We start from the raw sequence: 57,671 nt of genomic DNA on the forward strand, positions 1-57,671 counted from the left end.
TCTCCCCCGGCCCGCCGACGTAGACGGTCAGCCGGCTCCCGACGGGGCGTTCGCCGCGTACGACCTGGTGGGCGCCGGCGTCGAGGAGTGCCTGCTGGGTCACCTTGAGGGCGGCGGCGTCGGCCTTGGCGCCGGCGACGAGCGTCACCGTCGGGGTGACGGTGACGCGGTCGTCGCGCGGGCGGAGGTCCTGCGGTGTCGGGGTGATGACGGGGGCGGTTCTTCGGTCGCTCGTGTCCTGGGGATCGGCGGCCGCCCCGACGGCCGGAACACCGAGCACCAGGGCGAGAGCGGAAGCGCAGGCGAGCATGGCGAGCGGGCGCGGGCGGAGCGTCACACGTCCTCCAGAGGTCCCGGCGAAAACTGTGGGCAGTCGCGCATCTCAACGCCACAGAATCCTCCAGGGGCCTGACAGGCTGTCAATGGCGCGCACGTCTTAATCAAGACGTTTCCGCAAGTTGCCCACCCCCAGTCAACTTTCGGCCGGATAGCCGTACCCCTGGCGCAACCCCGTCCGCCATTCGGCGGCGGGGGACATACAAAGTGGATGTCTGGGCAGTCGGAGGGAACGGAGCGATCAGGAGAGAGGCGGGAAGATGACGACAACGCCGGTGCGGATTTCGGAAGTTCCGCGGCCACAGGTCGCGACGAGTGCGGCGCGGACCGGGGCGCTCCCCGGCGCGAGCGAGCTGCCGTGGATCGAGGACGCGGGGAAGGTGGCCCCGAAGGACGCCCGCAGTCTGTCGAAGGCGTTCCTCGACCAGCTTCAGGTCCTCGAAGAGGGCACACCCGAGCACCAGTATGCCCGTAACACCCTTATTGAGATGAACCTCTCGCTGGTGCGATTCGCCGCCGGACGCTTCCGCAACCGCGGTGGCGGCGACATGGAGGACATTATCCAGGTCGGCACCATCGGTCTGATCAAGGCCATCGACCGGTTCGATCTGTCCCGTGAGGTGGAGTTCGCGACCTTCGCCGTCCCTTACATCGTCGGGGAGATCAAGCGGTTCTTCCGTGACACGACGTGGGCCGTTCACGTCCCCCGGCGGCTGCAGGAACTGCGGGTGGAACTCGCCAGGGCCAGGGAGGATCTCGCCGCCGTACTGGACCGGGACCCGACGGTCAAGGAACTCGCCGAGCACCTGAAGCTCAGTGAGGACGAGGTCGTGGAAGGTCTCGTGGCTTCCAACGGCTACACCGCCGGCTCCCTGGACATGCCCACCGAGACCGGGGACGAGGGTCGCGCCAACCCCTCGCGTACCTTCGCCGATGTGCTGGGCGAGGCCGACCCCGCCATGGAGACGGTGGAGGACCTGCACGCCTTGGCGCCGCTACTGGGCGAGCTCGACGACCGGGAGCGGAACATCATCGAGATGCGCTTCGGCCAGGAGATGACACAGTCGCAGATCGGAGCCGAGCTGGGCATCTCGCAGATGCACGTCTCGCGCCTCCTGACGCGCACCCTCACGAAGCTCCGCGCCGGCATGCTCAGCGAATCCTGAGCTCTCCCGGCTCTCGCGCTCAGCGGCTGAAGACCTCGAAGGTGACGGCGGGCTTTCCGCCGAAGCGCTCCGCCGCTCGCTGCGCGTTCTGGGTGAGGAACGTGCGGCAGTACGTCTCGGGGTCGTCGTCCGTCAAAGCCTCGATGTACGCACGGTGTTCGAGCAGCGACCGTACGGACCGCTCCAGGCCGGGTCCCGCGTCCACGGCATGGGTGGGCGTCGTGGAGCCCGCGACGGCGACCCAGCGCACGCCGTCCCAGGGCGCGAGCCCCTGCTCGGTGAGCTCGGGGAAGATCCACCGGTTCCCGGCGTCCCCCGCCGCGTCCAGGGTGGCCCGGCCCACCGCCCGGTGGTCGGGCGTGTTCCAGACGACGCCGCCCCACGTGTCGCGGTGGTTGAGGGTGATGACGAGTTCGGGACGGTGCCTGCGGATGGCGGAGGCGATGTCCCGGCGCAGAGCGGTCCCGTACTCGATCACGCCGTCCTTGTAGTCCAGGAACTCGACCGTCGTCACACCGACGACCGCCGCACTGGCCCGCTGCTCCCGCTCGCGCAGCGGGCCGCACTTGTCCGGTTCCAGGCTGTCGATGCCGGCCTCGCCCCGGGTGGCGAGGAGGTACGCCACTTCGCGGCCGCCGTCGGTCCATCCCGCGATGGCTCCGGCGCACCCGTACTCGAGATCGTCCGGGTGCGCCACCACGGCGAGGGCGCGCTGCCAGTCGGAGGGCATCGGCTGAAGCTGCTGAGGCTGCTGTGTCGGCTCGGTCGTCATGCGCGCAGAATAAGCGGCGAAGCATCCGTTCCGGTTCCGCGGCAGGGGTTGCGGCGGTCGATGCCGCGTCAGATGACGCCGCGCGTCACGGTCCGCAGCGGGCGCAGCGCCGGGTCGCACCCCGCGCCCACCCCTCCTACCGTGGCGTACATGATCCGGTTCGAGCAGGTCGGCAAGGTGTACCCGGACGGCACGGCCGCCGTCCACGACCTGTCCTTCGAGGTGGCCGAGGGCGAGCTGGTCACCCTGGTCGGTCCTTCGGGCTGCGGGAAGACGACCACCATGATGATGGTGAACCGCCTGATCGAGCCGACCTCGGGCCGGATCCTCGTGGCCGGTGAGGACATCGCGGCCGTCGACCCGGTCAGGCTGCGCCGCCGTATCGGATACGTCATCCAGCAGGTCGGCCTCTTCCCGCACCGCACCGTTCTTGACAACACGGCCACGGTCCCCTTCCTGACCGGCTGGAAGAAACCGAGGGCCAGGGCGCGGGCGGCGGAGCTGCTCGACCTGGTGGGGCTCGATCCGTCCGTGTACGGGTCGCGCTACCCGGACCAGCTGTCCGGCGGGCAGCGCCAGCGGGTCGGCGTCGCCCGGGCGCTCGCGGCCGATCCGCCGGTGCTCCTGATGGACGAACCGTTCGGCGCGGTCGACCCGGTGGTGCGCGAGCGGCTCCAGGACGAATTCCTCGGACTCCAGGCGACGGTCCGCAAGACGGTTCTGCTGGTCACCCACGACATCGAGGAAGCGGTGCGGATGGGCGACCGTATCGCGGTGTACGGACAGGGGCGCATCGAGCAGTTCGACACGCCGGCCACGGTGCTCGGCGCGCCGGCCACCCCCCGTGTGGCCCAGTTCGTGGGGGCGGACCGGGGCCTGAAGCGACTGTCCGTGACCGAGATCGAGGCCGACGACCTGGAACAGCCGCCGTTCGCCCGCCTGGACGAGCCCGCGCGGAACGCGGCAGCCCGGCTGCGCGCGGACGGCGCCCGGTGGGCGGTGGTGCTCACCGACGAGAACGACCTGCACGGCTGGGTGTCCACCGAAGAGCTGAGCAGCGCGGGCCGTGGCGGCGCCACAGTGGGCGACCTGGCCCACCGGATGGAGGCATGGGTGCCGGTCGGGGCGCCGCTCAAGCATGCCTTCAGCGAGATGCTGCAGTACGACGCGGGATGGGTGGCGGTGCTGGACGGCGCGAGGTTCGTCGGCGTACTCACTCCGGCGAAGCTGCACGAGGCACTGCGCCGCTCGGTCGACGCCGACGCGCAGGGCGTGCCGCGCGGCCAGGTGTCCTTCGACTCGGTCGCGGACGCGTGACCGGACGTCAGCCGCCCGAACGTCGGCCGTCAGCCGTCCGCCGGGATCAGTTTCCTGGACTCCAGGTAGCGCCTGGCGACGTCCTCGGGCAGCCTGCGCCAGCTGTCCACCTGCTCATTGAGGGACGCCAGGTCCTCGGTCGTCAGTACGGTGTTGAGCTGGTTCAGCGCGCGCTTCACACCGGCGGACCCGGCGCGCGACCGGTTGACCACGGGCACGATGTGGTCGGCGTTCTGCAGACGCTTGTCGTCCTCCAGCAGGACCAGCCCGAAGTCGTCGAGGGTCGCGTCCGTCGTCGTGGTGAGGACCATCTGGTCCTGGCCGTTCTGGACGGCCTGTTTCGCCGGGGTGGTGCCGACTCCCTTGGGGTCGACGGCGGTGATGTCGATGCCGTACGTCTTCCTGAGGCCGGGCGCGCAGTAGGGACGCTCGACACACTCGTCGCCCGCCGCGAGGCGCACCGGCTGCCCGGACCTGCCGAGGTCGGAGAGGGTCTTCAGCCGGTGCTTCGCGGCGTACGACGCCGCGACGGCGAAGGCGTTCTGGTCGACGGCGCGGCCCGCGTCGAGGACGCTGAGGCCGCGCGGGGCCGCCAGGGCGCGCAGCGCGGTCATCGTGGCGCCGAGGTCGGGTGAGCCGACGGGCGGGGCGTCGGCGCCGTTGGCCGTGGAGTTGAGCCAGTCGGCGAAGGTGGCGGCGTACTCGGGGACGACGTCGATCTGGCCGTTTTCGAGGGCGGGCTCGTAGAGCTCTCTGTTCGTGACGGACAGGATCGTCGTCTCGTATCCGGCCCGGTCGAGGAGGAGCGCGTACATCCGGGCGAGCAGGTCGCTCTCGGTGAAGCCCGCCGATCCGACGGTCAGCTGCCGGCTGTCGCCCGGCGGCGCGGTGACCTTGCCCCGCTCCTCCAGGGCGGGCCCCGTGGCGCAGGCGGCGAGGGAGACGGTGAGCAGGAACGCGGCGACGCGGACGGCTGTCATGTCGCGCCCCTCCTCGCCCACTGGGGCGCGAGCCACTGCGCGGTCTCGAACACCCCTTCCACCAGCAGCGCGAAGAGGGCGACCAGCACGGCTCCCGCGACCACCTGCGGGGTGCTGGCGAGGTTGAACCCGGCGGTGATGATCCGCCCGAGGCCGCCGCCGCCCGCGAGCGCCGCGATCGTCGCGGTGGCGACGAGCTGCACGGCCGCGACGCGCACCCCGGTGAGGATCAGCGGAAGGGCGAGCGGGACCTCCACGCGCCACAGCAACTGGCCGCCCGTCATGCCCATCCCGCGCGCCGCCCGGACGGTGTCGCGGTCGACGCCGCGCATGCCGACGTACGCGTTGGTGAGCAGCGGCGGTACGGCGAACAGCACCAGCGCGATGATCGTCGGCCACTGGCCGTACCTGCCGACGGGGGTGAGCAGCAGCAGGACGAGGACGGCGAAGGTGGGCACGGCCCGACCGACGTTGGAGATGTTGACGGCGAGCGCGCCGCCCTTGCCGAGATGGCCGAGCACGAGGGCGACGGGCAGCGCGATCAGGCAGCTCAGCAGCAGGCAGACGACGGTGAGGAAGAGGTGCTCGCCGAGCCGGTTCCAGATGCCGCCCTCGCCCGACCAGTTCGCGGCACTGGTCAGCCAGTCCCAGGCAGCGGAGAGGGTGTTCACGCGCGCGCCTCCCGCATCCAGGGGGTGAGCACCCGCTGCACGCCGAGCAGCAGGACGTCGGCGGCGACGGCGATGACAACGCACAGGACGGAGGCGGCGAGGACCTGGGCCTTGAAGTAGGTGTTCATGCCGGAGTAGATGAGGTTGCCCAGGCCGCCGTACCCGACGATCGCGCCGATGGTGACGAGGGAGACCGCGGAGACGGTGGCGATGCGCAGGCCGGCCATGGCGGCGGGGAGCGCGAGGGGCAGCTCGACGGCGAGCAGCAGCCTGACGGGTCCGTAACCCATGCCCCGTGCGGCCTGCCTGGTCTCTTCGGGCACCGCGCGCAGTCCGGCAAGGATGTTGCGTACGAGCAGGGTGAGCGAATAGAGGACGAGCCCCGCGATCACGAGCCAGGCGGACAGCCCGTACACCGGCAGCAGCAGAGAGAACATCGCGAGCGACGGGATCGTGTAGAGGACGGTCGTCACCCCGAGCACGGGGCCCGCCGCCCCGCGCCATCGACGGGCGGCGACGGCGAGGGGGACGGCGAGCACGAGACCGAGGAGGACGGAGACGCCGGTCAGCTGGAGGTGCTGGAGTACGGCGTCCAGGAGGATCTCGCGGCGGGTGGAGAGGTACTCGCCGCAGAGCCACTCATTACGCGCGAGGCAGTCGTCCGGGGGCGCGGTCACCCCTCCATTGCAGCCCGCGGCGGGGCGGTGCCGCGCGTCATGGTGGACTGTTCGGGGACGTTACGCCGCTCCGGGGCGAGGCCTCGCGGCAGGGCGGGAATCTCATGTACCGGGCCGAGGACGGCGCCCCCGGACGCGGTACGCGGTACGCGGTACGCGGGTGGAGCGTCCGGCCCTGGTTCGCGGTCCTCAGCGGCGACGCGTCCGCGCACGCGGGCGTCACCTCCGCACGACTGGTGCGCCCTGCGACGGGTGCTGTCCGCCGTCGCGGCGCGCGCGTCGGGCCGGCCGGGCTCCGGGATTTTGGCGCGTACGCCGTCTGGACCTCTGCCCCGCGCGGGTCCAGTGTGGTGCCTCGTCACCGGACGGGAAGGGGAGAGGCGTGAGGTGCGGACGATTCGCGGTTTTCGCCGCACTGGCGCTGGCCTGGGTGACCGCTTGCTCTGATCCCTCGGACACCACCACCGCCGCCGCTCCCCCGCCCGGCGCACGGACGGCAGCGCCCGTTCCGGCCCCTGCCCCGGAGTCACCGCCGAAGTCGCAGCCACCGCGCGGGAAGTCACGCGTGCTCTACCTCGGGGACTCGCTGGCCATGGAGAGCCGGCGCGTCCTCGCCGACCGCGTCGCCGCCGGGGGGCGGGCGACCGTACACAGCGCGCCGTACTCGGGTACGACGCTGTGCGACTACCTGGAGGGAACGGCGCGCGACTCCCTCGTACCGTCCCGGCACAAGGCGGCCGCCCTGGTCAGGTCGCAGCGGCCGCAGATCGTCGTGCTGCAGTTCTGGGGCAACGCGTGGGCGTACACGCCCTGCATGGACTCGATCCCCCAGGGCGGCGGCTCGCGCTACTACGCGCGGTACGCGGCCGACGCGAAAGCTCTCACGGAGCAGATCGCGGCGGCGGCACGCGGTGCCGGCATTCAACGGCCCAGGATCGTCTGGGTGTTGCAGGCCCCGGACGCCTTCTCGCCGGACCGGGTCCGCCGGGTCAACGGCATCTACCGGGACCAAGCGGACGCCGGCGGGGACACGGTGGCGGACGCCGGCCGGGAGGTGAGCCCGGCGGGCAGCCGCTACACCTGGGCGCAGCGGCTGCCCTGCAACGACGACGAGCGGGCCCGTCCGGGCGACTGCCGCGGCGGACTCACCTCGCTGCACCGGGACGACGACCACCTGCACTTCTGTCTCGCGCCGACCACGAAGACACCACGCCCCTGCCCGGTGCATTCACCGGGCATCGTGCGCTACTGCGAGGCGATCGCCGAGACGGTCGACGCCGTTCTGCGCCGACCGCCTCCCGCGACCGGCCCTCCCGCGACCGGCAGGGACCGGGCCGGACGGGCGGCCGCGCGGTAGGCAGCCGTCGTGGCCTCCGGCTCCCGCTCCCGGCCGGCGAATCCCCTGCTACGGCGCCATCTCGTACGCCCCGGACAGCGCCGCCACGCGCTCCCAGACCCGGGCCGAGCGGGCGTCGTCGACGACCGGGCGCCGGACCGCGTCCAGCGCCCAGCGCTGCTGCTGCCCGGTGGCGGAATCCTTGCCGTACAGCTCGACGGCGTGCGCCGAGAAGTCCCGTACGAGGACGGAGAACAGCTCGTCCAGCACGTCCTCCTCCAGGCCGGTCAGGCGCGCCTGCTCCAGGATCAGCTGGCCGTGGACGACCAGCGCGAAGAGCTGGCCCACCGCGAGCAGGAGGTCCAGGTCGCGGCTCTGCTCCTCGTCGGGGGCGGCGGTCCTGACGAACTCGCACAGGGCGTCCGCCTGCTCGCGGAAGCGGCCGACATTGGGCACGTGGGCGTACGCGTCGTAGGCCGTGCGCCAGTCGTGGAAGCGTACGGAGCCCAGGCCGCGGGCCGGTCCCTGCCGGAAGAGGAAGTCGTCGTCCGCCGCGTCGAGGCGGGTCGGTACGGGCGCGTACTCGGCCGGGTCCAGCAGGTGGTTGCGCATGAACTTGAGGATGAGGGCGAGGTTGACGTGGACCGTGCCCTCCAGCTTCGGCAGCCCCCGGATCTCGACGGCGGCCTGGGCGAAGTAGGTGTCCTTCTCGAAGCCCTTGGCGGCGATGACGTCCCACATCAGGTCGATGACCTTCTCGCCCTCCGTGGTCACCTTCATCTTCGTCATCGGGTTGAAGAGCAGGTAGCGGCGGTCGTCGGGGCCGGCCGAGCGGAAGTAGTCGACCGCGCGGTCGCTGAACAGCTTCATTCCGACGAGGCGGACGTACGCGTCGGTCAGCTCCCGGCGCACGTGTGGGAAAGCGGTGACGGGGCGGCCGTAGAGGACGCGGTTGTGCGCGTGGGTGACGGCCTCGTACATCGCGTGCTCGCAGATGCCGATGGAGGCGGTGCAGAGGTTGAACTTGCCGACGTTGACGGTGTTGAGGGCGGCGTCGAAGGCGGCGCGTCCGGTGTGCAGCACGTCGTCGGCGGCGACCGGGTAGCCGTCGAGACGGAACTCGCTCACGTACTTCGAGGAGTCGACGACGTTCTTCACGAGGTGGTACGCCGGGTGGCGGCTGTCGGCGGCGAAGAAGACGTAACCGTCCGGGCCCTCGACGTCGGTGCGGCGGCCGAAGACGGAGACGAGCCCGGCGGCGTTGCCGTTGCCGATGTAGTACTTCGAGCCGCTGGCCCGGAAGCCGCCGGCACCGTCACTGTCCGGCTCAAGCAGCATGTCGGTGGAGTAGATGTCGGCGCCGTGGGACTTCTCGGACAGGCCGAAGGCGAACACCTCGCCCTGGGCGAGGAGTTCGGCCGCTCGGGCGCGGGCGGCGGCGTTGTCGCTCTGCCAGACCGGGCCGAGGCCGAGGACGGTGACCTGCCACGCGTACCAGTAGTCGAGCCCGTAGAAGCCGAAGATCTCGTTGAGGGCGGCGATCCTGGCGGTGTCCCAGCGCTTGTCCTGCTGCCCGTCGGCGGCGGAGGCCGGGGTGAGGAAGGTCGCGAACAGCCCTTCCTTCGCGGAGAACGCGAGGAAGTCCGCGAGCCAGGCACGGGAGCGGTAGTCCTCTATCAGCTTGCGCTTGCCACGGTCCTCGAACCAGTCGACGGTGGCGCGCAGCAGCCTGCGGGTCTCGGCGTCGAAGTGCGCCGGGTCGTAGGTGCGCGGGTTGAACAGCAGCGGGTCGGCCATGGAAGTCCGCCTTTCCGGGGTGAGGGTTGAAGGGGTGTGCGGTGAGGGGGGCGTGGTGTGCTCGCCGGTGCGCCGGTTCAGTGCTCGCCGCCGAGCCGGTGGAGCGTGGCGAGTACGTCGTCGAGCCAGGCGAGCATCATCCGCTCGTACGCGATGCCGCCGCGCAGCACGACATGCTGGAGCTCCCGGCCGGCGTCGGGCACTCCGCCGGTCTCCGGTCCGGTGAAGTCACGCCGCTCCCCCGCGAGATAGTGCGCGAGCCGGTCGGTGTGCGCCTGGTGGTGCCGCTCGACCTCGCTGATCAGCGCGGCCGGGTCCTCGTCGAAGGCCGCGCCGCGGATCTTCACGGCGAGGTCGTGCCGGACGCTCTCGGGTTCGATCGGCTCGTGCAGCCACTGGGCCAGCGCGGCCCGGCCGGGGGCGGCGACGGAGTACTCCTTCTTGTCCGGCCGGGCCTGCTGCGGCACCTCGCGGACGTCGATCCAGCCGTCGCTCTCCATCCGCTTGAGAACGCGGTAGATCTGCTGGTGGGTGGCGTTCCAGAAGTAACCGATGGACCGCTCGAACCGCCGGGCCAGCTCATAGCCGGAGCCCGGCTTCTCCAGCAGGGAGACGAGAATCGCGTGTTCGAGCGCCATGCCCCGATCCTTCTATGCAACTCGTTGCATAGACAAGCGGCACGGCCAGGGTGAGACACGGTTCACGTCAGCGGTTCACCTCAGCGGGGGGCGGGCCAGGAGTACCGCCACGTCGTCCTGCGCGGGGCGTGCCAGCACCTGTTCGAGGATGCTGTCGCAGAGATCTCCCAGCGGCTGTTCACGGTGGATCAGCGCCCGCGCGAGCTTGTCCATGCCCTCGTCGAGGTCCCTGTCACGGGCCTCGATGAGGCCGTCGGTGTACAGGACCAGCAGACTGCCCGGAGGCAGCGGCACCCGTTGCGTACGGAAGTCCCGCCCTCCCGTCCCCAGGGGCACCCCCGGCGAACCGTCGAGGAACGTGACGTCTCCGCCGGCCGCGGCCACGGCCGGCGGGGGGTGACCGGCCCTGGCGATCACGCACTGGGCGGTTGCCGGGTCGTGGACGGCGTAGACGCAGGTCGCCATTTCGTCCTCCCCCAGGTCGGTCACGACGGCGTCGAGGGAGCGGAGCATCTCCGCAGGGGGGACGTCGTGGCGGGCGAGCGTGCGTACCGCTGTGCGCAACTGTCCCATGACGGCCGCCGCATGGATCCCGTGACCCATCACGTCGCCGATGACGAGTCCGGTTCTTCCCTCCGGCAGTGTGATGACGTCGAACCAGTCGCCGCCGACGTCGTGGTCGCTGGCGGGGAGGTAGCGCCCGGTGAGTTCGAGGCCGGTGACGTCGGGCAGCGCACTGTTGGTCAGGCTGCGCCGCAGGGTGAGGGCCGCTTGCCGCTGGCTGGTGTACATGCGCGCGTTGTCGATGTTCAGCGCGGCGCGCGCGACCAGCTCGTCGATGAGTACACAGTCCTGCTCGTCGAACGGCTCGCGGGTGCGCAGCCGCGTCACCACGACCGCGCCGAGCACCTTGCCGCGGGCGACCAGGGGGATCAGCCGCGCGGAGCCGAGGGTCGTGAGGTACGCACGCAGCCGGTCGGCGCGGGGGTCCCTGATCAGCGCCGGGACGTCGGACTGGTACAGGTTGATGGGGTGTCCGTCGGCGATGACCCGCTCGTACAGCGAGTCGAGCGGAATCTGCGAGGTCGTGCCCGGCACCAGCTTCTCCGTGGGGGCCGACGGATCGGGGAACGCGGCCGCCATCCGGCGGACCACGCCGCGGGTGGACGCGGCGGCCTCGTCCGGTTCCAGGACCTCTTCCAGCAGCTGTACGTCGGCCGAGTCGGCGAGCTGCGGCACGAGCACCTGCACCACCTCCTCGGCGGTCTGCCACAGGTCCAGGGTGGTGCCGATCCGGGTGCCGGCCTCGGCCAGCAGGGCGAAACGGTGCCGGGCCCGTTCGGCCTCGATCTGCGCCTGCTGGCCTTCGGTGATGTCGATCAGGGAGGCGATCAGTCCCAGTCTGCGGCCGGCGTTGTCGAGCAGCGGGGCGTAGGAGCAGGACCAGGTCCGCTCACGGTCGGGGTCGGCCGGGGTCCGGCCGGTCCGGCGGGCGTCGACGACGGGCGTACCGCGGTCCAGGACGTGCCGCATCATCGACTCCAGGGCCGCGGCGTTGACACCGGGCACCACCTCGGTCAGCCGCTTGCCCAGGTGCTCGGCCGCGGAGACACCGTTCATCCGGGCCAGGGCGTCGTTGACCCGCAGGAACCGCAGGTCGGGGCCGAGGGTGGCCAGGCCGATGGGTGACTGGGTGAAGAGGCTCTCCAGGGCCGCCAGCGAGTCCCGCATGCGCAGGACCTCTGAGGTCTCGACGGCGATCAGGAGCGTGCCGGGCCGGCCCTGCGGGTCGGCGGCGGGGACGATCCACATCTCCATCGTCACGTGGTGACCGTCGCGATGCCGTACGGGCAGGGTCCCGACCACGGTCTCGCCCGCCTGGACCCGCCGCGTCAGCTCGTCCGCCAGTTCCCGGTTGGCGTCGGGGACCAGTACGGGTGAGGCGGGGCGGCCGAGGACGTCCTCGGGCTGATGACCGAGCAGGTCGCGGGCGGCGAGCGACCACTCCACGATGCGACCGTCCGCGTCCTCGCGCCACAGCGCGATCGGAAGCAGTTCGCGGAGCACGCCCGCGTACCCGACCACGCCCGGAGGCTGCCCCGGCACCTCGCCCGCCGACTGGTATGTGTCCAATGCATCGACCTAACCCCGGGAGGGCGCATTTCCTACTGAAACACCTTATCCGAGGCATCGATCCGGGGCCTTCTCCCGCTCCGGAGCGACCGGGCCGCCCGGCCCCACCGATGCTCCGCCGGACGCCGCTACGCTCTTCCTGACTCCGGCCCAAGTCACCGCCCGGCGCGCGGCAGGTCCGCGGGGCCTGGTGAAGGCAAGTCCCGACGACAAGGAGTACGACGCGTGTCCCCTCTCTTTCCGGCCCTGGCCGCGGGCTCGAACCGTCAGGCACTGTGCTTCGGCGACCGCTCGCTGACCCATGCCGAACTGGCCACCGCCGCCGGCGCGCTGGCCGGCCGGCTCCGCGGGGCCGGCCGCGTCGCGGTCTGGGCCACGCCCACCCTGGAGACCGCTGTCGGCGTGGTCGCCGCGCTGCTCGCCGGCGTACCGGCCGTACCCCTGAACCCGAAGACCGGCGAGCGCGAGCTGGAGCACATCGTCTCCGACAGCGCGCCGTCACTGGTACTGGCCGCACCGGGTGACGCACTTCCGCCGGTGCCGGCCGCGCTGGAGCGCGTCGACGTCGACGTACGGGCGACGGGGTCCGTGGCACTCCCGCCGGAGCCGCCCGCCGAGTCCCCCGCCCTGATCGTCTACACCTCCGGCACCACCGGGCCGCCGAAGGGCGCTGTCCTGCCTCGCCGGGCGATCACGTCCTCCCTGGACGCGCTGGCCGACGCCTGGCAGTGGACCGCGGACGACGTACTCGTCCACGCACTGCCTCTCTTCCACGTACACGGACTGATCCTGGGCGTCCTGGGCCCGCTGCGACGCGGCGGCGCCGTCCACCATCTGGGCCGCTTCGCAACGGACGCCGTGGCCCGCGAACTGGCCGCCCACGGCACGATGCTCTTCGGCGTCCCGACCATGTACCACCGCATCGCCGAAGCACTCCCCGACGACCCGGCGCTCGCCAAGGCCCTGTCCGGTGCGCGTCTGCTGGTCTCCGGGTCCGCCGCGCTGCCTGTGCACGACCATGAGCGCATCGCCGCCGCGACCGGACGACGCGTCATCGAGCGGTACGGCATGACGGAAACCCTGATGAACACGAGTGTCCGCGCCGACGGCGAGCCCAGGCCGGGCACGGTCGGCGTGCCGCTCGGCGGCGTGGAACTGCGGCTGGTCGAGGAGTCCGGCGAGGAGATCACGGCGTACGACAGCGAGACCGTCGGTGAGATCCAGGTGCGTGGGACGAACCTGTTCACCGAGTACCTGAACCGGCCGGACGCGACCGCCGCGGCGTTCGACGGCGACTGGTTCCGCACCGGCGACGTGGCGACGCGCGATCCTGACGGTTATGTACGCATCGTCGGCCGCAAGGCCACCGACCTCATCAAGAGCGGCGGCTACAAGATCGGCGCGGGCGAGATCGAGAACGCGCTCCTCGATCATCCCGGAGTGCGGGAGGCGGCGGTCACCGGGGAGCCGGACGCCGACCTGGGCGAGCGGATCGTCGCCTGGATCGTGCCGGCGGACGCGGAACGCCCGCCCACGGCAGACGAGTTGGCCCGGCACGTGGCAGGTCAGCTGTCACCGCACAAGCGGCCCCGCGAGGTGCGGCTGCTCGGCGCGCTGCCGCGCAACGACATGGGCAAGATCGTGAAGCGGGCGCTGCATGGCTGACATCTGGACGGCCCGAGAAGCGATCGCCGCGGTGGTGGACGGGGGACGCTTCACCGAACTGCCCGACGCAGCGCCAGAGGTACCTCACAGAACGGACGCGTCCGGTGAATCCGACGGTCCGATCGGCTGGCCGGGCTACGGGCAGTCGCTGGCCCGCGCCGAGGAGCACACCGGCGAACGGGAGTCCGTCGTCTGCGGGACGGGTTCGATCGGCGGCACGGACGTGGTCGTCGTCTCCTTCGAGTTCGGGTTCCTCGGGGGCTCCCTCGGGGAGCGCACCGGGGACCGCCTGGAGGCGGCGTACACCGTGGCCCGCGAGCGGCGTCGCCCGCTCGTCTCGCTCATCGCCACCGGCGGCAGCCGCATGCAGGAGGGCATGCGCGCGCTGGCCCAACTGCAGCGGGTGGCCCGCCAGTCCGCCCTGCTGCGCGGCTCGGGAGTGCCGCAGCTGGCCGTCCTGCGCGACCCCACGACGGGCGGCGGGTGGGCGACGCTCGGTGCGGGCGCGGACGTGATCCTGGCCCTGCCCGGTGCACAGGTCGGCTTCGCCGGGTCGAGGGTACGGCCGCCGGGTGCCCATCCGGGGGCGTACACCGCCGAGGGGCAGTTGGCAGCGGGGCAGATCGACGCGGTCGTACGTCGCGAGGACGTACGGGATTCACTCGCCCAGTGGCTGCGCCACCTGACCGCGGCGCCCTGGGACGGGCCGCCCGAGCCCCCCGGCTCGCTCGCCCCGTACGCGAACCACTCGCACACCCCGACCGGCTGGGAGACGGTGCTGCGGGCCCGCTCCCCCGAGCGCCCGCGCGCCGACGCGTACCTCACGGCGTACTTCGACCGCGTCCAGGAGATCAGCGGCGACCGCTGCGGGGGCACGGACCCGGGCATGCGCTGCGGTTTCGGGCTGCGCCGCGGCCGCTCCATCGCGTACGCCGCCCAGTGCGGCACCGCCACGCTCCCCGCGGGCTACCGCACGGCCGCCCGCCTCGTCCGCCTCGCCGGCCGGCTGGGCGTCCCCGTGCTCACCCTCATCGACACACCGGGCGCGGCCAACGACGCCGAAGCCGAACGAGCGGGGGCGGGCGCCGCCATCGCGGACCTCTTCGGCGCGATGGCCACCGTGCGCGTACCGGCCACCACACTCCTCATCGGCGAGGGCGGATCCGGCGGCGCGCTCGCCCTGGCCGCACCCGGCAACCTCTGGGCCACGCACGACAGCTACTTCTCCGTGATCGCCCCGGAGGCGGCGGCAGCCATCCTCAAACGCGCCCCGGACCGGATCCCGGAAACCGCCGGCCAACTGCGCCTGGGCCCCTGGGACCTGGTGGATCTGGGCATCGCCCGCGGGGTGGTGAGCTGACCGCCCAGAGGGCGGCCGGTCCGCTACGTCTTCCCCCGCGTCACAGAGCGGTGTCGCGGGCTGCGGCCCTTTCGGCCGGCTGCCCCGCCGCGGCCAGGGCGATGTTGCGGGCCATGCCGCCGAAGACGACGGCGTGGAACGGCGAGACGCCCCACCAGTACGCGTGCCCGAGCAGACCATGGGGATGGAACAAGGCCCGCTGCCGGTAGCGGGTGCGGCCGGCCTCGTCCTGGTCGGCGTACATCTCCAGCCAGGCAAGGCCCGGCAACCGCATCTCCGCCCGCAACCGGAGCAGCCGGCCCCGCTCGATCTCCTCGACCCTCCAGAAGTCGAGCGAGTCCCCTACACGCAGCCGGTGGGCGTCGCGCCGGCCGCGCCTGAGCCCGACACCGCCGACCAGCCGGTCGGCCCAGCCGCGCACCGCCCACGCCAGGGGGAAGGAGTACCAGCCGTTCTCGCCGCCCACACTCTCGATCACCCGCCACAGGGCCTGCGGCGTGGCGTCGACGGTCAGCTCCCGCCGGTCGGTGTAGAGGCTGCCGCCGGCCCAGTCGGGGTCCGTGGGCAGGGGGTCGCTGGGGGCGCCGGGTACCGATGCCGACGACCAGCGGGTGGTGACACGGGCCTCCTGGACCCGCTGGAGCGCCAGGGTGAGCGCCGTGTCGACGCCGATCGGGCAGCCGGGCGGATCGGGGACGTACGAGGCGATGTCGTGTTCGTCGCAGACGACTTCGTGACGCAGGGACTCGGCGAGCGGACGGGCGATCTGGTGGGGCACCGGTGTGACCAGGCCGACCCAGTAGCTGGACAGCCTCGGGGTCAGGACCGGCACGGGCAGGATGAGGCGCCTGGGCAGTCCCGCCACCGCCGCGTACCTGCGCATCATGTCCAGGTACGTGACGACGTCCTCGCCGCCGATGTCGAACGCGCGGTTCACGTCGCCGGGCATGCCCGCGCTGCCGACCAGGTAACGCAGGACGTCCCGCACGGCGATCGGCTGGATACGTGTACGCACCCAGCTGGGTGTGACCATGACCGGAAGGCGCTCTGTGAGGTAGCGGAGCATCTCGAAGGAGGCGGAGCCGGAACCGATGATGACCGCCGCGCGCAGTACGGTCGTCGCCACCCCCGACCGCAACAGGACCGCGCCCACTTCGCCGCGCGAGCGCAGATGCGGCGACAGCTCGTGTTCCGGCACGTCGCGCGGCGTCAGCCCGCCCAGGTAGACGATGCGCCGCACGCCTGCCGCTCGGGCCTGCTCGCCGAAGATCTCGGCGGCCCGGCGGTCGGTCCGCTCGAAACCGGCGCCGGTACCGAGGGCGTGGACCAGGTAGTACGCGACATCAACGCCTCGCATCGCCTCGCGTACTGAATCCTCGTCGGTGACATCGCCGCGCACCACTTCGACACGGCCCGCCCAGGGGTGGTCGCGCAGTCTGCCCGGGGAACGGGCCAGGCAGCGCACCTGGTACCCGGCGTCGAGCAGTTCGGGGACGAGCCGGCCACCGATGTAGCCGGTGGCGCCGGTGACCAGGCAGCGAAGCCGCGGTGTTCCGTCCACGTGCGTCATGGGGCGCCTCCGTCTCGACCGGCGTTCGTTCGCGGCGTCCGGTCGCCGCCGTTCCCCGCCGCTCCCCCACTGCACATCTTCGCCCCGCGGTGGTGCGCGCGGGCGCGGCGGACACCGCCCTGTGGGCCGATCGGGTGACTGGTGGCCGGAGCGAGGCCTGAGCGGTGAGCGGAACAGCCTCAGCCGATCGGTGCGTACAACACCCCCAGCTTGTCGATCTCGCCTCCCGAGCGGCCCGTGAAGCCGACGATCTGCCAGCCGGCGGGGGCTGTGTGGGTCATGGTGTCCGTGGTGGCCGGACCGGCTTTCACGGTGCGGGACTTGTCCGTCCTGAAGGCGGCCGAGAAGAGGCGGGTACGGCCGTCCTTCTGCCCGCGCGTGAGTGTCACCGAGGTGAGGTGTTCGTCCGGGGCGAGGGTCAGGGACGCGGCGGCGCCGCCCGTGCCGCCGTGAGTCAGCGACGTACCGTCGTCGTGTGTGAGTGCGACCGCGTCGAGGCGTGAGGCACCGCGGAGCGTCAGCGTGCGGGGTGAGACGGGCGACGGGAGGTCGTCCGCGTCGTTGAACGCCGTGCCGTGCGGGCCACCGAAGAAGTCGCCGGCCCGGAGCGCCGGGTGCAGCGTCCAGGAGAAGTCGACGGCGTGCGGGAAGTGGTCGGAGAGGTTGCCGCCCTTGGAGTCGAGGAAGGACGCCCACTCGTTGTTGTAGCGGGTGGCTGAGAGGTTGACCAGGTCGCTGCCGCGGTAGAGGACCTTGTCCACCACCTCGCACTCGTTCGTCGGGGCCGTCTTGGGGCAGACGATCGGTTCGCTTCCCTGTGCCGGGGCGCTGCCGCCGCGGGCGAGCTGGACCCAGGCGTCGGTCAGGCCGTTCTCGGTCGCCAGTGTGCGGATGTTGTCCCCGGAGCGCGTGTAGCGGGTGTTGGTGTCGCCCATGACGATCACCGCGTTGCCGGCCGAGTTCGCCTGGATGAAGTCGGAGAGCTGTTCGATGTTGGCGCGGCGGGCGGCCAGCGCCGCGTCCGTCACGTCCGCGTTCGTGTGGACGTTGTAGAGGTCCACGAACACGCCCTCGGCCAGCCGGACCCGGGCCAGGGCGAAGCCTTTCGGGGTCAGGCAGTCGGTGCCCGTACAGTCGCGCCAGTCGACCCGCTCGAAGTCCTCGAAGGCGTAGTCGGAGAGGGTGTTGAGGCCGTCACCGATGCCGGCGCCGCCACTCGTCGCGGTGCGGTACGGGTGTTTGTCGCCCGCGTACAGCGCCGCGTGGTAGTTGAAGTCCTCCTGGACGTTGACGATGTCGTACGCCGCGAGACGCGGGGAGATCAGCGGGGTGTTGGTCTCCGGATTGCCGGAGCTCAGCCCCTGCGGAAGGCCCGCGACGTTGTACGTGAGGACGTTGAAGGTGCCTGACGTGTCGGCGGCAGACGCGGGCGCCGTGCCCGTGGTGGCGAGCCCGGCGAGGGCGAGGGCGCCTGCCACGAGGGTGCCAATGAGTCTTCTCATGGGGCGGGAGTCTCCAGACGCGAAGCGGAGGAAGATCGACGGCGCGCAGGATGGTGCAGCAACTCCCTTTCCCAGAAGGCACCTTGGGAAACTGTGGATGGTGGGAGCGCGTCGAGTCTCGGCTTCACGCGGCCGCACAGGCGGCGCCGGACACACGGGGCCGGCGTCCCGGGCCCATGGGCGACAGGCTCAGTCCTTCTCCGGGTCCTCGACCTGGTACGTCTTGGTCCAGGCAGCCCCGCACCGGCAGCCGAACTGCTCGATCAGCTCGCCCTCGTCGGAGACCGACATTCCTTGATTGATGCGGACGTGTACATGCTGCTTGCTCATGGGGACCACTCTTCGTCGCGGACGCATGTCCGGCAGGATCGTCCCTCATGGTGGGCATATGTCGCGCAATGCACCAATGACTCAGGTCACACTCTGCGCCTTCGCTGCCCTCAGAGGGCACGACGATCACTAACGGCCCGATGACGGGGCGGTTGCGGATCGACCACTGGGCGCTTCCGGTGGCCGGCGCCGGACGTTGGACCGGGCATGGAGATTTTCAGTAGCGAACCGATGCCGGCGCCCCAGACCTCGCCGCTCGGCGCGTACTGGCTGAACTCGCCACCGCACGCGAGAAACGGCTGCCCGCGGTGTCTGCGAATGGGCAGGGCCGGGGGGCAAAACACCCACGTCACCGCCGCGACCGGACCGCCCGCCCACCGCACCGCCCCGCAGACGTCGCCGAAGTCCGCGGCCGGTCGGCTGGCGGTGCCGGCGCGGATGGTGATAGTCGCCGTCGCCGTTTGCACAGTTCTTTCAGCGATGCTCGCCGTTGCGCTGACGTGATGCCGCGCGGTGGCGACCGCCGCGCTCATTTCACGGCGTAGTCGGCGAGCGAGCCCTCCAACAAGCCGAAGACGCGATGGGCCGCGACGGTCACCGTTTCGGCGATCCGTTCAGCAGGCGGGCGAGCAGCGTGGGACTGTCCGCGATCACCCGGGCGAACACCTCTCCGGAGAACCCCATGACCGGGTCGCGCCGCTCCACCCCGTCGAGGAACTCGCGCCGCAGCGCCGCGAGCGCCGACTCCCCCTCGGCCCGGCCTGCGACAGTGCGGGAAAGGCGCGCGACGAACTCGTCCTGGCGATTGTCGCAACTTTTCGCCACCCGCCGCCACCCCCGCCGTACCCCGAAGGGCTCCAGATGGCCGATTTCGATGCCGGTACCGAGTTCGACCGCCAGGTCCAGACGCTGGTCGATCTGGGATACCCGGGCCTCGCCGGCATGACCGACACCGCGTTCCGCAGCCTCGTCTCACCGCTGCGCGGGCCCGTTCTCGCCCGGGCGGCAACGATGCAGCCGCCGACGGAGGGCCGAGTGCCCTTCCTGCTGGTGGTCAGCAGGGCGCTCGTACCCCTGGAGGAGTCCGTTCCGCTGACCACGCTCGTCGGCAAGAGCAGCCCCGGAGTCATCGAGCGCTTCTACGCCCCGGGCGAGCTGGAACGGTTCGTCGCGCTCAAGGAGCTGGAGGTCCCCGAAGAGGACGTGTACGTCGCCTTCGACGTCGACAGGGGCGAGGGATTCTGCGGCGTCGTCCCTCTGGACGCCCTGGCTGCGGTCGCGGGGCGCGACCGCACCCCGCTCACGATCGAGGAGGGAGTGGCGTTCATCACCCAGCACCCCCAGGCGCTGGCCGAGAACAAATGCTTCTCCCTCGGCGGGTCCCGCCTCGGGGACCGCCGGGTCCCGGCCCTGTGGATCAGCAAAGGCGCCCCGAAGCTGGGGTGGTGCTGGGAGGGCAACCCGCACACCTGGCTCGGCCTGGCCTCGGCCGGCGACCGCGGTCACTGAGGACTTGGACCCGTGCCCGGCCGACAGGGTCGCCGGGTGCGCTCGGCGGGAGAGCTACGGCCGGCGGCGAGGCTTGCCGCGCTTTGGGCCGCCGCCCTTTGAGCCGCCGGCTTTAGAGCCGCCGGCTCCACTCCGGTGACTCTTGCCGCCCGACTTGCCCACTGCCGACTTGCCCCCTGCCGGCTTGCGCCGTGCGCCGCCGGTATCGGGGCTCTTGCGCTTCGGCTCTTCCGGCTTCAGGGAGCGCCCCCGTGAGCTGTTCACGGTCCGCCCGCGGACGATCCCGATGAATTGCTCCACCAGGTCGGTGGTTTCGTCCTGCGGCCACGACAACGCGACGCTTGCCTGCGGGGCGTCCGGGACCGGCCGGTATGTGAGGTCCTTGCGGTGGTGCAGGCGGGCGAGTGACTGAGGGACGACGAGCAGTCCCACCCCTGCCGCCACCAGTTCCATGGCGTCCGCCGTCGTGGCGGGGCGCTCCTTCGCGGGCCGTCCCGGCAGACGTTCCCAGACGAGGGTGTCGTCGAGGGGATGCAGCACGATGTCGTCAGCGAGATCCTCTGTGGACACCTCGTCGGCCGCCGCCACGAGGTGGTCCTTCGGGACCACCACCACGGTCGTCTCGGTGTAGAGAGGGATCGCGTGGAGGTCCGCCCGGTCGACCGGCAACCGCACGAAACCCGCGTCGGCGTCACCACGCCGCAATACGTCGAATGCCTCGGCGGCGGACACCCCGATGAGGGTCAGTGGGACCTCGGGCAGCCTCTCGTTCCAGATCCGCACCCACTTCGTGGGCATCACTCCCGGTACATAGGCGAGCCGGAACGAAGGGGAAACATCCGAGCTTGTCACTCCGCCAGGTTACCGTCATGGTCGGAGGCAGTACGCACGCTCGATACTCTTGACACCATGACGTCGCACCAGAACACCCAGACCATGAAGCCCGCGACCGCGGCGAAGAAACTGGGTGTGTACCTTGAGGCCACCCCCGCCGAGTTCCAGGAGGGTGTCGTCTCGCGCTCCGAGTTGAACGCCCTGCAGACCGAGCCGCCCGAGTGGCTGCTGGAACTGCGACGCAACGGCCCGCATCCCCGGCCGGTGGTCGCGGCGAAGCTGGGCGTCTCCATCGCCGGTCTCGCCCGTGGCGGAGTAACGGAACCCCTCACCACAGAGCAGATCGACGCGCTGAAGGCGGAGTGTCCCGAGTGGCTGCAGCAGGAACGCGCCACCCTGGCCGAGGTCCGGAAGGAAGCGGTACGCATCAAGGAGAAGAACGCGGAGCGAGCCGGCCGGCCCGGCCAGCCGCGCCGCTGACGTCCACGCCGGGGCCGGGGCGGCCCTGCCGCGGGACGACCGGCCCGTTTCTACGCGCAAGGGCGGCCGGGGTAGTCGTCGCTCTCCGGTACGCCCGCCTCGCGCATTCTGCGCAGGACCTCCCGCAGGATCGCTTCGTCGTCGATGCACTCGGGGCAGTTGATCTTCGTGTCGAAGATCATGGTCTCCTCCGGGCCGGACCAGATGACCCACCGGTACGGATGCGAGGTCCCCTGCCACAGGTGTGCGTAGCGCTCGATGGCGTCCGCCCGCGTGGTCACAGTGCCGTCCCCTCGGTCTCCCGGCCGTCGACGAATGTCGTGACCACTTCTATGTCGCCGATGCGCGAGGCGTCGACGCGCCGCGGGTCGTCCCCCAGCACGACCAGATCGGCGCGTTTCCCCGGCGTGAGGCTGCCCGCTCTGTCGTCCCAGTGACAGGCGAAGGCGCCACCGACGGTGTACGAGCGCAGGGCGTCGTCGACCGTGATGCCCTCGTCCGGCCCGATCACCCGGCCCGACTCGGAGGCACGCTCGACCATGAACTGGATGGCGCGCAGCGGGGCTCCGTCCGTGACGGGACGGTCCGAACTGCCCACCAGGGTGATGCCGTGGTCCAGGAACCCCTTGCCGCGGTACAGCCAGGGGGCCCTGTCCTCGCCCATGACCGACGCGTAGTCGTCGCCGAAGTAGCGCAAGAAGTTCGGCTGGACCACGGCGATCGCGCCGAGTCGTGCGAAGCGAGGGAGCTGGTCGGGCCGGACCAGGCCCGCGTGTTCGATGCGGTGCCGGGCGCCCGGGCGCGGCCGGATGCGCTGGGCCCGCTCCAGGGCGTCCAGCGCGAGGTCGGCGGCGCGGTCGCCGATGGCGTGGACGGCGAGCTGCCAGCCGGCGAGATGGCCGTCGACGATGGTGTCCGCGAGGAATTCCGGATCGTCCTGCAACTGCCCCGCGTGCGGCAGTCCGTGGTACGGGCTGCTCAGTGCGGCCGTACGGGCCATCATGCCGCCATCGGTGTAGATCTTGAGCGCGCCCACGGAGAGCCAGTCGTCGCCGAACCCGGTGCGCAGGCCGAGGCCGAGGGCGCGGGCGATGCCGTCGGATTCGTGCGCGGCGACCGGGCGCAGCGCGTCGGCGGCCACCATGAGCTGCACCCGCACGGGCAGTCGGCCCTGCTCCCGGGTGAGCTGGTAAGCCGCCAGCTCGACCGGACTGTGGCCGAACAGCTTGCCCCCGATGCCCGCTTCGGCGCAGGCCGTCACTCCTTGTGCCAGACAGGTCCGGGCCGCGTACGCGATCGCGTCCGCGAGTTCCTCCTGGGAGTGCGGCAGACGGAGCGCCCGTGCGGCGCCCATGGCACTCTCGGCGAGAAAGCCGTTCTCGTGCGGGACATGGGCGGGAAGCAGATCCAGCACAGCGCTGTTGACCACGCAGCCGTGTCCGGAGTCGTGCATCATGAACACCTTGCGCCCGTGGCTGACCTTGTCCAGTTCGGCGGCGGTCAGATGGCGCCCCAGGGCCCGCTGGTCGTACCCGGCGATGTCCACCCAGGCGCCGGGTGAGCACTTGCGGGCGACGGCGTCTTCCACGGCCGCCAGTACGTCCTCGACCCGCGCGCACGGCGCGACGCTGGGAGTGCTCGCCTTCAGACCGGCCCAGGCCAGGTGGACATGGCTGTCGATGAACCCGGGCAGCACGGTGGCACCCTGGAGGTCGATCACCCTGTCCGCGCGCAGGGAGGTCACGGCGTCGTCGAGGCCCACGATCCGGCCCTGCCAGATCCCCAGATCGTGGGCGACGGGGTGGTCCGGGTCCATGGTGACGATGTTGGCGTTCGTGAGCCTCGTACAGAGCATGGGCAGTCCGGTCCCTAAGGGGTCTGCGCCACGGCGGCGTCGCCGGCCATGACGGGGCGCTTGCGGGCGGTGGGCACCATCAGCGGAGTGCCGGTCTCCGGGTCGTCGATGATCCGGCAGGGCAGGCCGAACACGTCCTCGACCAGTCCGGCCGTCATGACCGTCGACGGGTGCCCTTCGGCCGCGATCGTGCCGCCGGGCCTCATCACGATCAGGTGACTGGCGTAGCGGCAGGCCTGGTTGAGGTCGTGCAGCACCGCGACGATGGTGTGTCCCTTCCGCTCGTGCAGATCGGCGCACAGGTCCAGCACCTCGACCTGGTGGGCGATGTCCAGGTAGGTGGTCGGCTCGTCCAGGAGGAGGACAGAGGTCTGCTGCGCCAGCACCATGGAGAGCCATACGCGCTGCCGCTGCCCGCCGGAGAGGTCGTCGACGGGCCGGTCGGCGAGGTCGAGTACGCCGGTCTGCCGCATCGCCTCGGTAACGGCGGCCTCGTCCTCGGCGGCCCACTGCTTCAGCAGCCGCTGGTGCGGGTAGCGGCCCCGGGCCACCAGGTCGCCCACCGTGATGCCACCGGGCGCGGTCGACGTCTGCGGCAACAGGCCGAGTCGGCGCGCGACCTCGCGTGAACGGTAGGAGGTGATGGCGGCCCCGTCGAGGTAGACCTGTCCGGCCTTGGGCCGGAGCATCCGCGCCAACGCCTTGAGCAGGGTCGACTTGCCGCAGGCGTTCGGGCCGATGATCACCGTGAACGAGTGGTCGGGTATGACGACCCCGAGGGAGGTGGCCACGGTCCGCTGGTCGTAGGAGAGGGTCAGGTCCTCGGCTCGCAGCCGGACGGCCGGGGGAACGGTTCCTGTCATGCGCGGCTCTTTCGGGACTCGGTGACCAGCAGCCAGATGAGGTAGAGCCCGCCGATGGTGCCGGTCGCGGTACCCACCGGGAGGAGAGCGGGTGAGAAGATCCGCTGCACCGCGAGATCGCTCCCGGCCAGCAGTACGGCTCCCATGAAGGCGGCCGGGACCAGTCCGGGGCCGGGCGAATGGGACAGCCTGCGGGCGAGCTGGGGAGCGGCCAGTGCGATGAACCAGATGGGCCCGGTCACCGCGGTGGCGAACGCGGCCAGCGCGACGCTGATGACGAGCAGGACGAGTCGGGTGCGCGCCACATCGACGCCGAGCGCCATCGCCGTGTCGTCGCCCATCTCCACCATCGACAGTCTGCGGGCGAAGCAGAAGGCGAGCGGGAGCAGGACCGCCACCGCGACGCCGACCGCGGCCGCGTGGCTCCAGCCCCGGTTGCCCAGGCTGCCGATCAGCCACGCCTGGGCCTCCAGTGCCTCCTGCCAGCTTGCCCGCGTGATCAGGTAGGAGTTGACGGCGAGCAGCAGCGCGCTCACGCCGACGCCGATGACGATGAGCCGGAACCCCTGCATGCCGCCGCTGAACACCAGCAGATAGATCAGAGCGGCGGTGGCGAGCCCGCCGATCAGCGCTCCGAGCGCGATCTGGGTCATGCTTCCGTGGAGCATGACGATGACCACCAGTGCTCCGGTCGCCGACCCGTTGGTGAAGCCGATGATGTCCGGGCTGCCGAGCGGGTTGCCGGTCAGGCTCTGCAGGATCGCCCCGCTGACCGCCAGCGCCGCCCCGACGCACAGGGCCGTCAGCAGCCGTGGCATGCGCAGGGTGTTGACGATGAAGTCGGCGCCACCCGATCCGTTGCCGGCCAGTGCCCGGAGCACCTCGGTGACCGACAACTCGAAGTCGCCGGTGGTCAGGCTGACCCCCATGACCACGATGAGCGTGACCAGCAGGGCCACCGTCACGGCCAGCGCACGGCCCTGTACCCGCAGGGACAGCCGGCCGCCCCGGGTACGGACGACCATCCCGCTGACCACGCGGGGCACCGGGGCGTCCGCGGAGCCGGTCGCCGGCGTCGCGTCGGTGGCGGAGGAACTGGCTTCCCGTACAGCGCTCACAGCATGACCAGCTTTCGACGGCGGCACAGCGCGAGGAACAGCGGTGCTCCGAGAAAGGCGGTGATGATGCCGACCTGGACCTCGCCGGGAGCGCCGATCACCCGCCCCAGGACGTCCGCGCCGATCAGCAGGATCGGCGCGAGCAGCATCGAGTACGCCAGCACCCACCGCTGGTCGGAGCCCACCATGAAGCGGGCCACGTGCGGCACGGCGAGACCGACGAACCCGATCGGCCCCGCGGCGGCGGTGGCGGCGCCGCACAGCAGCATCACCGCGACGGCGCCGAGGGCCCGGGTCCGGCCGACGTCGACACCGAGCGCGCGCCCCACCTGGTCGCCCATGGCCAGTGCGTTCAGCGACGGAGCCAGCCCGAGGGCGATCATCACACCCACGCCGACGAAAGGCAGGATGACGTACACGACTTCGAGGTTCCGGCCGGCCAGCGCGCCCACGGTCCAGAACCGGAACTGGTCGAACGCTCGCGGATCGAGGAGCAGCACTGCCGAGTTGAAGGCGTACAGCACCGCCGTCACGGCTGCTCCCGCGACGACGAGCCGGTCGGGGGTCGCCAGCGTCCGGCCGGACGAGCCGAGGAGATAGACCACGACCGATGCGATCGCCGCGCCGGCGAAGGCGAACCACACGTACCCGAGGACCGTTCCCATACCGAGGAACGCGATGGCCACGACCACACCGGTCGAAGCGCCCAGGCTCACGCCGAGCAGGCCGGGATCGGCGAGCGGGTTGCGGGTCAGCGCCTGCATCAGAGCGCCCGACATGCCCAGTGCCATGCCCACCAGGAGGCCGAGGACGGTCCGGGGGATGCGGTAGTCGTGGATGATGACCGCGGCTTGTGATCCGTCAGGTTGCCACAGGACACTCCACGTCGAGGTGAACGGGATGTCCCTGGTGCCCACCCAGACACCGGCCAGTGCGATCAGGATCAGCGCGCCCAGCGCCACGAGGAGCCCCAGGCCGCGCAGTGCCGCTGCGGTGGCCCGGCGCGACGCGGGCGCGGCTGGGCCGTCGGCGCCTTTTTCGGATGCCGTCTGGGGCTCGACCGACAACAACGGCTTCCCCCCGACAGCAGATCGCGTATTCCGCGGCAAAGGTGACGTACACCTGACGTACACCCAGAAACATCGACTTAGGTGAGGCTAACCGAAGGCGAGGCGCGCGGTCAACGCCCTGACGCGTTGCGGGAGTTCGGCCATCGCAAGCGGCCGGAGGCAAGGCTTGGCGGGGCCGGTAATCAGAGTAGCCTTACCTAACCAACCGGCCGTCTCCGCGGAGGTACGCATGCTCGTTGGAGGACCGACGGGGGGCCACGTCCTCCGCAGGACGATCAGGGGCCAGCGTCGCCATGTCGTCGGGGCGTCGCTCCTCGGCATGGCCCACCAGGGATGCGAGGCGATGGTTCCCGTCGTCATCGGTGTCATCATCGACGAAGCGGTGGCGACCGGTTCCTCAAGTGCTCTGCTGCGCCTGCTGCTGGTACTCGCCGCGCTCTTCTTCGTCCTGTCCACCTGCTACCGCACCGCCGCCAGGATCACCGACGGGGCGGGCGAACGGGCCGCACACCGGCTGCGGCTCGCGATCGGCGCCAGGGTGCTCGACCCGGGCGGCGGAGCGGACGCGGGCCGGCTCCCCGGCGAGCTGACCGCCATCGCCACCGGCGACGCCAAACGGGTCGGCGCGGTCGCGGCCGCGCTGCCGTACGGGGTGTCCGCGGTGGCCGGACTGGCCATCAGCGCGGTGGCGCTGCTCCGGATCTCGGTACCTCTCGGCCTGCTCGTACTGCTCGGCATCCCGCCCCTGTTGTGGCTCGGTCACCGGATCAGCCGCCCGCTCGAACGGCGCAGCGACGCCGAACAGGAGCGCGCCGCGCACGCCTCCGGCGTCGCCGCCGACCTGGTCGCGGGCCTGCGTGTACTGAAGGGGATCGGCGCCGAACCGGCGGCGGTGTCCCGGTACCGGCGGACCAGTCAGGAGTCGCTGACGGCGGCGCTGCGGGCCGCCCGGAGCCGGGCCTGGCACGACGGCGCGATCCTGGCCCTGACCGGGATCTTCATCGCCGTCATCGGACTGGTCGGCGCGCATCTGGCGATGCGCGGAACGATCAGCATCGGCGAACTGGTGGCGGCGGTCGGGCTCGCGCAGTTCCTGCTCGGGCCGTTCCAGCTCCTCACCTACGTCAACGGCGAATTCGCCCTGGGCCGTGCCTCGGCCGAGCGGATCGCGAAGGTGCTGGCATCGCCCCCCGCCGTGACCGCGGGACCGGCCGCGCTGCCCGACCCGGTCACCGGGCGGCTCCGGCTGCGCGGCGTCACGCACGGCGCGCTGCGCGGTGTCGACCTCGACATCGCCCCCGGAAGTATGGTCGGCGTCGTCGCCAGGGACCCCGCCGCCGCGGCCGACCTGCTGCTGTGCCTGGGCCGCGAAGCCGACCCCGCCGAAGGAGCGATCGAAGTCGACGGCGTACCCCTGGCCGGACTCGACCCCGACGACGTACGCCGCGTGATCCTGGTCGCCCACCACGACGCGGACCTGTTCGAGAGCAGCCTGCTCGACAACGTACTGGCAGGCACGGACAGCGGTACGGCGGACGCCGGGCCGGCGCTGACAGCCTCGGCGGCGGACGACGTGGCACGGGCCCTGCCCCAGGGGGTGGACACCGTGCTCAGCGAGCGCGGGCGCTCGCTGTCCGGCGGGCAGCGTCAACGGGTGGCGCTGGCCCGCGCGCTCGCCGCGGACCACCCGGTGCTGGTCGTCCACGACCCGACGACCGCCGTCGACACCGTCACCGAGTCCCGGATCGCCGGCCGCCTGAGGGAGCTCCGCCGCGGCCGCACCACGCTGCTGGTCACCACGAGCCCGGCTCTGCTCGCCGTGACCGACCGCGTGGTGGTGCTCGACGGAGGCACCGTGACCGCGGACGGCCGCCATCCGGAGCTTGTCGCCCAGGACGCGGCGTACCGCTCGGTGGTACTGACATGAAGTCAGCGAGTGGCGGAGGTGCGAACGGCGATGACGTGAACCACGAAGGACGGACGATGAGCAAAACCAGCACGCCCGGCCGCGAGCTCCTGCCGATCGCCACCGGTGCCCAGACCCTGGCCGTCGTCCGCGGGTTGCTGCGCGGCCACCGGCTCCTCGCGGTGTCCGCGGTGACCGTGCTGGTCGTCGGAACGGGCATCGGCCTGCTGACCGCCCCGCTGCTCGGCCGCGTCGTCGACCTGGTCGTCGAGCGGCGAGGCGCCGGCTCGCTGACCCTGCCGATGGTCCTCCTCGTCACCGTGGCGGTGGCCAGGGGTGTCGCGACCGCCGCCGGCCGTTCCCTGGTCGCCCGGCTCGGCGAGACCGTACTCGCGAGTCTGCGTGAGCAGTTCATCGGGCGGGCGCTGCGCCTGCCGCTCGAACGCGTCGAAAAGGCCGGCTCGGGCGATCTGACCTCGCGGGTGACCAATGACGTGACCCTGATAGCGAAGGCGGTACGCCAGGCGCTGCCCGATTTCAGCGGTGCCCTCGTCACCATCGCGCTGACGCTGGTGGGGCTCACCGTGCTGGACTGGCGCTTCCTTCCAGCCGTCCTGCTGGCCGTGCCGATCCACGTCCTCACCGTACGGTGGTACATGCCCCGCGCCACCCCCGTGTACGCCGAGCACCGAGTGGCGACCGGCGGGCTTCAGCACCAGCTGCTCGACAGCGTCGGCGGGGTGCGGACCGTGCGCGCGTTCCGGCTGAACGGCAGGCACGCCGATCTTCTGGAGCGGCGGTCACAGGAATCCGTCGACATCGCGCTGCGCGGCATCCGGCTCGTTTCGGGGTTCTTCTCGCGGCTCAACCTCGCCGAGTTCGTCGGTCTGGCGTCGGTCCTGGTCACCGGGTTCGTCCTGGTCGACAACGGTTCGGTGAGCATCGGCACGGCGACCGCGGCGGCGCTCTACTTCCACAGCCTGTTCAACCCCATCAACGCCGCGCTCTTCCTCATCGACGACGCGCAGTCCGCCGGCGCGAGCCTGGCCCGGCTGGTCGGCGTATCGAACCTGCCCCCCGAGCGCGAGCCGGACCGGCCTGGTGTGCCGGTGGACGGTTCCGTCAAGGTCGCCTCGCTCAGCCACGCGTACGTGCCCGGGCATCCTGTACTGCGCGAGGTGGACCTGGAGGTGCGCAGCGGGGAGCGGGTGGCCCTGGTCGGCGCGAGCGGAGCCGGCAAGACCACCCTGGCGAAGCTGATCGCCGGCGTCCACCGGCCGTCGGACGGTGTGATCACCCTCGGGGGCGTCGACGCCCGGGAACTCGGACCCGTCGGCATCCGGCGGGCGGTGACACTGATCAGCCAGGAAGTCCATGTGTTCGCCGGACCGCTCGCCGACGACCTGCGCCTGGCGCGGCCGCAGGCGACCGACGAGGAGCTGCGGGCCGCGCTGGCCCGGGTCGGCGCACTGGCCTGGGTGGAGGCGCTGCCGGACGGGCCCGGCACGGTGGTCGGCGAGGGCGGGCACCGGCTCACGGTGAGCCAGGCCCAGCAGCTGGCGCTGGCCCGCCTCGTCCTGGCCGACCCGCCGGTCGCGATCCTGGACGAGGCCACCGCGGACGCCGGCAGTGCGGGCGCTCGCACCCTGGAGGCGGCCGCACTTCAGGCACTGGAAGGGCGGACGGGGCTGATTGTGGCCCACCGGCTCCCCCAGGCCGCGACCGCGGACCGCGTGGTGGTCCTCGACCAGGGCCGCGTCGTCGAGACCGGCACACACGAGGAGCTGGTGGCCGCCGGCGGGCGCTACGCCGCCCTGTGGGCCGCGTGGTCCGACACCCGCCGACAGCCCCAGGACGCGGACGACGCCGCGCGGGCGGCTGCACAGACGCTGGAGACGTGACCGGCGGCCCCGTGCGAAGGCCCCTTGGGCAGGGCGAATTCCAGGGGCCTTCGCAGCAGGGGGTCAGCTCTGCTGGGCGACCAGACTCGCGGGCCGCAGATCGGTCCAGTTGGCTTCCACGTAGGCGAGACAGGCGTCCCGTGTGTCCTCACCGAAGACGGTCCGCCACCCCGCCGGCACCTCCGCGAAGGACGGCCACAGCGAGTGCTGGTTCTCGTCGTTGACCAGGACCAGGAAACGGCCCTGCGGGTCCTCGAACGGGTTGGTTGTCATACGTCGTCACTCCTCGTGGACATTACGGTGAACAGCTCCGAGAGCGGCTGCTCGGGGTCGGCCGCCGCCCTGCGCAGCAGCGCCTGGAGTTCGTCGGCGAGCTGCCGTGCCTTGGCACGGCCGAGCAGTCCGGTCGCGTGGATCAGCTCGCAGCGCACCGGCCCGTCGCCGCGCGGCTCGTAGAAGCTGAGCGTCAGCTCCGCCCTCGTCGAGCCGGTCGGGACGGCGTGGAAGGAGCCCATGCCGCCCGCGAGTTCCCCGAGGTCCGCCTGCTCATGGTGGATCACCATGACCTGCGGCCCCTGCGGGCGGAGGCCAGTCGCCCGTACCACCTCGTCGAACGGGACGTCCTGCCGGTCCAGGGCGCTGAGCGTCGTCTCCCGCACCCGCGTCAGCAGCTCCGTGAACGCCGGGTCCCCGGCGGTGTCGGTGCGCAGCACCACGGTGTTGAAGAAGCAGCCGACCAGATCTGCCAGTTGGTCGTCGCCGCGGCCGGCGACCATGGTGGCGATCGGCAGGTCGGTGCCCGCACCGTGGGCGGTGAGCAGCGCCGACAGCGCCGCATGCAGCACCATGAACATGCTGGTGCCGGTCGCCCGCGCCAGGTTGTCCACGTCGGCGTGGAGTCGTTCGTCGAGGACGAAGCCGACGTGGTCGCCGTCGTGGCCGGGTGGTCCGGGTACGGCGGGACGCGGCGGGTCCGTCGGCAGCGCCAGCTCACGCGGTATGCCCTGCAGCGTCTGCTGCCAGTACGCGAGCTGCCGCCCGCCGAGACTTTCGGGGTCCGCGAGGTCGCCGAGCACCTCGTGTGCCCAGTGGGTGTAGTCGCCGTAGGTCACCGGCAGTGGCTGCCACCGCGGCTGCCGTCCGTGCGTCCGGGCGGCGTACGCCGTGGTGAGGTCGCGGAACAAGGGCACCACCGACCATTCGTCGACGGCGAGGTAGTGCGTGGTCAGCAGCACCGCCTGGGTACCGTCCGCACAGGTGAGCAACCGGGCGCGCAGGGGCGGTTCCTGTGACAGATCCGGTGCCCGCGCGGCGAGTTCGGCGAGCCGGGCGTCCAGGTCCGCGCACTGCTCCTGTTCCAGGGCCGGGGCTCGGGCCGCCCGTTGGCGGACGGCTCCGTCCCGCTCGGTGAAGACGGTGCGCAGCGGCTCGTGCCGTGCCACCACGTCGTCCAGCGCGGCTGACAGCGCGTCCGTGTCCAGACCTCCGGGCGAGCGCAGCACGAGTGCGTGGTCGAAGGCGGCGTGCCGGCGGTACGAAGACCACTGCCACCGCTGTACGGGGGCGACCCGCCGCCCGGCACCGTCGGCACGGTGCCCGGCGGGGCGCAGCGCCGGCCGGGCGGCCGCCGCGCCTTCGAGCTTGGCCGCGATACCGGCGACGGTCAGCGCGTCGAAGACGTCACGGATGCTCAGCTCGGCCCCGAACTCGGAGCGGATCCGGCCGAGCAGCCGCATCGACGCCAACGAATGGCCGCCCAGGGCGAAGAAGTTGTCGTGGATGCCGACGGTCTCCAGCTTGAGGATCTCCGCGAACAGCTCCGCCAGGCGGACCTGCGTGCCGGTGGCCGGGCGTGCGTCACCGGTCATGCCGGACCAGTCCGGCGCGGGCAGCGCCTTGCGGTCCAGCTTTCCGTTGGGGGTCAGGGGCAGCGGACCGTCCAGTGGCACCACGAGGGCGGGGACCATGTACTCGGGCAGCAGCCCGGCGACGTGCGTACGCAGCGCCTGCGGGTCGAGCTCTCCGCTGTCCGGTACGGCATAGGCCACCAGCCGCACGATGTCGCCGTCGCGGTCGGGCACCACGGCGGCCTGGCTGACCGCCGGGTGGCCGGTGAGCGCTGCCTCGATCTCGCCCAGCTCAATGCGGAAGCCGCGGATCTTCACCTGGTTGTCGACCCGGCCGAGGAAGTCGAGGTTGCCGTCCCCGCGCCAGCGTGCGCGGTCGCCGGTGCGGTACATCCGGCTGCCGGGCGGGCCGAACGGGTCGGCGACGAACCGCTCGGAGGTCAGCGCTGACTTGCCGAGGTAACCGCGGGCGAGTCCGCGTCCGGAGACGTACAGCTCGCCCGCCACGCCGGGCGGGACCGGGCACAGCCGGTCGTCCAGCACATAGCAGACCGTGTTGGGGTCCGGCTGCCCGATCGGCACCCGTCCGGTGGGCCGTCCGCCGGCCTGCCGTGCGGGCCACAGCGTGGAGTTGACCGTCGCCTCGGTGAGCCCGTACGCGCAGATCAGGTTGGCCGTGGCGCCGAAGCGGTCGAACAGGTCCGGCGGCACCGTCTCGGTGCCGACCAGGATCGTCGACCCTTCGGGCAGTTCGCAGCCGGTGGGCAGTGCCGACACCAGGGAGGGCGGCAGGATCATGTGGGTGATCCGCTGGTCGGCCAGGAAGTCGGTGAGCGGGGGTCCGGCGACGCGTGCCTCGTCGGGTATGAGCACGAGCCGGCCACCCCGGCACAGCGCCATCGACAGTTCGAACGCGAACACGTCGAAGCCGATCGAGGCGAACTGCAGCACCCTGCTGTCGCGTCGCAGGCCCATCCGGTCGACGGCGGTGGCGACCAGGCTGGAGATGCCGTCGTGCGGGACGACGACGCCCTTGGGCCTGCCGGTCGAACCGGAGGTGTAGATGACGTACGCCGCCTGGTCGAGGCGCACCGGCGCTCCGTCCGCCTCGGTCCCGGGCAGCCGGTCGAGCTCGGACGCGGTTTCCGGGGCGTCGAGCAGTACCACGGGTACGCCCGCCACTTCGGGGATCTTCCCGGCCACCGGTTCGGTGCCGACGACGAGGGCGGCCCCGGAGTCCTCGATCATGTACGTGAGCCGGTCCGCGGGGTGTACGAGGTCGAGCGGCAGGAACGCGGCACCCAGCTTGAGTACGGCGAGCACCGTCGCGACCATGTCGGCCGAGCGGGTCACGGCCACGCCGACCACGCTCTCCGCTCCCGCCCCGCGCGCGGCCAGCAGCCGTGCGATCCGGCTGGACCGGGCGTCCAGCTGCGCGTAGGTCACCGTCCTCGACCGCTCCACGACGGCCACCGCGTCCGGCCGCTCGGCGACCTGCCGGGCGAACAGGCCCGGCAGCGCGGACTCGTCGACCACCCGCTCGGTGGCGTTGAAGCACTCCAGGACCCGCTGCCGTTCGTCGGCCGTGAGCACTGCGGCCCGTGAGACCGGCTGCCGCGGTGCGGTGACCAGCTCCGTGACCAGCCGCCGCAGGCGGTCGCCGAGCCGCTCGGCGGTCTCCTGGTCGAACAGCTCGGTGGCGAACTCCAGCCGGCAGCTGAGCGCGCCCTCGTCCCCGTCGGCCGGCACCCGCTCGGTGAAGCTGAACACGAGGTCGAACTTGGCCGACCGGATCCGGAACGGCACGTACTCCACCCGGAGTCCGGGCAGTTCCAGCTCGTCGCCGGTGCGGTTGTGGTAGCCGACCATCACCTGGAACAGCGGGTTGCGGGCGAGCGAGCGCGTCGGGTTCAGCTTCTCGACCACGGACTCGAACGGCACGTCCGCGTGGGAGAACGCGGCCAGGTCGGTGTCACGTACCCGGGCCAGCAGCTCGGTGAAGCTCGGGTCGCCGCTGAGGTCGGTCCGCAGTACGAGCGTGTTGACGAAGAAGCCGACCAGTTCGTCGAGTGCCTCGTCGCTCCGCCCGGCGATGGGCGAGCCGAGGGGGATGTCCGTACCGGCGCCCATGCGGTGGAGCAGCGCGGCGACGGCCGCGTGCACCACCATGAACATGCTGGCGCCGCTCTCCCGGGCCAGTCGCCTCAGCCCCTGGTAGGCCGGGGTGTCGAACTCGATGCCGAGTTCGGCTCCGGTGAAGGCCGGCCGTGCTGGCCGGGGCCGGTCGGCCGGCAGCTCGATCTCCTCGGGGGCGCCCTCCAGCGTCGTGCGCCAGTACTCCAGCTGCCCGGCGGCCACGCTCTGCGGGTCGGCGGGGTCACCGAGCAGCCGCTGCTGCCACAGCGCGTAGTCGGCGTACTGGACGGGCAGCGGCTCCCACTTCGGCGCCGAGCCGGTCCTGCGGGCGGCGTAGGCGGTGGCCAGGTCGCGCAGGAAGGGCCGGTCCGACCATTCGTCGGTGGTGACGTGGTGCAGCAGCAGGACGACGACATGGTCCTCGGGGGCCACCTCGACGACCGTAGCCCGAAGGGGCAGTTCGGTGGCGAGATCGAACGGGCGGTTGACGGTGGTGTCGACGATCCCGGCCAGCTCGTCCTCACGGGCGCGCAGGCACTCCACCACCGGCTGCGCCTGCTCGGTCGGCAGGACGCGCTGGAACGCCTGGCCGTCGCGCTCGGCGAAGACGGTCCGCAGCGCTTCGTGGCGTACCGTCACATCGGTCAGCGCCGCTCGCCACGCGTCCACGTCGAGCGGGCCGCGCAGCCGCATCACGAGCGGGAAGTTGTACGCGGCCGAGGTGCACTCGATCTGCTGGATGACCCACAGCCGCTGCTGGGCGTGGGACAGCGGCAGCTCCGCGGGCCGCTCGCCGGCCGTCAGCGCCGGGCGGGCGGGGGCGAGCGAGGCGGTTGCCCGTTCCACCAGCTCGGCCACGGTCGGCGCTTCGAAAAGGTCCCGGATCGCCAGCTCCGTGCTCAGCGCGGTGCGCGCGCGGCTGATCAGCCTGGTGGCCAGCAGGGAGTGGCCGCCCAGCTCGAAGAAGTCGCTGTCGATTCCCACGCTGCCCTCCGCAAGCGAGAGCACTTCGGCGAAGAGCGCGCAGAGCGTCTCCTCCTGCGGCGAGCGGGGCGGGCGGCTGATGCGCGGCCCGGCGAAGTCCGGGGCGGGGAGGGCCTTGGTGTCGAGCTTGCCGTTGACGGTCAGCGGAAGGGTCTCGACGGTCACCAGCGCGGCCGGGACCATGTAGTCGGGCAGCCCGGCCTTCAGGTGCTCGCGCAGCCGCCGGAGCAGCGGTTCGCTTTCTCCCGTGCCTTCCTCGGGTACGACGTAACCCGCCAGGCGTTTGGTCCCGGCGGTCTCGGCCACGACGACCGCGGCGTGCGCGACCTCGGGGTGTGCGGCCAGGGCGGTGGAGATCTCGCCCAGTTCGATCCGGTAGCCACGGATCTTGACCTGGTCGTCGGTACGGCCGAGGAAGTCGATGAGACCGTCGGCACGCCTGCGGACGAGGTCGCCGGTGCGGTACATCCGCTCGCCGGGGGTGCCGAACGGGTCGGCGACGAACCGCTCCGCCGTCAGGCCGGGCCGTTCGTGGTAGCCGCGGGCGAGACCTGTGCCGGCGATGTACAGCTCGCCGGGGCAGCCGGGCGGGACCGGGCGCAGCATCGTGTCGAGCACGTGGGCGCGGGTGTTGCGGATCGGCATGCCGACGGTGGGGGTCGGGCTGTCGGTGGTGGACCCGCCGAGGGTGTTGATGGTGTACTCGGTCGGGCCGTACAGGTTGTAGCCGTACGTGCCCTCGGTACGGAGCAGCCGGGTCCACACCGTGTCGGACACGGCCTCACCGCCGAGGAGCACCAGGGCGGGCCGGTGCTTTCCGGCTGCCTCGTCGTGGTCGAGCAGGCCCTCCTCGATCAGCAGTTGGGCGTACGTCGGCGTCACATTGACCACGTCGACGCGGTGCCGGTCGCAGTAGGCCACGAGCGCTTCGGCGTCGCGGCGCAACTCCTCGTCGCAGACGTGCACTTCATGCCCCTCGACGAGCCAGAGCAGCTCTTCCCAGGACATGTCGAAGGCGAAGGAGACGGTGTGCGCGATGCGCAGCCGTCGTCCGCCGGCCGAGGCGATCGCCGGGTCGAAGATCTCCTTCTGGTGGTTGAGCTGCATGTTCGTCAGTCCCCGGTACGGGGTGACGACGCCCTTGGGCCTGCCGGTGGAGCCGGAGGTGTAGATGACGTACGCCGGGTGTTCCAGCCGGTCCGCCACGGTGCGCGCGAACGCGGGCCGCTCGGTGTCGGTGATCTCCCCGCCCGGCAGACCGGCGAGTTCGGCGGTGACGGCCGGGTCGTCAAGCAGGAGTTCGGGGGCGGGGGCTCCCGTCTCCCCCCGCAGCGCCGGGGCGACCGGCGTCGTGGACAGCAGGCACATGGGCCCGGTGTCCTCGATCATCAGGCGCAGCCGGTCGGCGGGGTGGTCGAGGTCGAGCGGCAGGTAGGCGGCGCCGGTACGCAGTACGGCGAACAGCGCCACGACCATCTCGATCGAACGCGGCAGGGCGAGGGCGACGGCCTTCTCCGGCCCGGCGCCACGGGCGAGCAGCAGCCGGGCGAGCCGGTTGATCTGCGCGTCCAGCTCCACGTAGGTGAGGGCGCGCTCGCCGAACACCAGCGCCACCGCGTCCGGGGTGCGGGCGACCTGAGCCGCGAGCATGTCGGCGACGGTCTCGTTCGGCACCGCGTCGGTGCTGGACTCCCACTCGGCGAGCAGTGCGGCACGCTCGCCGGGCAGCAGCAGGTCCAGGGTGCCGACGCGCGCCGAGGCATCGGCGGTCAGCCGCTCCACCAGGGTTGCGAAGCGTTCCAGCGTGGCCTCGGCGTGGTCGTCGTCGACCAGGTCCGGGCGGTACTCCAGCTTCACCCGGACGACGTCGGCCGGGTTGACGATCAGGGTCATGGGGTAGTGGGTGGCGTCCACGCTGCCCACGCCGATGATGCCGTGCCGCTCGGTCAGCCGGCGGAAGGCTCCTTCGTCGGCGAAGTTCTGCAGCACGTACAGGGTGTCGAAGAGGGTGGTGTGGCCGCCGGCCCGCTGGAGCTCGGACAGGCCGAGGTATTCGTGGTCCATCAGGGCGACACGCTCGGTCTGCATACGGCGCAGCAGGTCCGCGACCGGCTCGTCGGGGTCGAGGGTGACCCGCAGGGGCACCGTGTTGAGGAACATGCCGATCGTCGTGTCCACGCCGGGCACGTCGGCCGGGCGTCCGGCGACCGTGGCGCCGAACACCACGTCGTGGCGGCCCACGGTCGCGGACAGGACGAGGGCCCATGCGGCCGACAGCACCGCGTTGATGGTCAGGCCGTGCGCGCGGGCGCATGCCCGCAGGCGGTCGCTGAGCTCCGGAGACAGATCGTGGGTGGTGCGCCGCGGGATCGTCGGCTCGGCTCCACGGTCGCGCGCGACGAGCGTCGGCTCGTCGAGCCCGGCCAGTGCGTGCCGCCACGCCTGACGGGCCGCGTCGAAGTCCTGTCCGTCCAGCCGGCTCAGGTAGGAGCGGTAGCTGCCGGGCACGGGCAGCGCGGTGTCGTCGCCCGCGGCCGCGTACAGGCCGAGGAGTTCGTCGAGGAACAGGGACTGCGACCAGCCGTCCCAGGCCACGAGGTGGTGAGTGAGCATCAGGCGGTCGGTGTGCTCGCCGAGCCGGATCAGCTTGAGCCGGAACAGCGGAGGCGCGGCCAGGTCGAACCGCTGCCGCCGGTCCGCGTCGGAGATCTCGGCCAGCCGTGCCTGCCGCTCCTGCTCGGGCAGCGCGGTCAGGTCCACCTCGGTCAGCGGCACCGGGACCCCGGCCGCCGCGCAGACGAACTGCACCGGTCCCGGCAGACCGTCACTGGTGATGCCCGCGCACAGGCTCGGGTGCCTGCGCAGCAGCGTCGCGCACGCCGCACGGAGCCGCTCGGCGTCGAGGCGGTGATCGAAGTCGAAGCTGTCCTGGGCGGTGTAGACGTCCAGGGCCGCCGTGTCGTAGCTGGCGTGGAAGTAGATGCCTTCCTGCAGCGGCGACAGCGGCCAGATGTCGGTGACGGGGGCCGGGCTGAGGCGTTCGACCAGGTCGATGCCGGCCTGGCCGAGCCGGACCAGCGGCACGTCCGACGGGGTGAGCGCCGGCACCGGTCCGGACTGTGCCGCCTGCGTGACGAGTTCGCGCAGTGCCTCCACCCACGCGCTGCCGAGCGCCCGCACGTCCTGCGCGGTCAGCGCGTCACCCTCGGTCCAGGTCCAGGTGGCGCGCAGCCGGGGGCCGTGGGGCGTGTCGGCGCACACCGCGTTGACCTGGAGCGGGTACGGCATCGCCTGGCCGGCGTCGGGTCCGACGCGCAGCGCGTCGGCCTCGGCCACGGGCGCCCAGTCACGGGTCTGCTCGGCGGCGAGCCGGCCGAAGTAGTTGAACAGCACCTGCGCGCCGGCCAGTGGGGCGAAGACGGGGGCGAGCTGCGGGTTGAGGTAGCGCAGCATGCCGTACCCCGCGCCGGAGTCCGGCGCCGACCGCACGGTCTGCTTCACCAGCTTGAGTACGTCGAGTGCCCCGTCGGCGGCGGGCAGACGTACGGGATGCAGGCCGGTGAACCAGCCCACGGTGCGCGACAGGTCGAGGCCGGTCGCGGCCCGTCCGTGGCGTTCGAGATCCACCAGCAGGTCGCTGTCCTCCCCGCCGCGCCACCGGGACACGGCGAGGCGCAGTGCGGCGAGGAGAACCTCGGTGACATCGGCCCCGGCAGCGGCGGGCACCGTCGTGAGCAGCGCCCGGGTGTCCTCGGTGGACAGGGACACGGTGTGTTCCCGCGCCGAACCGGCCGTTCCGGCACGGCTGGCGCCGGTGACCAGTTCGGCTCCGGGCGCCAGCGTCCGTGCCCAGTACGGCAGTTCGGCCTGCCGCTGCGGTGAGGTCGCCTGCTCGGCGACCTCGCGTGCGAACCGTCGCAGGGACGTGGGCACCGGCTCCAGCGCGGGCCGCTGCCCACGGGAGACCGCGGCCCACGCGGTGGCGAGGTCGCCCAGCAGAATGCGCCAGGACACGCCGTCGACCGCCAGGTGGTGGACGACGAGCAGCAGCCGTCCCGGCCCGTCGCCGGACGTGTCGAACCACACGGCCCGCAGCATGATTCCGGCATCAGGATCGAGCCGGGAGGCGGTGGCGTCGGACTCCTCGGCGATCACCGCGCGGAGACCGGCGTCATCCAGCCCGCGTACGTCGACACGCCGCAGCAGGGTGGCCGCGTCCACGGCGCCGGCGGGACGCGTCCGCGTCGACCACAGGCCGGGAATCCCTGGTCCGAGATCCATCCGGGAGAGCGTGAGCCGCAGAGCGTCGTGGTGGTCGAGGACCGCCTGCAAAACCCGGGTCAGGGAATCGAGATCCGCGGCGGCGGGCGCCTGGAGCAGCATGGACAGGTTGAAGCGGTTGACCGGTCCGCCGTGCTCGCGGAGCCAGTGCACGATCGGCAGCAGGGGGACGTCGCCCACTCCGTCGGTGTCGGGAACTGCCGCAGGGGCGGATTCCGCGGTGTCCCCGGCGGCCGCCGCCAGCGCGGCGGGTGTGCGGTGTTCGAACATCTGGCGAGGGCTGATCGGCATACCGGCCCGGCGAGCGCGGCCCGCGACCAGGATGGACAGAATGCTGTCCCCGCCGAGCGCGAAGAAGTCGTCGTCCGTACCGACCTCGTCGATCCCGAGCACGGCGGCGAAGATCTCGCACAGTACGCGCTCGCGCTCGTCGCGCGGCTCGCGTCCACCGGCGCCGGCGGCGGCCGGGGCGGGCAGGGGCAGGGCGTTCTGGTCGAGCTTGCCGCTGGGCGTCAGCGGCAGTTCGCCGAGGATCACGACCGCGCCCGGCACCATCGTCGCGGGCAGCGCGTCGGCGAGCGCGGAGCGCAGGGCGTCGGCGTCCAGGGCGCCGGTATCCAGGGCGCCGGCATCCAGGGCGCCGGCATCCAGGCCGTCCGCACCCGCTGCGGGCACGGCGTAGCCGACCAGTGCGCCGTCGCGGACGATCACGGCCGCGCGGGCGACGCCCGGCTGCGCCGACAGCATCGCCTCGATCTCGCCCAGCTCGATCCGGTTGCCACGGATCTTGACCTGCCGGTCGGTGCGCCCCAGGTACTCGACAGCTCCGTCCGCGCGCCGCCGGACCAGGTCGCCGGTGCGGTACATCCGCTCCCCCGGCGCGCCGTGGGGATCGGCCACGAACCGGTCGGCGGTCAGGCCGGGCCGGTCGTGGTAGCCACGGGCCAGCTGGACACCGGCGAGGTAGAGCTCACCGGGCACCCCGTCAGGAACCTGGCGCAGGAAGGCGTCGAGCACGTACAGCCGCGTGTTCCACACCGGGCGGCCGATCGGGACGGACAGCTCTGTGCCGCCCGCGTAGGGGAACCAGGTCACGTCCACGGCCGCCTCGGTGGGCCCGTAGAGGTTGTGCAGCGGTACGGGGCCGCGCCCTGAACGGGCGGTCAGTTCCCACCAGCTCCGGGCGGTCCCGCCGGTGAGCGCCTCCCCGCTGGAGAACACCCGCCGCAGGCTCGCCGCCCAGTCGGGCGCGCCCGCCCCGGCCTCCATGACCTGGACGAACGCGGCCAGCATCGAGGGCACGAAGTGCAGCGTCGTGATCCGTTCGGCGCGGATCAGCTCGGCGAGGTAGGCCGGGTCCCGGTGGCCGTCGGGTCGGGCGAGGACGACCGTGGCGCCTTCGAGGAGCGCCCAGAAGAACTCCCACACCGATACGTCGAAGCTCGACGGGGTCTTCTGCAGCACCCGGTCCTGCGAGTCGAGTCCGTACTGGCCCTGCATCCAGGCGAGCCGGTTGACGATCGCCCGGTGGGTGACCGCGACGCCCTTGGGCCGCCCGGTGGAGCCGGAGGTGTAGATCAGGTATGCGGGGTGGTCGGGACCGGCCTGCTCGCCCGGTACGTCGGAGGCCTCCACGGCGTTTTCCGCGTCTCGGGCATGTTCGGCGTGTTCGAGAACGATCCGCTCCGGTCCGCCGACGGCGGGCAGCCGCCCGGCCGCGGCGGCCGTGGTCACGACGGTGCGTGCCCCGGAGTCGGCGAGCATGAACGCCACCCGGTCGGCGGGGTAGTCCGGATCGACGGGCAAGTACGCCGCACCCGACTTGAGGACGCCCACAAGCGCCACCATCAGTTCGGCCGAGCGCGGGACGGCGACCGCGACGAACTGCTCCGGCCCGGCGCCGCCCGCCCGGAGCCGCCGCGCCAGCGCTTCGGCCCGCCGGTCGAGTTCCGCGTACGAGAGCCTGGTGTTCTCGAAGACCACTGCCGTGGCCTGCGGCGTCTTCGCCACCTGCGCGGCGAAGGCCGAGGCGAGCGTGTGACCGGGCACCGTGTGCGCCGTCGCGTTGAGCTCGGCCAGGCGCTCCTGCTCGTGTACGGACAGCAGGCCGACCTGGGCGATGCGCCGGCCCGGGTCGGTCACCACGGTCTCCAGCAGGGTCGTGAACCGGGCGGCCAGCACGGTGACCGCCGTGTGGTCGAGCCGGGCCGCGTCGTGCTTGAAGCGCAGTCCCAGGCGCTGGCCGGGCTGGACGACGAGGGCGAGCGGGTAGTGCACCGCGTCGAACACCTCGGTGCCGGCGATGCGCAGCGCGTCTCCCGGCCCGGAAGCCGGTTCTGGGGCGGGGTCCTGGGCCGGTTCCTGGGCCGGGTAGTTCTCGAACACCACCAGGGTGTCGAACAGTTCCCCGCCGCCGGCGGCCCGCTGGATCTCGGCGAGACCGAGGTGGTGGTGGTCCAGCAGCCCGGCCTGCTCGTCCTGCACGCGCAGCAGCAACTCGGTCAGAGAGTCCTCCGGCCGCATGCGCACCCGCGCGGGGACCGTGTTGATGAACAGGCCCACGGCGGCGCCGAGACCGTCGACCTCGGTGGTGCGGCCGGACACCGTCGTGCCGAACACGACGTCCGGACTGCCGGTGAGCCCGCCCAGCAACAGGCCCCAGGCACCGTGGACGACGGTGCTCATGGTGAGACCGTGCGCCCGGGCGTAGGCGGCGAGGTCCGTGGTGAGCCGCTCGGGCAACCGGACGTCGACGTGGTCCGGCCGGGCCTGCGGCCGGCTCCCGGCGTCGGTCCGCGCGGTGTCCGGCGCGGTCAGCCGCGTCGGTCCCGCCAGGCCGGCCAGCGCGAGCCGCCACGCGTTCCGTGCCGTGTCACGGTCGCGGCCCGCCAGCCAGGACAGGTACGCGTGCGGGGCGACCGGGGGCGGAAGCTCTTCACCCCGGTAGGCCGCGAGCAGCTCGCGCAGCAGAACGGACACCGACCAGCCGTCGGCGATGATGTGGTGCAGCGTGAGCAGGAGCCGGTGGCGTTGCCCGTCCCGGATCAGGGTGGCGCGTATCAGCGGTGGCCGGGCGAGGTCGAACCGTTCGGTCCGGTCCGCCCGCAGCAGTTCCTCAAGCCCCTGTCCCGATACGTCGGCCTCCGCCCACGGCAGCGTCACGTTCGCCGCGAGCCGCTGAACGACCTGTCCGCCGGGCAGCTGGCGGAATCCGGCACGCAGCAGCGGGTGCCGGTCGAGCAGCCCCTGCAGGGCCTGCCGGAGCCGCTGCGCGTCGACGGGGCCCGCGAGGTCGAAGAGTTCCTGGACCAGATACAGGTCGCAGGCCTCTTCGTCGAACTGCGTGTGGAAGAAGAAGCCTTCCTGCAGCGGTGACACCGGCAGCGCCGTCTCGTCGAGCTCGACCGGGCTCGCGGTGCCGGTGCCGGTGCCGGCGCCCGCGGCATCGGCGAGTGCCGCGACCGTACGGCGCCGGAAGACGTCGCGGGGCGTGATCGCCAGCCCGGCCGCACGGGCGCGGCCCACCAGCTGGATCGCGACGATGCTGTCGCCGCCGAGTTCGAAGAAGCTGTCGTGGACACCCACCGAAGGCAGGCCGAGAAGCTCCGCGAACAGCGCGGCGAGAGCGGTCTCGGCGGGGGTCGTCGGCGCGGCGTCACCGGTCATCGCCGTCCACCGCGGCTCGGGCAGCGCGCGGGTGTCGAGCTTTCCGTTGGGCGTCAGCGGAAGGGGGCCGTCCAGGAGGACGACGGCCGACGGCACCATGGAGTCCGGCAGCGCCTGCGCCACCTGCCCGCGCGCCGCCGCCACGGACGCGTCGGCGTTCGCGGCGCCCTCACCGACCAGATAGGCCACGAGACGCTTGTGGCCCCGGTGGTCCTCCCGTACGAGGACGGCGGCCTGGGCGATGCCCGGGCAGGCCATGAACGCGCTCTCGATCTCGCCCGGTTCGATCCGGTGCCCCCGGATCTTGAGCTGGCCGTCCGCGCGGCCGAGGAACTCCAGGTCGCCGTCGGCGCTCCAGCGGACCCGGTCGCCGGTACGGTACATCCGCGCACCCGGCGCTCCGAACGGGTCGGCCACGAACCGCTCCGAGGTCAGCCCCGGCCTGCCCAGGTAACCGCGGGCCAGGCCGCGCCCGGCGACGTACAGCTCCCCCTCGGCGCCCACGGGGACCGGGCGCAGTGCCGAATCGAGCACGTAGGCACGGGTGTTGGGGTCGGGTCGGCCGATCGGTGCGGGCCCCTGCCGGTCGGCCCGGGCGAGCCACAGCGTCGAGTTGACCGTCGCCTCGGTCAGACCGTAGGCGACGACGACGCGCAGCCGCTCGGCCCAGCGCGCGATCAGCTCGCTCGGCACCGCCTCGGTGCCGACCACGAGCACCGCGCCCTCGGGCAGTTCGCAGTCCTGCGGCAGCGCCGAGACGAGCGACGGCGGCAGGATCATGTGGGTGGCCAGGTGCTCCTCGATGTAGTCGGTGAGGGCGTGCCCGGCGACCCGGCGCTCGGTGGGGACGATGATGCTCCGGCCGCCGACGCACAGCGACATGATCAGGTCCCAGACCGTCACGTCGAAGCCGGCCGAGGCGAACTGCACGACGCGGCTGTCCGCGTCGACGCCGATCCGCTCGGTCGCTGTGGCGATCAGGCTGCCGACGCCGTCGTGCGGGACCACCACGCCCTTCGGGCGGCCGGTGGAGCCCGAGGTGTAGATGACGTACGCGGCCTGGTTCAGGGCGATCGGCAGGCCGGGGTCCGAGTCGTCGAGTGCGGCGGCTTCGGCGGCCACGGACGGGTCGTCGAGGAGGATCTGCCGGACGCCGGGCCGTGCGGGCAGTTCACCGGCCGTCCCGCGTGTGGTGACGACGGTCCGCGCGCCCGCGTCGGACAGCATGTAGGCGATCCGGTCCTGGGGGTGGTCGGCGTCCAGCGGCAGGTACGCCGCCCCTGCCTTCATCACCGCCAGCAGGGAGATGACCAGCTCGGGCGAGCGCGGGACGGCCACGGCGACGACGTCCTCGGCCCGTACACCCCGCGCGATCAGGAGCCGGGCCAGCCGGTTCGCACAGGCGTTGAGCTCGGCGTACGAAAGCTCCCGGTCCTCGCACACGAGCGCGACGGCGTCCGGCGAGCGGCGTACCTGGCGCTCGAACGCGGCGGGCCAGGACAGTTCGGGGACCTCGCGGGGCGAGACTCCGAAATCGTCGAGCAGCTGTGCCCGCTCGGCGCCGGAGATCAGCTCGGCGTGACCGATGGGGCGGTCCATCCCGTCGGCCATGGCGTTCAGCATCATGAGGAAACGGCGCTCGTGGTCGGTCAGCGTCCGCTCGTCGCACACCTGCGAGTCCGCGTCAAAGTGGATGCGGATGCTGTTGCCCGCACCAGCCTCCGCGACGGTGACCGCCAGGTCGCTGACCGGGCCGAGCCACAGGGGACGCAGGTCGGCCTCGTGCTCACCGAAGCGCAGCCCCTCGCCGCCGGGCAGGATGTTGACCGTCGGGCCGACCAGCTCCGGTACGCCGTCGGTCAGCCCCAGGTCCCTTGCCAGGTCCTCGGCGCGGTAGCGCCCGTGCTCGACCGCCGCGGCGATCGCACACCGCACCGCGTCCACGAGCTCGGATCCGGTCATGCCCCCGTGAACGGCGACGCGCAGCGGGAGGACGTTGGACACCATGCCGGGGACGCCCGCCGACTCCGCGTCCGGCCTGGCGGCGACCGGCAGGCCGAGGACGAGGTCCTGCTCGCCCGTGACACGGTGCACGTAAGCGGCCACCGCCGCCACCATCAGACGGGACAGGCGGACGCCGGCGCCCGCCGCCGCCCCGCGCAGCCGGGCAGTGTCCCGCGGCGACAGTTCCGCGGTGCGCCGGACCCGGCGGGTCGTCGGCGCCGACGCGCGCTCGACGAGACGCACGGGCTCCGGCCGGCCGGCCAGTCGGCTCAGCCAGTACGCGCGGTCCGCCCGGTACTGCTCGGACTCACGGTAGGCCCGGTCGGCGCCCACCAGCCGGGACAGCGCCCAGTCGGTGGCGCCGGCCTGTTCGCCGGCGGTGTAGAGCTCACCTGCCCGGCGGCTGATCAGTGCGACGCCCATCCCGTCGAGGACGATGTGGTGGTAGCGCTGGTACCACAGGACGCGGTCGTCCGTGAGCCGCAGCAGTGCATGGGCGAACAGCGGACCGTGCGCGAGATCGGCGGGCCGGTCGCGGTCGGCTTCCGTCCAGTCCGCGGCAGCGCTGTCGGGATCCGGAACGCCGCGCAGGTCGATGGTGGGGACGTCGACGGGGAACCGCGTGGGTGTCTGGCGTGGCTCCCCGCCGTCGAGGCTCAGGCACACGTGCAGGCATTCCGCCTCCTCGACCGCCTGCCGCACGGCGGCGGTCAGGCGGGCGAGGTCGACGTCACCGCACAGCTCCAGGACGAACGCGATGTTGCAGGCCGAGCTGTCCGGCTCGATCTGCTGGGCAAGCCAGATGCCGGACTGCCCACCGGTGACAGGTGTCCCGGCAGCGGGTGCAGCGGTTGTCCGGTCCAACTCGGCGTCAGACATCGTTCGTTGGCCTTTCCCTGGTCGTGTCTCAGTGGTGAGTCGTCAGTCGGCGCCGGCCCCACGTCGCTCCTACTTGACGGCCTCCAGCCTCGGCACCACCTCGTCGATGGCGTACGGGATGCTCAGCACGGTGTTGAAGGACAGCGCGGCGCCGATGTCCGGGCTGTTGTACGGCAGGAACAGGTCCCGCTTCTCCTGGTGGACCTTGGTCTTCTTGTAGAGCGGGTCGGCCTTCACGGCCTTCTCCGACTCGGGAGTGCCCAGCCACACCGTCCGGTCGGCGTCCATGACGTCGAGGCGCTCGGAGCTGAGCTCGGCGATGTTCTGCTTGCCCAGCGCCTTCTCATAGGCCGCGGAGGTGGTGAAGCCCATCTCGGTGAGGAACATGACCTTCGGGTCCCGGGGCGAGAACGCGGAGTACTTGCCTCCGTACGGCTCGCCGACGGCTACGGTCCTGCCCTTCCACTCGGGGTGCTTGTCGCGAACCGCCTTGAAGCGCGCGTCGATTCCGGCGATCAGCTTCTCGCTCTCGGCGTCCTTGCCGAGGGCCTTGCCGATCTGCTTCGTCATGACCTGCCACGACGCCTGGTAGTCCTCGTGGCCCTTGGGCTGGGCGACCACCTTCGCGATCTGGGACAGGGTGTCGTACTGCTCCTTCTTCATGCCGGAGTACTGAGCGACGATCAGGTCCGGCTTGAGCGCCGCGATCTTCTCCATGTTGTACTCGTCTCGCTCACCCACGATCTGGGGCGGCGTGGAACCCCACAGCTCCTTGGTCCACGGCCACTTGCCGTACGGCTTCTCCTTGAACCAGTCCACCGAACCGACCGGCCTGACGCCGAGCGCGAGCACCGCGTCCTGGTCCGACAGGCCGAGCGTGACGACCTTCTTCGGCTCCGCCTCGATCTTCGTACTGCCGTACTTGTGCTCGACCGTGACCGGGAAGGCCGCGGACTTCGCGTCCGCCTCCCCCGGCGGCTTGGACTCGGCCTTGCCGTTGGCGCTGCTGCCGCAGGCGGTCAGTGCCAGCGCGGCGACGGCGGCGACGGTCACGCGGGGGATGTGTCCGGCGATTCTCGTGAGCGCGGTGCGTGTACCAAGGGGCACGGGTGTTTCCTTTCACGGGGTTTCACAGTGCGCACCATGGCCACCCGGCGGGAGACGGGCCACCGGGCCGGCGCGATGGTGGGGGAAGGCGGGACTAGAGGGGTGTGCTGATCTCGTCGGCGGTGTTCCGGCGCCCCGGCCCGCCGGGGGTGGGCTCCTGGCTCCGGCCGACGATCGACTCAAGGATCTCGCCGACCCTGATCGCGGTGTTCGACAGCAGCGACGAGGTGATGCCGTGCGTGTGCTCGGTGCCGCCCTGCAGGTAGATTCCGCAGCGCAGTGCGGGGTCCGCCGCGACACGGTAGTCGCGCTCGACCCGGGGGCGGCCCTGGTCGTCGCGGTGGCAGAAGCCCTCGACCTCGCCGAGCAGGCCGAGGCCGTCGGCGGACCGGTATCCGGTGGCGTAGACGACGACGTCGGCGTCGAGCGGTGTCCGCTCCCCGGTGACCAGCGACTCGACCGTCGTACGGACCTTGCCCGAGGTCTCGACGACGTCGGTGAGCCGGGAGACGTTGAGGAACCGGAGACGCTCGGTGCCGAGGACCTTCTCCTGGTACTCCTGGCGGTAGAGGTCGTCGATCAAGTCGATGTCCACCACGGAGTAGTTGGTGTTGCCGTGGTAGTCCATGAGCTTGCGTTTGATCTCGTCGGGGGCGGTGAAGTACTCGTCGACCGCTGCCGGATCGAAGATCCGGTTGGCGAAGCTGCTGTCGTCGGCGGGGCTGTAGCCGTAGCGGGAGAAGACGGCGCACACCTCGGCGGTGGGGAAACGCCGGTGCAGGAAGGCCACGTTCTCCGCGGCACTCTGGCCGGCGCCGACCACGATGAAGCGGGACGGCCGGGCGCCCTCCAGGCCCTTCACCCGCGCCAGCAGGTCGGAGTTGTGCCAGATCCGGTCGGTACGGTCGACGCCCTCCGGCATGTAGGGCCGCAGCCCCGTGCCGATCACGAGGTTACGGGCCCGGTGGACCACCAACTCCGCCCCCGAACGTGCCGTCACGTCCACGTACTCCACCGCTCCGTCGCGTACGACGGGGCGCACGTCGACGACCTCGTGCCCGTAGGACACCATGTCGTCCACCTTGGCGGCGGCCCACTCGAAGTAGTCGTGGAACTCGACCCGCAGCGGGAACAGGTTCTTGTGGTTGACGAAGTCGATGAGCCGTCCCCTGCTCTGCAGGTAGCACAGGAAGCTGAACTCGCTCGCCGGGTTTCGTAACGTCACCAGGTCCTTGAGGAAGGACACCTGCATGGTCGCGTCGTCGATCAGCATGCCGCGGTGCCAGCCGAAGTCCGGCTGCTGCTCGAAGAAGTGAGCAGTGACCGCCTCCTGCCTGCCGACGCTTGCGTTGTGCTCGCTGAGCGCTATCGCCATGGCCACATTGGACGGTCCGAAACCAATTCCTATGAGGTCGTGGATCGGTGTTGCGTCGTCAGGAAGAGCCTGTGACATGTCACTCCCATCGTGCGGGACAGTCGCTTGTCGGCGGTGGGGAGGAGAACGGGGCAGGGCACGCCGACGGACCGGCGACCAAGCAGAACTTAGGTAAAGCTAACCTGATCCTCCGCACCTGTCGACGGGATAAAAGGGACAACCAACGAGACGCGGATGTGAACGTGCCCTGAAATTGGGCCCGTTGCGCGCTTAGGTAAGCCTTGCTTTACTGGCGCGGGTCAATCACAGTCCTGAGGAGGAACCCATGCGGGTCGTCATGTTCGGTTATCAGACCTGGGGACACCGAACCCTGCGAGCGCTCCTGGACTCCGAGCACGACGTGGTGATGGTCGTGACGCATCCCAGGAGTGAGCACGCGTACGAGAAGATCTGGAGCGACTCGGTCGCCGATCTCGCCGAGGAGCACGGCGTACCCGTGCTGATCCGCAACCGGCCCGACGACGAGGAGCTGTTCTCCGCCCTCGAGGAGGCCGCCCCGGACATCATCGTGGCCAACAACTGGAGGACGTGGATTCCGCCGCGTATCTTCAACCTCCCCCGTCACGGCACTCTCAACGTGCACGATTCGCTGCTGCCGGCGTACGCCGGGTTCTCCCCGCTGATCTGGGCTCTGATCAACGGCGAGCGTGAAGTGGGCGTCACCGCGCACATGATGGACGAGGAGCTCGACGCCGGCGACATCGTGGTCCAGCGCGCGGTGCCGGTCGGGCCGAAGGACACGGCCACCGATCTGTTCCACAAGACGGTCGACCTCATCGCCCCGGTCACCACCGGCGCACTCGACCTCATCGCGTCCGGGCGCACCGACTTCACCCAGCAGGACCGGTCCCGCGCGAGTTTCTTCCACAAGCGGTCCGCCGAGGACATCCGCATCGACTGGAACTGGCCCGCCGAAGACCTCGAACGCCTCGTGCGGGCCCAGTCCGCCCCGTATCCGAGCGCGTTCACTTACCACAAGGGCAAGCGCCTCGAAATCCTGGCCGCTGTCGTGTCCGAGGGCCGTTACGGCGGCACTCCCGGCCGCGTCTTCTACCGCGAAGGGAACGGAGTGGTGATCGTCGCCGGAGCCGACGCGCGCACCGGCCGCAATCACGGCCTCGCCATCACCCGCATACGCACGCAGGACGGCGAGGAAATGCCCGCGACCGATTACTTCCGCTCCATGGGCGGTTACCTCACCAGCCGCCCTTGACGTCGAGTGATCAACACCCCGCCCGTCCGGTCAAACCACTCACGGACGACTTAGGTTTGGTCAAAGTCGCCGATCGGACCGGAGGGGAAACGATGGAGCAGTCGACCGGCTCAGGAGCGACTCACGAATGGAGGGAGCCCGGGGGAACAGCGGCAACAAGGCGGTCGACGCGGGCAGCGGCCGGGACCCGGTCTCCCGACCGCCGCCCATGAACACGACACCGCCGAGCGTGCTGAACCTCAACGCGTACCTCATGTACGCCATGGGCAAGGCCGCGCGACGCAGACTCTCGGAGCGGCTGACAGCACATGGACTGCGGTTGTGGCATCTGACCCTGCTGGCCCTGCTGGCCGACCTCGGCTCGCAGTTCAAGGGGGAGCTGGCGGCCAGGCTGGACATGAATCAGAGTGATCTCGTCAAGATCGTGAACGACCTGGTCAAAACAGGCTACGTAGACTGCGCTCGTGACTCTGCCGACCGCCGCCGTATCGAAGTCACGCTCACACCCGAGGGCCGTGCCGCCCTGGTCCGCCTCAGCGCCGACATCTCCGCCGCCGACGACGACCTCCTGGCGCCCCTGACCGACGAGGAACGCACCCAACTCGCCTCCCTGCTGCGCCGCCTGCACGGCCACGTCAACCCGGTCACCGCCCACGACTGACCGTGGGCGGTGACCCGTCGGCGCGCGAGGGCGCGAAGCGGGCGGCGACGCGGTCAAGGCCGGCTCGGCGCCCCGTACCGACGGCGGCATGCGCGTGCGGCGGCGAGCAGTGCCTGGACTTGACCGCCGGCCTCTGCGGCGTCACGCAGCGGAGCGGGGAAGGGCAGCCGCACGTCGTGCTGCGCGCCGGCGTGTTCGAGCCGCAGTGTGATCCCGTACCGGTCCATGGACACGGGGGTGACGCGCAGTACGCCCTGCATGAGCCGCGGGTCCACGAGTCGGGTGAGCAGGGCCACGACGTCGCTGTGGTCGTCGACGAGGTGGGTGAGCATGTCGGCCTCGTAGGCGGCCAGAGGGTCGGGGCGGGCCAGAGTGAGTTCGTCAAGGCCGACGGCGACCGTCCCCGCCATGGTTTCCAGCTCGGCGTGCGCGAAGTCCAGACGCAGGTCGAGGCCGGACTCCTGGGACGTCCCGCCGACCGGAACGAACCAGCCGGTCAGCGTCACGCGGGCGCGCACCCGGTCGCGCACGGCGGTGGGTGCGACGTCGGTGAACCTCAGCACGGCGGCCACGATGCCGTGCGGCGCGAGGGTGACCTCGGCGGCCAGTGCGCAGTCGTCCGGCACCCGCAGCAGCAGTCGCCCCCGGTCGTCGAAGGTGTGCAGGCCGGCCGGCTCCCAGGAGTGCCGGTCCGTGACCACCATCAGCGATCCGGCCGCGGCCACCACGGTGCGGACCTGTTCCGCGCTGGTCGGCCGGGCCACGCACGCGTCCAGAACACCCATCCCAGAGCCTCCATCCTGAGTAAGCTTAGGCTTGCCTAACTTAACTCAGGATGGTCCTCTATGACCAGCGGGCGGTTCTCCTGCTCCGGAAAGCGGCCCGGGCTCCCACCACTGCGATACCGGCGAAGCCGCCGGCGGTCAGGGACGAACCCACGGCGATCCAGCGCCGCTTGTCCCGTTCCTGGATGTTTCGCTGCTCCTCGTAGGTCCGGATGCCGGTCTCGCTCGGACCGGTCCACACCGCGCAGCGGGTGTCGCCTGGACGCATCGGGCCGGGACGCTGCTCGCCGTCCGCGCCTACGTTCTCTCCGGGGCACGTGACCACGCCGGACGCGGTCAGACCCATCAGGAGCGGCACCAGGCCGATGCCGGCGGCGAGCATGAACAGCACGAGAAGTGCGCCACGGAGCTTCACGTCCGTAGCTTAGGTGAGCGTTCGATTCCGCGCCGTCAGTCGTGCGGTGGTCTCCATCAGCGAGACGGTGAACGGGTGTTGGGGCGAGGTGAGGATCTGCCGCGCCGGGCCCTCTTCGACGAGGTCGCCGGCGTCCAGTACGGCGATCCGGGTGGCCAGCGCGGCTGTGTCCAGGTCATGGGTGATCAGGACCAGGGACAGGTCGTGCCAGTCGCGCAGGAGGCCGGCGAGCGTGTCGAGGATGCCGCGCCGGGTGACCGTGTCGAGGCCGGACGTGATCTCGTCGCAGATCAGCACTCGGGGCCGGGCCAGCAGGACCCGCGCGAGCGCGGCCCGTTGGAGCTCGCCTCCGGACAGCTGCGCGGGGCGGCGCCGTACCAGCTCTTCGGTCAAGCCCAGGCCGGTGACGGTGGCCAGGGCTTCGGTCAGGGCATCCGCCTCGGGCACCGAGCGCAGCCGCACCGCCGTGCGGGCCACCTGGTGCAGGACCGGGCGATGCTCGTCGAACGCCGCCCTGGCGTCCTGGAAGACGTACTGCACAGCGGCCAGTTGCCGGCGCGTACGGTCACGCAGGCTGCGCGGGAGCGGGGCGCCGTCGAGGAGTATCTCGCCGTCGTGGTCCCGGTGCAGGCCCGCCAGGCACCGGGCCAGGGTCGTCTTGCCGCTGCCCGATCGGCCGACGACGGCCAGGCATTCCCCCGCGCGGAGGGTGAGTGCGGGGGCCCGGAGCACCGTCGTCCTGCCGTGCCGGGCGGTGAGGGGAAGCGTCCGGAGTACGACGCTGCCCTCACCGGTCGGTTCCACGGGGCCGGTGGTGCTTTCCGCCGCAAGGAGTTCGGCCGTCCAGGGATGCCGCGGTGCGAGCCACAGGCGCTCCGCCCGCCCGGACTCCACCACGTGTCCGTCGCGCATGACCAGAACCTCGTCGGCGAGTGCGCGTACGACGTCCAGGTCGTGGCTGAGCAGGACAACAGCGATGCCCTCCCTGGCCACGGCGGCGAGCCGGTCGACGATGCGCCGCTTCGTCAGAGCGTCCTGGCCGGTGGTCGGCTCGTCCGCGACCACCACCCTGGCGCCCAGCAGCAGCGCCTGCGCCAGGACGACGCGCTGCTGCTGGCCGCCCGACAGCTGGTGAGGGTAGCGCCGCAGCATCGTCTCGGCGTCCGGGAGCTGGGCCAGGGAGAGGGCACGCAGGATGCGCTCCCGGGCGGCGGCCCGGCGCTCGCCGCGGGGCAGGCGCCGTACCTGCGTACGGGCGATGTCCCTCAGCAGCGCGCCGATCCGGCGCGCGGGGTTCAGGACGGCGCCCGGGTGCTGGGGGCACGTAGCCCACCAGGCCGTCGGGCACGCGTACGTCGCCGGTCACGCGGGCGCCCGCCGGGTACTCACCGAGGAGCGCGAGGCCCGTCGTCGTCTTGCCGCTGCCGGACGCGCCCACCAGGGCGGTGATCCTGCCGGGGAGGACCCGGAGATTCACTCCGTCGACGATCACCCGGCCGCCGACCTCCACGCGCAAGTCCTTGATCTCCGCGACCGCGTTCACGTCCGCTTCCTCTTCTCCAGTACGGCGTCGACGAGCAGGTTGCCGCCCATGGTGAGGGCGACGATCAGCAGAGCGGGCACGACCACGGCCCAGGGCTGGACGAACAGCCCGGTGCGGTTGCGGTCCACCATCACCGCCCAGTCGGCGGCGTCCGGTTCGACGCCGACGCCGAGGAACTCCGCGGTCGCCACGAGGTACAGGACCCCGGTGAGCCGTACGCCCGCGTCTGCGGCCAGCGTGCGGGCGACCGACCTGCCGACGTACCCGACCGCCGTGCGCCACCACGTCTCGCCCTGCATGCGCAGAGCCTCGACCGCCGGGCGCGAGGCCGCTTCGGCCGCGGCGGCGTGGACGATCCGGGCGGCGTCCGGGATGTTGACGAGCGCCACCAGCAGCGCGAGGCCCACCGCCCCCGGCGTGAAGACGGAGGCGACGAGCAGGATCATCAGCAGCGAAGGCACGGCGAGCAGCACGTCCAGGGGCCGCATCAGCAGTTCTTCCAGCCACGTGCGGTGGGTCAGCGCGCCGGCCAGCCCGACGGGCAGCGCGACCAGGTAGGCGAGTACGGTCGCGGCGAGCGCGACGAGCACCACCGACCGGCCGCCGAACAGCACCTGCCACCACACGTCCCGGCCGACGAAGTCGGTGCCCAGCCAGTGCCCGCCGTCCAGGGTGAACGACGCGGCGCGCGGCCCCGGATCGCCCGCGAACAGCGGCCCCAGCAGGGCCAGGGCGAGCGGTACGCCGACGATCAGCGCGCCCAGCGCGAAGCGGGGCTTCATGCGGCCACCTCCGCCCGTGGCGCGAAGCGGCGGGCGACCAGGTCGGCGCCGAGGTTGAGGACGACGGTGGTGACGCCGAAGACGACGGCGAGGCCCTGGACGACGGGGACGTCGCGTTCGGCGACGGCGTTCATCAGGACGGTGCCGAGTCCGGGGATCACGTACAGCGCCTCCACGACGATGACCCCGCACAGCAGCCAGTCGATGGTGCGGGCGAGTTGCTGGGCGGCGGGCGCGATGGCGTTGGGCAGGGCGTGTCCGTACCGGACGCGGGCGCCCGGTACGCCGTAGCGGCGGGCCTGGGCGGCGTACGGGGAGGCCAGTGCGTCGATCATGCCGGCGCGTACGAGGCGGGCCAGGGAGCACACCGGCCGGGACAGCAGGACCAGGACGGGGAGCACCAGGGCCGCGGGGTGGGCGAGCAGGTCGGTGCCGTATCCGACGGCCGTCGGCGGCAGCCAGCCCAGGCGCAGGGCGAAGACCGTGATGAGCAGCACCCCGAAGGCGAACTCGGGTACGGCGTACACGCCCAGTGTTACGGAGCTGACCAACCGGTCCACGAGTTTCCCCTCGTGGCGGGCGGCCAGCACACCGAGGCCGACGCCGACCGGGACGAGCAGCGCCACCGTGAGGGCGGCGAGCAGCAGCGTCGGGCCGAAGCCGTCCGTGATGTACGTACTGACGGGCCGCCCCGAGGCCAGGGACGTACCGAAGTCGCCGTGCGGCAGACCGGCCGCCCAGTCGGCCAGGCGTTCGTGCGCGGGCCGGTCCAGCTCCATCGCCTCACGGATGGCCGCGATGCGCTCGGGGTCGGGCTGGTCCCCGGCGAGGGCGACGGCGGCGTCGCCCGGCAGCGCCTCGGTGAGGGCGAAGACGAGCAGCACGACGGCCACCGTCTGCACCACACCGAACAGCAGCCGCCGGGCGACCCAGGATCGCAGTCCGCTCACGCCAGCCAGACCTTGTCGAAGCGGGCCCAGTCGAGGGAGTTGGCGGGCGCCTTGGCCTCGACGCCCCGGACGTTGCGGGCGGTGCCGAGGATCCAGTCGGCGAAGCCCCAGACCAGGAAGCCGCCTTCGGCGTACAGGCGGCGCTGCATGCGCTCGTAGACGGCGGTGCGCTGCTTCTTGCCCTTGGTGGACTGCGCCTGCTGGTACAGGTCGTCGAAGTCCTTGTGCTGCCACTTGGTGGCGTTGGTGGTGGAGCCGGTCAGCAGGCGCTGGGAGATGTGTGCCTCGATGGGCATGGCACCGGAGCGGTAGGAGCAGAGGGTGCCGGAGTCGAGGATGTCCTTCCAGTAGCTGTCCTTGCTGCCGGTCTTGATCTGGACCGTGACGCCCGCCTTGGCGGCCTGGTCGCGGAAGATGGCGGCGGCCTCGGGGAATCCGGCGGCGACAGGCGAGGTGTCGAGGGTGACCTTGAGGTCCGCGGCACCGGCCTGCTTCAGGAGTGCCTTGGCGCGGTCGATGTCCTGTTCACGCTGGGGGAGGCTGTCGGCGTAGTACTCGTATCCCTTGCCGAACAGGTCGTTGCCGATCTCGCCGGCGCCGGACAGGGCGCCGTCGACCAGCTCCTTGCGGTCGGCGATCAGGAAGAACGCCTCACGTACCCGCTTGTCGTCGAAGGGCTTGCGGTCGGTCTTCATCGCGAACGACTGCATGGCGCTGTTGCGCAGCCGGACGATCTGGACCTGGCCCTGGTCCTCGTGGGCGCGGGCGGTGGTGGGGTTGAGTTCGTGGGCGTACTCGACCTGGCCGCCGAGGAGGGCGTTGATACGGGCGGACTCCTCGTTGGCGACGATGAATTCGAGTTCGTCGAGGTACGGGGCGCCGTCCCAGTAGTCCTCGTTGCGCTTGCAGACGGCCGACTTGCCGGGGGCGAAGGAGACGAAACGGAAGGGGCCGCTGCCGACCGGCTTCTTGTCGAAGTCCTGGGCGCCCTCGGGGACGATGTACGCGCCGAATGCCGCGAGCACGTTGGGGAATTCGGCGGTGGGGCGCTTGAGGACGAATTCGACGGTCCGCTCGTCCACGGCGCGGCTCGCCCTGAGGTCGATGGGCTCCAGGGAAGCCTTGGCGCGGAACGCCTTCTTGGGGTCGGTGATGCGGCGGTAGCTGTAGAGGACGTCCTGGGCGGTGACCGGCTTGCCGTTGTGGAAGGTGGCTTCCCGGAGGGTGACCTTCCAGCGGTCGAGGCCCGCGTTCGGCTCCCACTTGGAGGCGAGGCGCGGCTGGGCGGACAGGTCGGGGCCGTAGTCGGCGAGCTTGTCGAACAGGGCCTTGGCGCGGGCGACGTCGGCGAAGAGGTTGCTCAGGTGCGGGTCGAGGGTCTCGCTCGCGCCCCCGCCGGCGAAGGCGGCGCGAAGTCGTCCGCCGCGCCTGGGCTTGCCGTCGGCCTTGCCCGGGGCGCCGGCGGTAGTGGAGCCGGCGCAGCCGGTGAGGGCGAGCGCGCCCAGCCCGGCCGCGCCGCCGGCGACGGCGAGGAAGCCGCGGCGCCGCAGACCTGGGAAGCGGGGGTCGTTCATGGGGACGTCGTTCATGGGGACGTCGTTCATGGGCACGTCGTTCATGGGGACGTCGTTCATGGCGGTGTCCTTGGTGGTGTGAGCGGAATGAAGGCGTGGGGGGCGGGCGCGTGGGGTCAGCGGTGGTGCGTCAGGCGGGCCACGAGGTGCAGCCGGTCCGCGTCGGCGGTCTCGGCCGGGAGGTCGCCCTCCCGCCACGGCGGCTCGGTGCGGGGGCCCGGCCCGTCGTACAGGGCGAGCACCTCGAAACCGTGGGCGGTCAGGACGTGGCGCAGTTCCTGGGGGAAGAGCAGCCGCCAGGCGGATCGCTGCTCGACCGGCGGGCAGCCGTCGTCGGCGGTCCAGGTCCGCGTGCGGCGCAGGAGCTGCGCGGTCCGGTCGACGTACAGGGTGGTGGTGGAGCGGTAGGCGGTGCCCTGCCAGGTGAAGCCGTTGGTGGCCGGGGCGTCGAGCAGTTCCGTACGGCCGAGGAAGAAGGCTCCGTTGCGCATCTCCGCGACGAGCAGGCCGCCGGGCGTCAGGCAGCGCCGGCAGGAAGCCAGGAACCCGTCGAGTTCGTCGTTGGTGTGGCAGTACAGCAGCGCGCTGTCCAGGCACACCACGGCGTCGAACGGTTCCTGCCCGAGGTCGAATTCGCGCAGGTCGGCCCGGACGTACTCGGGGCCCGGGTGGTGGGCGCGGGCGTACTCCAGCATCGCGTCGGACAGGTCGGCGCCGGTGACCGTCCGGCCGGCGCGGTGCAGGTGCGCGGCGTCGCGGCCGGTGCCGCAGCCGATGTCCAGGACGCGCTCGCCGGCCCCGTACCGCCGCAGGCAGTCCTCGGCCCAGCGCCCGGCGATCCGTTCGCGGTCGGGGAAGCGGGCCTCGTACAGCTCGGGGTTGTCGGTGAGCAGGTTCGCGGCGGTGTTCGCGGCAGTGGTGGTCATGCGTCGCTCGCTTCTCGTGCTGTCACGGGTACGGTCACGGGGCGGCCGGGAAGGATCCGGCGGCGGTGCAGCCAGGCCACGCCGCCCGCGGAGGCGAGCCCGGACACCACGCAGCACACCCAGGGCAGCCAGGGCGCGTCCGCGTACTCACCGGCGTCCATGGCCCAGCCGACGACCGTGTTGCCGACGGCGGCCGCGATGCCGGAGACCACGTAGAACAGGCCGAAGTACGTGCCGGTGAGCTCCGGCCGCCCGAAGTCGGGGATCAGTTCCATCACGAACGGCTGGGCGATCATCACGCCCACGTAGAGCAGCAGGGCGCCCGCCAGGACGGGCAGGGCGCGCAGCGCCGCGTCCGCGAGGCCGTCGGGAGCCGTCCCGTGACCCGACACCACCATCGGCGGTACGAAGGACAGTCCCATCAGCGCGAGTCCGGCGCTGATCCATCGCGCCCTGCTGCCCCGCGCCTTCAGCGCGCGGGTGATGCGCAGCTGAAGCCAGAGGTTGGTGAGGGTGCCGACGAGGAAGACGAGCCCGGCCGCGCCGTCCCAGCCGGTGGCCCGCCGGGCGCCGTCCGGCAGCAGCAGGTACAGCTGGTTCTCCATGGTGAACAGGCCGACCATGGCCAGGGCGAACGCCATGAAGCCCCGGTTGCCGACCACCTCCCGCCAGTCGGCGAGGACGCTGTTCCCGCTCG

General features: G+C 71.7%; 40 protein-coding genes and 1 pseudogene (2 of these 41 only partly in view). 11 read left to right on the top strand and 30 right to left on the bottom strand.

The genetic code is table 11. The annotated features are described in order from the left end of the window. A protein-coding gene (locus J7E91_RS14220) for a beta-N-acetylglucosaminidase domain-containing protein (RefSeq protein WP_214903498.1) crosses the window boundary here: on the bottom strand, window positions 1-310 show its 5' portion. 2,342 nt of this gene lie to the left of the window's left edge; the window shows 310 of its 2,652 coding nt (coding positions 1-310); it begins with the start codon at window positions 308-310; the stop codon falls past the left edge of the window. Window positions 311-596: 286 nt separating this feature from the next. Between J7E91_RS14220 and J7E91_RS14225 the strand changes: the two genes are divergently transcribed. Continuing rightward, window positions 597-1,502, top strand: a complete 906-nt coding sequence (locus tag J7E91_RS14225; protein ID WP_214903205.1) for an RNA polymerase sigma factor SigF — start codon at window positions 597-599, stop codon at window positions 1,500-1,502. 19 nt (window positions 1,503-1,521) lie between these two features. Here the strand turns inward: J7E91_RS14225 and J7E91_RS14230 are convergent, their stop codons facing one another. Further along, window positions 1,522-2,274, bottom strand: coding sequence for a PIG-L deacetylase family protein (locus tag J7E91_RS14230; protein ID WP_214903207.1), 753 nt, complete (start codon window positions 2,272-2,274; stop codon window positions 1,522-1,524). A gap of 150 nt (window positions 2,275-2,424) precedes the next feature. Here J7E91_RS14230 and J7E91_RS14235 point away from each other — a divergent pair, with 150 nt between their 5' ends. Beyond that, window positions 2,425-3,591, top strand: a complete 1,167-nt coding sequence (locus J7E91_RS14235; protein WP_214903210.1) for an ABC transporter ATP-binding protein — start codon at window positions 2,425-2,427, stop codon at window positions 3,589-3,591. Between the two features lie 29 nt (window positions 3,592-3,620). Here the strand turns inward: J7E91_RS14235 and J7E91_RS14240 are convergent, their stop codons facing one another. Genes J7E91_RS14240 through J7E91_RS14250 form a run of 3 tightly spaced genes read right to left on the bottom strand, consistent with a single transcriptional unit; the run spans window position 3,621 to window position 5,919 of the window. Next, window positions 3,621-4,571: an ABC transporter substrate-binding protein gene (locus J7E91_RS14240; RefSeq protein ID WP_214903226.1), complete on the bottom strand. Its 951-nt coding sequence runs from the start codon at window positions 4,569-4,571 to the stop codon at window positions 3,621-3,623. Next, window positions 4,568-5,242: an ABC transporter permease gene (locus J7E91_RS14245; RefSeq protein WP_214903242.1), complete on the bottom strand. Its 675-nt coding sequence runs from the start codon at window positions 5,240-5,242 to the stop codon at window positions 4,568-4,570. The genes J7E91_RS14240 and J7E91_RS14245 overlap by 4 nt, the downstream gene beginning before the upstream one ends. Next, window positions 5,239-5,919: an ABC transporter permease gene (locus J7E91_RS14250; RefSeq protein ID WP_214903245.1), complete on the bottom strand. Its 681-nt coding sequence runs from the start codon at window positions 5,917-5,919 to the stop codon at window positions 5,239-5,241. The genes J7E91_RS14245 and J7E91_RS14250 overlap by 4 nt, the downstream gene beginning before the upstream one ends. Window positions 5,920-6,484: 565 nt before the next feature. Here J7E91_RS14250 and J7E91_RS14255 point away from each other — a divergent pair. Next, entirely contained in the window at window positions 6,485-7,276 is a 792-nt protein-coding gene (locus J7E91_RS14255) for an SGNH/GDSL hydrolase family protein (RefSeq protein ID WP_214903247.1), read from the top strand. A 48-nt stretch (window positions 7,277-7,324) separates the two neighbouring features. Here the strand turns inward: J7E91_RS14255 and J7E91_RS14260 are convergent, their stop codons facing one another. The 3 genes from J7E91_RS14260 to J7E91_RS14270 all read right to left on the bottom strand — a co-directional run bounded on the left by J7E91_RS14260 (window position 7,325) and on the right by J7E91_RS14270 (window position 11,823). Then, entirely contained in the window at window positions 7,325-9,052 is a 1,728-nt protein-coding gene (locus tag J7E91_RS14260) for an acyl-CoA dehydrogenase family protein (RefSeq protein ID WP_214903250.1), read from the bottom strand. Between the two features lie 77 nt (window positions 9,053-9,129). Beyond that, the gene (locus J7E91_RS14265) at window positions 9,130-9,690 is read right to left on the bottom strand and encodes a PadR family transcriptional regulator (protein WP_214903253.1); all 561 of its coding nucleotides are present in this window, start codon (window positions 9,688-9,690) and stop codon (window positions 9,130-9,132) included. Window positions 9,691-9,765: 75 nt separating this feature from the next. Continuing rightward, a complete protein-coding gene (locus J7E91_RS14270) occupies window positions 9,766-11,823 on the bottom strand; it encodes a SpoIIE family protein phosphatase (RefSeq protein WP_214903255.1) in 2,058 nt (685 codons plus the stop codon). A gap of 225 nt (window positions 11,824-12,048) precedes the next feature. On the opposite strand from J7E91_RS14270, the gene J7E91_RS14275 reads away from it, so the two are divergent. Continuing rightward, window positions 12,049-13,488, top strand: coding sequence for an acyl-CoA synthetase (locus tag J7E91_RS14275; protein WP_214903258.1), 1,440 nt, complete (start codon window positions 12,049-12,051; stop codon window positions 13,486-13,488). Beyond that, window positions 13,481-14,848: a carboxyl transferase domain-containing protein gene (locus tag J7E91_RS14280; protein WP_214903262.1), complete on the top strand. Its 1,368-nt coding sequence runs from the start codon at window positions 13,481-13,483 to the stop codon at window positions 14,846-14,848. Before J7E91_RS14275 ends, J7E91_RS14280 begins: the two co-directional genes overlap by 8 nt. A 40-nt stretch (window positions 14,849-14,888) precedes the next feature. On the opposite strand, the gene J7E91_RS14285 is transcribed toward J7E91_RS14280, so the two are convergent. The 4 genes from J7E91_RS14285 to J7E91_RS14300 all read right to left on the bottom strand — a co-directional run bounded on the left by J7E91_RS14285 (window position 14,889) and on the right by J7E91_RS14300 (window position 19,075). Next, the gene (locus J7E91_RS14285) at window positions 14,889-16,418 is read right to left on the bottom strand and encodes an SDR family oxidoreductase (protein ID WP_214903266.1); all 1,530 of its coding nucleotides are present in this window, start codon (window positions 16,416-16,418) and stop codon (window positions 14,889-14,891) included. Window positions 16,419-16,597: 179 nt separating this feature from the next. Then, window positions 16,598-17,920, bottom strand: a complete 1,323-nt coding sequence (locus J7E91_RS14290; RefSeq protein ID WP_214903269.1) for a jacalin-like lectin — start codon at window positions 17,918-17,920, stop codon at window positions 16,598-16,600. 189 nt (window positions 17,921-18,109) lie between these two features. Then, a complete protein-coding gene (locus tag J7E91_RS14295; protein WP_214903272.1) occupies window positions 18,110-18,250 on the bottom strand; it encodes a hypothetical protein in 141 nt (46 codons plus the stop codon). Window positions 18,251-18,844: 594 nt separating this feature from the next. Continuing rightward, complete coding sequence (locus J7E91_RS14300) at window positions 18,845-19,075, bottom strand: hypothetical protein (protein ID WP_214903275.1); 231 nt, start codon at window positions 19,073-19,075, stop codon at window positions 18,845-18,847. A 36-nt stretch (window positions 19,076-19,111) separates the two neighbouring features. Here J7E91_RS14300 and J7E91_RS14305 point away from each other — a divergent pair, with 36 nt between their 5' ends. After that, a complete protein-coding gene (locus J7E91_RS14305) occupies window positions 19,112-19,759 on the top strand; it encodes a DUF5701 family protein (protein WP_214903278.1) in 648 nt (215 codons plus the stop codon). 54 nt (window positions 19,760-19,813) lie between these two features. On the opposite strand, the gene J7E91_RS14310 is transcribed toward J7E91_RS14305, so the two are convergent. Beyond that, on the bottom strand, window positions 19,814-20,611 hold the full coding sequence (locus tag J7E91_RS14310; RefSeq protein ID WP_214903280.1) for a LysR family substrate-binding domain-containing protein: 798 nt from the start codon (window positions 20,609-20,611) through the stop codon (window positions 19,814-19,816). 57 nt (window positions 20,612-20,668) lie between these two features. Here J7E91_RS14310 and J7E91_RS14315 point away from each other — a divergent pair, with 57 nt between their 5' ends. Further along, the gene (locus J7E91_RS14315) at window positions 20,669-21,073 is read left to right on the top strand and encodes a DUF5997 family protein (protein ID WP_214903283.1); all 405 of its coding nucleotides are present in this window, start codon (window positions 20,669-20,671) and stop codon (window positions 21,071-21,073) included. Window positions 21,074-21,123: 50 nt separating this feature from the next. On the opposite strand, the gene J7E91_RS14320 is transcribed toward J7E91_RS14315, so the two are convergent. Genes J7E91_RS14320 through J7E91_RS14340 form a run of 5 tightly spaced genes read right to left on the bottom strand, consistent with a single transcriptional unit; the run spans window position 21,124 to window position 25,976 of the window. After that, the gene (locus tag J7E91_RS14320) at window positions 21,124-21,354 is read right to left on the bottom strand and encodes a hypothetical protein (protein WP_214903286.1); all 231 of its coding nucleotides are present in this window, start codon (window positions 21,352-21,354) and stop codon (window positions 21,124-21,126) included. Beyond that, a complete protein-coding gene (locus J7E91_RS14325) occupies window positions 21,351-22,928 on the bottom strand; it encodes an amidohydrolase (protein WP_214903288.1) in 1,578 nt (525 codons plus the stop codon). Before J7E91_RS14325 ends, J7E91_RS14320 begins: the two co-directional genes overlap by 4 nt. Before the next feature lie 14 nt (window positions 22,929-22,942). Then, window positions 22,943-23,791, bottom strand: coding sequence for an ABC transporter ATP-binding protein (locus J7E91_RS14330; RefSeq protein ID WP_214903290.1), 849 nt, complete (start codon window positions 23,789-23,791; stop codon window positions 22,943-22,945). Next, the gene (locus tag J7E91_RS14335; RefSeq protein WP_214903292.1) at window positions 23,788-24,909 is read right to left on the bottom strand and encodes an iron chelate uptake ABC transporter family permease subunit; all 1,122 of its coding nucleotides are present in this window, start codon (window positions 24,907-24,909) and stop codon (window positions 23,788-23,790) included. Before J7E91_RS14335 ends, J7E91_RS14330 begins: the two co-directional genes overlap by 4 nt. Next, a complete protein-coding gene (locus J7E91_RS14340; RefSeq protein ID WP_214903294.1) occupies window positions 24,906-25,976 on the bottom strand; it encodes an iron ABC transporter permease in 1,071 nt (356 codons plus the stop codon). Before J7E91_RS14340 ends, J7E91_RS14335 begins: the two co-directional genes overlap by 4 nt. A gap of 232 nt (window positions 25,977-26,208) precedes the next feature. Between J7E91_RS14340 and J7E91_RS14345 the strand changes: the two genes are divergently transcribed. Together J7E91_RS14345 and J7E91_RS14350 are read left to right on the top strand one after the other, a co-directional pair. Continuing rightward, on the top strand, window positions 26,209-27,906 hold the full coding sequence (locus J7E91_RS14345; protein ID WP_214903296.1) for an ABC transporter ATP-binding protein: 1,698 nt from the start codon (window positions 26,209-26,211) through the stop codon (window positions 27,904-27,906). 56 nt (window positions 27,907-27,962) lie between these two features. Next, a complete protein-coding gene (locus tag J7E91_RS14350; RefSeq protein ID WP_214903298.1) occupies window positions 27,963-29,786 on the top strand; it encodes an ABC transporter ATP-binding protein in 1,824 nt (607 codons plus the stop codon). Between the two features lie 63 nt (window positions 29,787-29,849). Here J7E91_RS14350 and J7E91_RS14355 read toward each other — a convergent pair whose 3' ends face one another. From J7E91_RS14355 to J7E91_RS14370, 4 genes are all read right to left on the bottom strand, one after another. Then, window positions 29,850-30,059 (bottom strand): MbtH family protein, encoded by a 210-nt coding sequence (locus tag J7E91_RS14355; protein ID WP_214903300.1) that lies wholly within the window; start codon window positions 30,057-30,059, stop codon window positions 29,850-29,852. Further along, window positions 30,056-45,583, bottom strand: a complete 15,528-nt coding sequence (locus tag J7E91_RS14360; protein ID WP_214903303.1) for a non-ribosomal peptide synthetase — start codon at window positions 45,581-45,583, stop codon at window positions 30,056-30,058. Before J7E91_RS14360 ends, J7E91_RS14355 begins: the two co-directional genes overlap by 4 nt. Window positions 45,584-45,652: 69 nt before the next feature. Next, window positions 45,653-46,690: an iron-siderophore ABC transporter substrate-binding protein gene (locus tag J7E91_RS14365; RefSeq protein ID WP_214903307.1), complete on the bottom strand. Its 1,038-nt coding sequence runs from the start codon at window positions 46,688-46,690 to the stop codon at window positions 45,653-45,655. A gap of 94 nt (window positions 46,691-46,784) precedes the next feature. Next, a complete protein-coding gene (locus J7E91_RS14370) occupies window positions 46,785-48,143 on the bottom strand; it encodes a lysine N(6)-hydroxylase/L-ornithine N(5)-oxygenase family protein (protein ID WP_214903311.1) in 1,359 nt (452 codons plus the stop codon). 247 nt (window positions 48,144-48,390) lie between these two features. Between J7E91_RS14370 and J7E91_RS14375 the strand changes: the two genes are divergently transcribed. Then, window positions 48,391-49,338, top strand: coding sequence for a methionyl-tRNA formyltransferase (locus J7E91_RS14375; protein ID WP_214903314.1), 948 nt, complete (start codon window positions 48,391-48,393; stop codon window positions 49,336-49,338). A gap of 127 nt (window positions 49,339-49,465) precedes the next feature. Continuing rightward, the gene (locus J7E91_RS14380) at window positions 49,466-49,999 is read left to right on the top strand and encodes a MarR family winged helix-turn-helix transcriptional regulator (RefSeq protein WP_251015617.1); all 534 of its coding nucleotides are present in this window, start codon (window positions 49,466-49,468) and stop codon (window positions 49,997-49,999) included. 53 nt (window positions 50,000-50,052) lie between these two features. Here J7E91_RS14380 and J7E91_RS14385 read toward each other — a convergent pair whose 3' ends face one another. From J7E91_RS14385 to J7E91_RS14415, 8 genes and pseudogenes are all read right to left on the bottom strand, one after another. Beyond that, window positions 50,053-50,784, bottom strand: a complete 732-nt coding sequence (locus J7E91_RS14385; RefSeq protein WP_214903317.1) for a DUF2470 domain-containing protein — start codon at window positions 50,782-50,784, stop codon at window positions 50,053-50,055. Between the two features lie 58 nt (window positions 50,785-50,842). Continuing rightward, window positions 50,843-51,199 (bottom strand): hypothetical protein, encoded by a 357-nt coding sequence (locus tag J7E91_RS14390; protein ID WP_214903320.1) that lies wholly within the window; start codon window positions 51,197-51,199, stop codon window positions 50,843-50,845. Between the two features lie 9 nt (window positions 51,200-51,208). Further along, window positions 51,209-52,742 (bottom strand): annotated as a pseudogene (locus J7E91_RS14395) (ABC transporter ATP-binding protein). Further along, window positions 52,739-53,524, bottom strand: coding sequence for an ABC transporter permease (locus J7E91_RS35945; protein WP_251015618.1), 786 nt, complete (start codon window positions 53,522-53,524; stop codon window positions 52,739-52,741). Before J7E91_RS35945 ends, J7E91_RS14395 begins: the two are co-directional and overlap by 4 nt. Continuing rightward, window positions 53,521-54,474, bottom strand: a complete 954-nt coding sequence (locus J7E91_RS14400; RefSeq protein ID WP_028812586.1) for an ABC transporter permease — start codon at window positions 54,472-54,474, stop codon at window positions 53,521-53,523. Before J7E91_RS14400 ends, J7E91_RS35945 begins: the two co-directional genes overlap by 4 nt. Further along, complete coding sequence (locus tag J7E91_RS14405) at window positions 54,471-56,048, bottom strand: ABC transporter substrate-binding protein (protein WP_214903502.1); 1,578 nt, start codon at window positions 56,046-56,048, stop codon at window positions 54,471-54,473. The genes J7E91_RS14400 and J7E91_RS14405 overlap by 4 nt, the downstream gene beginning before the upstream one ends. Window positions 56,049-56,164: 116 nt before the next feature. After that, on the bottom strand, window positions 56,165-56,974 hold the full coding sequence (locus J7E91_RS14410; RefSeq protein ID WP_214903323.1) for a class I SAM-dependent methyltransferase: 810 nt from the start codon (window positions 56,972-56,974) through the stop codon (window positions 56,165-56,167). After that, window positions 56,971-57,671: the 3' portion of an MFS transporter gene (locus J7E91_RS14415; protein WP_214903326.1), read on the bottom strand. Its footprint extends 577 nt past the window's final position; the window shows 701 of its 1,278 coding nt (coding positions 578-1,278); the start codon falls outside the window, past its right edge — the gene reads right to left on this strand; its stop codon occupies window positions 56,971-56,973. The genes J7E91_RS14410 and J7E91_RS14415 overlap by 4 nt, the downstream gene beginning before the upstream one ends.

The organism is Streptomyces sp. ISL-99 (assembly GCF_018614005.1).
Classification (GTDB): Bacteria; Actinomycetota; Actinomycetes; order Streptomycetales; family Streptomycetaceae; genus Streptomyces; species Streptomyces flavidovirens.

Excerpts from the sequence above, each read along its gene's own strand:
- J7E91_RS14285 (WP_214903266.1), bottom strand. The coding sequence starts at position 16,418 with ATGACGCACGTGGACGGAACACCGCGGCTTCGCTGCCTGGTCACCGGC.
- J7E91_RS14225 (WP_214903205.1), top strand. The coding sequence starts at position 597 with ATGACGACAACGCCGGTGCGGATTTCGGAAGTTCCGCGGCCACAGGTC.
- J7E91_RS14260 (WP_214903250.1), bottom strand. The coding sequence starts at position 9,052 with ATGGCCGACCCGCTGCTGTTCAACCCGCGCACCTACGACCCGGCGCAC.
- J7E91_RS14240 (WP_214903226.1), bottom strand. The coding sequence starts at position 4,571 with ATGACAGCCGTCCGCGTCGCCGCGTTCCTGCTCACCGTCTCCCTCGCC.
- J7E91_RS14315 (WP_214903283.1), top strand. The coding sequence starts at position 20,669 with ATGACGTCGCACCAGAACACCCAGACCATGAAGCCCGCGACCGCGGCG.
- J7E91_RS14265 (WP_214903253.1), bottom strand. The coding sequence starts at position 9,690 with ATGGCGCTCGAACACGCGATTCTCGTCTCCCTGCTGGAGAAGCCGGGC.
- J7E91_RS14345 (WP_214903296.1), top strand. The coding sequence starts at position 26,209 with ATGCTCGTTGGAGGACCGACGGGGGGCCACGTCCTCCGCAGGACGATC.
- J7E91_RS14295 (WP_214903272.1), bottom strand. The coding sequence starts at position 18,250 with ATGAGCAAGCAGCATGTACACGTCCGCATCAATCAAGGAATGTCGGTC.
- J7E91_RS35945 (WP_251015618.1), bottom strand. The coding sequence starts at position 53,524 with ATGAAGCCCCGCTTCGCGCTGGGCGCGCTGATCGTCGGCGTACCGCTC.
- J7E91_RS14360 (WP_214903303.1), bottom strand. The coding sequence starts at position 45,583 with ATGTCTGACGCCGAGTTGGACCGGACAACCGCTGCACCCGCTGCCGGG.
- J7E91_RS14235 (WP_214903210.1), top strand. The coding sequence starts at position 2,425 with ATGATCCGGTTCGAGCAGGTCGGCAAGGTGTACCCGGACGGCACGGCC.
- J7E91_RS14280 (WP_214903262.1), top strand. The coding sequence starts at position 13,481 with ATGGCTGACATCTGGACGGCCCGAGAAGCGATCGCCGCGGTGGTGGAC.
- J7E91_RS14375 (WP_214903314.1), top strand. The coding sequence starts at position 48,391 with ATGCGGGTCGTCATGTTCGGTTATCAGACCTGGGGACACCGAACCCTG.
- J7E91_RS14325 (WP_214903288.1), bottom strand. The coding sequence starts at position 22,928 with ATGCTCTGTACGAGGCTCACGAACGCCAACATCGTCACCATGGACCCG.
- J7E91_RS14305 (WP_214903278.1), top strand. The coding sequence starts at position 19,112 with ATGGCCGATTTCGATGCCGGTACCGAGTTCGACCGCCAGGTCCAGACG.
- J7E91_RS14370 (WP_214903311.1), bottom strand. The coding sequence starts at position 48,143 with ATGTCACAGGCTCTTCCTGACGACGCAACACCGATCCACGACCTCATA.
- J7E91_RS14290 (WP_214903269.1), bottom strand. The coding sequence starts at position 17,920 with ATGAGAAGACTCATTGGCACCCTCGTGGCAGGCGCCCTCGCCCTCGCC.
- J7E91_RS14350 (WP_214903298.1), top strand. The coding sequence starts at position 27,963 with ATGAGCAAAACCAGCACGCCCGGCCGCGAGCTCCTGCCGATCGCCACC.
- J7E91_RS14230 (WP_214903207.1), bottom strand. The coding sequence starts at position 2,274 with ATGACGACCGAGCCGACACAGCAGCCTCAGCAGCTTCAGCCGATGCCC.
- J7E91_RS14385 (WP_214903317.1), bottom strand. The coding sequence starts at position 50,784 with ATGGGTGTTCTGGACGCGTGCGTGGCCCGGCCGACCAGCGCGGAACAG.
- J7E91_RS14330 (WP_214903290.1), bottom strand. The coding sequence starts at position 23,791 with ATGACAGGAACCGTTCCCCCGGCCGTCCGGCTGCGAGCCGAGGACCTG.
- J7E91_RS14410 (WP_214903323.1), bottom strand. The coding sequence starts at position 56,974 with ATGACCACCACTGCCGCGAACACCGCCGCGAACCTGCTCACCGACAAC.
- J7E91_RS14355 (WP_214903300.1), bottom strand. The coding sequence starts at position 30,059 with ATGACAACCAACCCGTTCGAGGACCCGCAGGGCCGTTTCCTGGTCCTG.
- J7E91_RS14405 (WP_214903502.1), bottom strand. The coding sequence starts at position 56,048 with ATGAACGACCCCCGCTTCCCAGGTCTGCGGCGCCGCGGCTTCCTCGCC.
- J7E91_RS14380 (WP_251015617.1), top strand. The coding sequence starts at position 49,466 with ATGGAGGGAGCCCGGGGGAACAGCGGCAACAAGGCGGTCGACGCGGGC.